The sequence below is a fragment of the Streptomyces sp. AC558_RSS880 genome, from assembly GCF_019049255.1.
GTDB lineage: Bacteria > Actinomycetota > Actinomycetes > Streptomycetales > Streptomycetaceae > Streptomyces.
The window spans coordinates 1-57,671 of sequence record NZ_JAGMUJ010000033.1 but is presented as its reverse complement, the minus strand read 5'-3'; the positions used below and the strand labels follow the sequence as shown (position 1 = coordinate 57,671).

The following is a 57,671-nucleotide window of genomic DNA, read 5'->3' as shown; positions in this document are numbered from 1 at the left end:
ACTCATCGCCATCGGGCGGAGGTTGTTCGCGGACACGTCGTACGACGCGCTCTCGATGGACGACATCGCACGCCAGGCGCAGGTCGCCAAGGGGCTGATCTACTACTACTTCCACTCCAAGCGCGGCTACTACCTGGCGATCATCGAGGACTCGGTGGCCGGCCTGGTCTCCTTCGCCGCGGGTGGGGCCGGACTGCCGCCCGTGGAGCGGGTGCACCGCACCATCGACAGCTATCTGCGGTACGCCGAGCACAACCAGGCCGCCTACCGCGCGATCGTCAGCGGCGGCGTCGGCTTCGACACCGAGGTGCACGCGATCCGGGACGGGGTGCGCGAGGCCATCGTCGCGACCATCGCCGAGGGTGCCTACGGCCGTACGGACATCGCGCCGGTGGCGCGGATGGGGCTGCTGGCCTGGGTGTGCAGCGTGGAGGGCGCCGCGCTCGCGTGGATCGACCGCGGTGAACTGTCCCGCGAGACCATGAGCGAGCTGCTGGTGAAGACGCTCGGCGGGGCCATGCGCGCCATCGAGGAGCTGGACCCCGCCCACCCGGCCCCGGCACCCGCCCGCCGCGACGGCTGACCCGGACCCGGACAGCGGCCGGGGTGCTCCTTCTTCGGTTCGCGCAGCTGGTCGAAGGTGCCGAGCGGTGGCTGGTCCCAGGTGTCGGCGACGACGCCGACGGACTCGGTGACCGTGCAGGTGCGCTCGGTCGCCGCGCAGAGGTCGCCGATGGCGCACGTGCCGCCGGTGACGTCGCCGAAGGCGTGGTTGATGTGGGTGGGCCCGTCCGCGGAGCCCGACGTCCCGATGTTCTTGACGTAGTACTCGCGGTCGTAGGTGCCCCATTCGGTGAAGCACCCGATGACCTCGGCACCGGCGGCGGCCTCCTGAGCCGAGGTCGCGGCGGTCGCGGTCGGGGCGCCCGCGCGGCGAGCGGTCCGGCGTCGAGCACGGCGGTGCACGCGGCGGACACGAGCGCCCGCAGGGTGCGGGGACGGTAGGGGGAAACACTAGGAGGACTAGACCAGTTGGTCAATGGTTCGAACCGATCGCGGCGAAGGGAGTTTCTTGAAGTGAGCGGTCGTTAACGGGTGACTTGCTGCGGCCGATCGGGCATACTCGCAGCGCACAGCCGCTGGTCAGCAGCTTCCGAGACCCGGGAGTGCGAGCATCGGCCAGGCACCGATACGACCCCGGCGGAGCCGCCCCCACCCAAGGCGCACGCCGATGTGCCCGAACAGGGAGGAGAGCGTCGCCATGCCCGACCGCGCCCCGCAGCCGGTGGACCGGCAACTGCCCACGGACGAGGCCCGGGACCTGATCTCGCTCGTCCGCGACATCGCGCAGCGCGAGGTCGCCCCGCGGGCGGCCGAGGAGGAGGACGCGGGACGCTTCCCCCGCGAACTGTTCACCCTGCTCTCCGAGTCCGGCCTGCTCGGCCTGCCCTACGGCGCCGAGTACGGCGGCGGCGACCAGCCGTACGAGGTCTACCTCCAGGTCCTCGAAGAGCTCGCCGCGGCCCGCCTCACCGTCGGCCTCGGCGTCAGCGTGCACACCCTGGCCTGCTACGCGCTCGCCGCCTTCGGCGCCAAGGAGCAGCAGGCCGAGCATCTGCCCGCGATGCTCGGCGGCGGCCTGCTCGGCGCCTACTGCCTCTCCGAGCCCGCCTCGGGCTCCGACGCGGCCTCCCTGCGCACCAAGGCGGTGCGCGACGGGGACGACTGGGTGATCACCGGCACCAAGGCGTGGATCACCCACGGCGGCATCGCCGACTTCTACACCGTCATGGCCCGTACCGGCGAGGAGGGCCCGCGCGGCATCACCGCGTTCCTGGTGCCCGGTGACGCCGAGGGGCTGAGCGCCGCCGTGCCGGAGAAGAAGATGGGGATGAAGGGCTCGCCGACCGCCCAGGTCCATCTCGACGGCGTCCGGGTCCCCGACGCGAGGCGGGTCGGTGAGGAGGGGCAGGGCTTCGCGATCGCCCTGTCGGCGCTGGACGGCGGCCGGCTCGGCATCGCCGCCTGCGCGATCGGCCTGGCCCAGGCGGCGCTGGACGAGGCGCTCGGCTACGCGGCCGAGCGGCGGCAGTTCGGCAAGCCGATCGCCGACTTCCAGGGACTGCGCTTCATGCTCGCCGACATGGCCACGCAGATCGAGGCGGGACGCGCGCTGTACCTGGCGGCGGCCCGGCTGCGCGACGCGGGGCGGCCGTTCGCCAAGCAGGCCGCCATGGCCAAGCTGCACTGCAGCGACACGGCGATGCGGGTCACCACCGACGCCGTGCAGATCCTCGGCGGCTACGGCTACACCGCGGACTTCCCCGCCGAGCGCTACATGCGTGAGGCCAAGGTCCTGCAGATCGTCGAGGGCACCAATCAGATCCAGCGCATGGTCATCGCCCGCCATCTCGCGGGCCCGGAGACCCGCTGAGCCGGCCGGGCCCCCGCCAGGGCGCGACGAGCCGGGTCCACTCCGGATCCTGCCGCCCGGGCACCGTGCGGCCCCGGTCGGCCCAGGTCCGCATGAGGTCGCGGTAGATCGGCGGATCCGGGAGCCGGGGCGGCGCGGGCGCGACCGCCTCCGTGGGCGGCGGCACGAGGACACGGCGTTGACGCCCGGTCGTCGAGTACGTGGGGGTCGTCATACCCGGGCAACGTGGAAGCGGCCCGACGGGTCACCGACCTCCGGAACAGGACGTGCGTTCGCGGCCGTCCCGCGCGGACGGGGGCGGCGGACCGCGCCGCCCCCGTACCGGTGTGTGCTCAGGCGGCGTGCCGCCGCATCGCCGGGACCCGGATCGGACGCGAGCCCGGACCGCCGACGTGCGAGAAGGGCTGGGTGCGCCAGTCGAGTCCCTGAGGGAGCGTCAACAGCAGGGCGGTGTCCTGCTCCTGGGGAGTGACGGACTCGTCGGCCGGCCGTGCCTCGGCGGCCCGGCGGCCGGTGCCGGCGCAGACCGTGAGCCCGAACGGGTTCCACGGCGAGGCGCACAGCGCGTGCTCCGGCAGGACGTCCTCGTCCGCGAGCAGGGCGATGGGCTGCGCGCAGTCCGGGCAGACGACCCGGTACATCTCGAAGGTGTCGTAGGCGTCGAGTTCCTCGTCCGGGGCGTCGGGTTCGACGTACTCCGGATCGAGCTCGACGACCGGCTGCTGCCGCTTGGACGTGGTACGACCAAGGCGCTTAAGACTCTGCATTGGGTTCTCCCCCTCGGGCTGGGCCGTGAAGGCACTGCGGCCTCGACCACAGCAAGCACTTCCCGTCCCCCCTCCGGGGTAATCACGGGGACATCACGGAGACCGTTCGAAAGGTGTGGCGTTCGTCACATGCCATGTGCGGATGCCCCGTGCGGGGGCTTTGTCCCCCCGGACGGCGCGCGGCGGTCCCCGGTGCGTCACGAACCGGGCATGACCTGGGCGGCTCAGGTATCCGAGGAGATCAAGCGCACTGTAGGTTCTTGCGCCATGGAGGAGCTGGACCGACAGATCGTGCAGCTGCTCGTCAAGGACGGGCGGATGAGCTACACAGACCTGGGCAAGGCCACGGGCCTGTCCACGTCGGCCGTGCACCAGCGGGTGCGCCGGCTGGAACAGCGTGGCGTCATCCGCGGCTATGCCGCGGTCGTCGACCCGGAGGCCGTCGGTCTGCCCATGACCGCCTTCATCTCGGTCAAACCCTTCGACCCCAGCGCCCCCGACGACATCGCGGACCGTCTCGCCGGCGTCCCCGAGATCGAGGCCTGCCACAGCGTCGCGGGCGACGAGAACTACATCCTGAAGGTGCGCGTCTCCACACCGCACGAACTGGAGGAACTGCTCGCCCGCGTGCGCTCACTGGCGGGCGTCTCCACCCGTACGACGGTGGTCCTCTCCACACCGTACGAAGCCCGCCCGCCGCGCATCTGAACCACAGCCCCTCCGGCGTTCGAGGAGCGGGGCTTTGGGGCCGGGAAGGGGCGGCGGGGCGGTCACAGTGGGGCGGTAGTGGCCCCCACGGGCCGTCTCCTCGCGGTGAGACGGCCCTGCGTGCGGAGCACCCCGCGCGACGCGCGAAACTGTGGGGCATGAGTGAACGCACCGTCCCGTCCCGCACCGTCCTGCTCCGCCGCGGGGAGGTCCACAGTCCCGCCGACCCCTTCGCGACCGCGATGGTCGTCGAGCGCGGTCAGGTCGCCTGGGTCGGCTCCGAGGGCGCCGCCGACGCCTTCGCGGACGGGGTCGACGAGGTGATCGACCTCGACGGTGCGCTGGTCACCCCCGCCTTCACCGACGCGCACGTCCACACCACGGCCACCGGCCTCGCCCTCACCGGCCTCGACCTGTCCACCGCCCCTTCCCTCGAGGCCGCGCTGGCCCGCGTACGGGAGTTCGCCGCCGCCCGTCCGGACGACCGGGTCCTCCTCGGTCACGGCTGGGACGCCGCCCGCTGGCCCGGCGGCCGGCCCCCGACCCGCGCGGAACTCGACGAGGCCACCGGCGGCCGCCCCCTCTACCTCAGCCGGATCGACGTCCACTCCGCGGTCGTCACCACCGCGCTGCTCGACCTCGTCCCGGGCGCCGCCACCCGCGAGGACCGCCCGCTCACCGGGGACGCCCATCACGCCGTCCGCGCCGCCGCCCTGGCCGCCGTCACACCGGCCCAGCGCACCGAGGCCCAGCGCGCCGCCCTCGACCACGCCGCCTCCCTCGGCATCGGCACGGTCCACGAGTGCGGCGGACCGGAGATCTCCTCCGAGGACGACTTCACCGGACTGCTGCGGCTCGCCGCGGAAGAGAGCGGCCCGCGCGTCGTCGGCTACTGGGCCGAACAGGACGTCGCCAAGGCCCGCGAACTGGGCGCGATCGGCGCCGCGGGCGACCTGTTCGCCGACGGCGCCCTCGGCTCGCACACCGCGTGCCTGCACGAGCCGTACGCCGACGCCGCCCACACCGGCACCGCACACCTGGACGCGGCCGCCGTCGCGGCCCACGTCGTCGCCTGCACCGAGGCCGGTCTCCAGGCCGGCTTCCACGCCATCGGTGACGCCGCCGTGAGCACCGTCGTCGACGGCCTGCGGGCCGCCGCCGGCACGCTCGGCCTCGCCCGCGTCCGCGCCGCCCGGCACCGTGTCGAGCACGCCGAGATGCTCACCCCCGAGACCGTCGCGGCCTTCGCCGAACTCGGTCTGACCGCCTCCGTCCAGCCCGCCTTCGACGCCCTGTGGGGCGGCGAGGACGGCATGTACGCGCGGCGCCTGGGAGCGGAGCGGGCCCGCTCCCTGAACCCCTTCGCGGCGCTGCTGCGGGCCGGCGTCCCGCTCGCCTTCGGCTCCGACAGCCCGGTCACCCCCCTCGACCCCTGGGGCACGGTCCGGGCCGCCGCCTTCCACCGCACACCGGAGCACCGGGTCTCCGTGCGCGCCGCGTTCACCGCGCACACGCGCGGCGGCTGGCGGGCGGTCGGACGCGACGACGCGGGCGTCCTGGTGCCCGGGGCCCCCGCCGACTACGCCCTCTGGCGCACCGGTGAACTCGTCGTCCAGGCCCCCGACGACCGGGTGGCGCGCTGGTCCACCGACCCCCGCTCCGGCACCCCCGGCCTGCCCGACCTCGCCCCCGGCCGTGACCTGCCGGTCTGCCTGCGGACCGTGGTCGGCGGGCGCACGGTGTTCGTACGGCCGGGCGAGTGATCTACGGGGGTGGCACGGTGGCGATCATGCACCGGGTCCCCGTCTCGCGACCTGCGCATCCTCGCCGCTGACCAGGCATTTGAACCACATTACGCAGGTCAAACGACTGTTGACAGGCGGCGGCGGGGGGCCGATAGGTTCGGCCGGGTCCACCACCGGACGCCCGACCGGAGAACGTCCGGCCACTCGGGTCAGCGCCGCTGGGTCAGGGACGGCGCGCCGCACCGGAGCACCGTCACTGGGAGCCAGGCTCAGCGGCGGCGCGGTACCGAGGGACGTTCCAGCCGGCCGGGGAGGTGTGACCCCGGGTGGGGCCCGGGTGCTCAGTAGACAACGGCTTCAGGGCGATCCGCAGCCGGCGGGTCCCGGGCCGGCCCGAAGGGCGCCGGGCCCCCATCCGCTGCCCTCTTCGCACACCCAAAAAGTGAGTTCTTACCCGATCTTCGGTAAACGACACCACCATATGAACGTCCTGTCACGTCGGCGCAGGCCGTGCCCACTATGGTGGGATCCTGCGCACAGGACATGAAGGGGCAGCAGTGAACGACGGCGACGGGACCCTCGCGGCAGGATCCCAGGGGAGGAACTTCGGCCCGCTCGGCACGGCTTTGGTGATCATCCCGACCTACAACGAGGCGGAGAACATCAAGGCGATCGTCGGCCGGGTGCGCGAGGCCGTTCCCGAGGCGCACGTTCTCGTGGCCGACGACAACAGCCCCGACGGCACGGGCAAGCTCGCCGATGAACTGGCCGCCGGGGACGACCGCGTCCAGGTGTTGCACCGCAAGGGCAAGGAGGGCCTGGGCGCGGCCTATCTCGCGGGCTTCCGCTGGGGCATGGAGCACGGCTACGGCGTGCTCGTCGAGATGGACGCCGACGGTTCCCACCAGCCCGAGGAACTGCCTCGTCTGCTGACCGCCCTCAAGGGCGCCGACCTGGTGCTCGGTTCGCGCTGGGTGCCCGGCGGCCGGGTGGTGAACTGGCCCAAGTCCCGTGAGTTCATCTCGCGCGGGGGCAGCCTCTACTCGCGCGTGGCGCTCGATCTGCCGCTGCGCGACATCACCGGTGGCTTCCGCGCCTTCCGCCGCGAGACGCTGGAGGGCCTCGGCCTCGAGGAAGTGGCCTCCCAGGGGTACTGCTTCCAGGTCGACCTGGCCCGCCGCGCGGTGAAGGCCGGCTACCACGTCGTCGAGGTCCCCATCACCTTCGTCGAGCGCGAACTCGGCGATTCCAAGATGAGCCGCGACATCCTCGTCGAAGCGCTGTGGCGGGTCACGGCGTGGGGCGTGGGGGAGCGGGTCGGCAAGGTCCTCGGGCGCGGTGACGACAAGCAGCGAGCGGAGCCGGACGTCAAGCAGCCCGAGCCGGACGTCAAGCAGCAAGTGGAGCCGGACGCCAAGCAGCCCGAGCCGGACGTCAAGCGGTCCGAACCGTAGGCGTACGACCGCCCGTTCGTCCCGGTGATCCCGCTTATCCCGTGCTGAGCCGGGCCCAGGCACACTGGGAGCATGACGACTGGCGCTCAGACCCCGTATCCCGCCCGGCCCCGGCGCTCCCGGCTGCGCACCTTCCTGCCGCTGGGTGTCGCCGCATGGCTCGTGCTGGAGATCTGGCTGCTCACCATGGCCGCCGGGGCGTCGAACGGACTGGTGGTCTTCCTGATCCTGGTGGCCGGCCTCGTCCTCGGCTCGGCCGTCATCAAGCGGGCCGGCCGACGGGCCTTCAAGAACCTGACCGAGACGCTGCAACAGCAGCAGGGCGGGGTGCTGTCCGAAGCCCGGCCGAACAGCGAGGGCAACGGCCTGACGATGCTGGGCGGCCTGCTGCTGATCATCCCCGGTGTGATCTCGGACGCGGTGGGGCTGCTCCTGCTGGTGCCGCCGGTGCAGAAGGCCGTGAGCCGTCACGCCGAGCGCACCTTCGAGCGCAAGCTCCGCGAGGCCGCGCAGGGCTCTCTCGGGGACGCCTTCCAGCAGGCCCGTATGCGCAGGCCCGACGGCAAGGTCGTCCAGGGCGAGGTCGTCCGGGACGAACCCGGAGGCGCTCCGGGGGACACCCCGCAGGGACCGCGCCCGCCGCTCACCCGCTGAGGGCGGGCCGGGTCCCACAGCTGGGTCCCCCGCACGCACACAGGACCGCGGGCGCCGTACGTGACGTACGGCGCCCGCGGTCCTGTGCCACTGTGCGGCTTCGCTCAAGCCCCCGGCGGGATCAAGCCGACTTTCGGCTGTCCCTGGGGTGAACCGCGATGTTCATCGCACCGGAGCGCAGAACGGCGAGACGCTCCTCGAGGACCTCTTCGAGTTCCTCTCGGGTGCGCCGCTCCATCAGCATGTCCCAATGCGTACGCGCGGGCTTGGCCTTCTTCTCCTCGGGGCCGTCGCCGTCCACCAGGAGTGCCTGGGCACCGCAGACCTTGCACTCCCACTCCGGCGGGATCTCCGCCTCGACCGAGAAGGGCATCTCGAAGCGGTGCCCCTTCTCGCATGCGTACTCCACGGCCTGGCGCGGGGCCAGGTCGATGCCGCGGTCCGTCTCGTAGCTGGTCACCACGAGGCGCGTGCCGCGAAGAGCTCGCTCACTCATGAATCGTGCCTCCCGGGCTTGTCGCCCACAGGACAGGTGTCGCTGTCGTCGTCATCCGGTCAACGTCCGGGCGGCGGTAAAGATTCCCGTCCGGAGTCCCGATCCGGGTCATGTGTCGCCGTCGTAGCCGCAGCCTTGTCAACCAGTGCAGTACCCCCCGACGTCCGGTTTGTCACATCTGCAAGGAGATGCGACTCAGCGTTCGGCATCTTTGACGCGCAGTAACGGTACGCCTGGCAGGCCAAACGCGTACACTACAGCCCTTTCGCGCCCAGCGCTAAATCCTTTCGGGAACCGGGTTGCCCGCTTCGGCGATCGCCCGCCGCACCGGCACCCGTGCGAGCAGCACGAAACCCAGGACGAAGAAGCCCACCAGGGAGATGATCGCGTCCCGGTAACTGCCCGTCAGCTGGTAGGTGAGACCGAACAGCAGCGGCCCGAGCCAGCTCGTCCCGCGGTCGCTCACCTCGTACGCGGAGAAGTACTCGGCCTCCTTGCCGGGCGGAACGAGGTGGGAGAAGAGCGAGCGGGACAGCGCCTGGCTGCCGCCGAGGACCAGACCGATACCGGCCGCCAGCACGAAGAACCACGCGGGGGCGCCGGCGGGCAGGAAGTACCCGGCGGCCAGGGTCAGGGTCCAGGCGACCAGGGAGCCGAGGATCGCGCGCTTCGCACCGTACCGCCGGGCCAGCCGGCCCAGCGCCAGGGCGCCCGCCACCGCCAGCACCTGGACCAGCAGCACGGCCACGATGAGCGTCGACTGCCCGAGCCCCAGTTCCTTCGAGCCGTACACCGAGGCCTGGGTGATCACCGTCTGGATGCCGTCGTTGTAGACGAGGTACGCCAGCAGGAACGCCAGCGTCAGCGGGTGCCGGCGCATGTCGCGGACGGTCGCCGCCAGCTGACGGAAGCCCGGCAGGGCCGCCTCCCGCGCGGGAGCACGACGGTCGCGCAGCCGGCGCAGCGGCACCAGCGCGAAGGCGCCCCACCACAGACCGGCCGACGCCAGACAGATGCGCACCGCCGTGCCCTCGGAGACACCGAAGCCGTCGTGACCGGTGTAGAGGACGAGGTTCAGAACGAGGACCAGGGCCCCGGCCGCGTAACCGAAGGCCCACCCGCGCGAGGAGACCGCGTCGCGCTCCTCGGGCGTGGCGATCTGCGGGAGGTAGGAGTTGTAGAGCATCATCGCGACGGACTGCGCGGCGTTCGCCACCACCAGCAGCACGCCGCCGAGGAGATAGCGCTCACCGCCGAGGAAGAACATGCCGGCGGTGGCCGCGGCCCCGGTGTAGGCGGCGGCCGCGAGCAGCGGCTTCTTGCGTCCGGCGCGGTCGGCGGCGGCGCCCACCAGCGGCATCACCAGCACGGCCACGATCACCGACAGGGAGACCGAGTAGGCGAAGAAGGACCCCGCGCGCACCGGTATGCCCAGTGGGTGGACGAATCCGTCCGCGTCCGCCGCGGCCTCGGCGACCGACGTCAGATAGGGGCCGAGGAACACGGTGAGCACGCTCGTGGAGTACACGGAGCAGGCCCAGTCGTAGAAGTACCAGCCGCGCTGCTCGCGCCGCCGGCCGGCGGCCTCGTCCGGCGCCGGTGACCGCACGGTGTCGGTGTCCACCCGTGCCCTCGCTTCCCCGTGAGCGCGCGGAGGCGGCCGGGCGCGGGGTCTCAGACCCAGATGCCGCGGTCCTCCATGACCTTGCGCAGTGTGTCGATGTGATCGGTCATGATGCCATCCACCCCGAGGTCCAGGAGCCGGTGCATCCGGTCGGCCTCGTTGATGGTCCACACGTGCACCTGCAGGCCGTGCGCGTGGGCGGCCCGCACGAACCGGTGGTCGACCACCTGGATGCCCGACTGCTGTTCGGGGACCTGGGCGGCGACGGCCGACCGGCGCACCGCGGCCGGCAGTCCCCAGGACCGCAGCCGCAGGTTCAGCACGCCCCGGGTGCCGTACGAGGTGGCCAGCCGCGGGCCGGCCAGCCGCTGGGCGCGCACCACCCGGGCCTCGGAGAACGATCCGAGGCAGACCCGGTCCCAGGAGTCGGTGCGTCCGATCAGGTCCAGGAAGGGCAGGAGGGCCGGTTCGGCCTTCACGTCGACGTTCCAGCGCACCTCGGGGAAGGTCTCCAGGAGCTCCTCGAACAGGGGGACCGGTTCCTCGCCCGCCACGCGCGCGTGCGCCACGTCCCGCCACGGCAGATCGGCGATCCGGCCCGCGCCGTCCGTCACCCGGTCGAGGGTCGCGTCGTGGAAGGCGACGAGCCGGCCGTCGCGCGTGGCGTGGACGTCGGTCTCGATGTACCGGTAGCCCGCCTCGACGGCGCGCCGGAACTGCCGGACGGTGTTCTCCAGGCCGTCCGCCGCACCGCCCCGGTGGGCGAAGGCGATCGGGCCGGGATGGTCGAGGTAGGGGTGGCGTATCCGCGGGGTCACGGACGCAGTATCGCGCGCCGTGGTTGACCGGCGGCAACGACCGTGCTGCCGTCGGATGCCGGGGGGACGGCGAAGACCCGCAGGAACAGCTGGGCGAGCGGGCCGATCGTCACCGCGTACAGCAAGGTGCCGACGCCCACCGTGCCGCCGAGGACGAAGCCGGTGGCGACGACCGCGATCTCGATGGCCGTGCGGACCAGACGGACCGACACCCCGGTGCGCCGGTGCAGGCCCGTCATCAGTCCGTCACGCGGGCCCGGGCCGAAGCGTGCCGCGATGTACAGCCCGGTCGCCGCGCCGTTGAGCACGATGCCCGCCGCCATCAGCGGCACGCGTACGGCCATGGTGTGCGCGTCGGGGACCACGGCCAGGGCCGCGTCCATCGCCGCGCCGATCACCAGCACGTTGGAGACGGTGCCAAGGCCCGGCCGCTGACGCAGCGGGATCCACAGCAGCAGCACCGCCGCGCCCACGAGCGTCAGCACCACGCCCATGGACAGTCCCGTCCGCTCGGACAGGCCCTGGTGCAGCACGTTCCACGGTTCGAGGCCGAGCCCCGACCGGACCAGCAGCGCCGAACTCGCGCCGTACAGCGCCAGACCCGCGTACAGCTGGAACAGTCGCCGCGCGAGATGCCCGTTCCGGGACGAGTACCTGGCCAAAACGTGCCCCCTGTGGTGGAAGTGGACCGACGCGTGACACCATGTGGCTTGGTCGATGGTGCCATCCAGGGCCAATCCGGGGAAGGTGGACTGATTCTCGTGGTGCAGTGGACCTCCGCAGTGGGTGCGGCGCAGCTCGCCCGGCTGCTCAACTCCCAGCAGGACCGCCCGGCCGGTCCCGGGACCCGCCGCCCGCCCGCCTACCGCGCGCTCGCCGACGGCATCCGCCTGCTGGTGCTGGAAGGGCGCGTACCGGTGGCCGCGCGGCTGCCCGCCGAGCGGGAGCTGGCCCTCGCCCTCTCCGTCAGCCGTACCACCGTGGCCGCCGCCTACGAGGCGCTGCGCACCGAGGGGTTCCTGGAGTCACGGCGCGGCGCGGGCAGCTGGACCGCGGTCCCGGCCGGCAATCCGGTGCCCGCGCGGGGACTGGAACCGCTGCCGCCCGAGGCCCTCGGCTCGATGATCGACCTCGGCTGTGCCGCGCTGCCCGCGCCCGAGCCCTGGCTCACCCGGGCCGTCCAGGGCGCGCTGGAGGAGCTTCCGCCGTACGCGCACACCCATGGCGACTATCCCGCCGGGCTGCCCGCGCTGCGCTCGATGATCGCGGACCGCTACACCGCGCGGGGCATCCCGACCATGCCCGAGCAGATCATGGTGACGACCGGCGCCATGGGTGCCATCGACGCCATCTGTCACCTCTTCGGGGGACGCGGTGAGCGCATCGCGGTCGAGTCGCCGTCCTACGCCAACATCCTCCAGCTGATGCGGGAGGCCGGCGCCCGGCTCGTCCCCGTCGCCATGGCCGAGGGACTGACCGGCTGGGACATGGACCGCTGGCGCCAGGTGCTGCGCGAGGCGGCGCCCCGGATCGCGTACGTCGTCGCCGACTTCCACAATCCGACCGGCGCGCTCGCCGACGAGGACCAGCGGCGCCGCCTGGTCGACGCGGCGCGTTCCGCGGGCACGGTGCTGGTCGCCGACGAGACGATGAGCGAGCTGTGGCTCGACGCGGACGTGGAGATGCCCCGCCCGGTGTGCGCCTTCGACCCCGCCGGGTCCACGGTGATCACGGTCGGCTCGGCGAGCAAGGCCTTCTGGGCCGGCATGCGCATCGGCTGGGTGCGCGCGGCCCCCGACGTCATCCGCAGCCTCGTCGCCGCACGCGCGTACGCCGATCTAGGCACGCCCGTACTGGAACAGCTGGCCGTGAACTGGCTGTTCGGCACCGGTGGCTGGGAACAGGCGGTGGAGGTACGGCGCGCCCAGGCCCGGCAGAACCGGGACGAGCTGGTGACCGCGGTGCGGCGGGAGCTGCCCGACTGGGAGTTCGAGGTGCCGCGCGGCGGGCTCACGCTGTGGGTGCGCACCGGCGGCCTCTCCGGCTCACGCCTGGCCGAGGCGGGCGAACGGGTGGGCGTCCGGGTGCCGTCCGGCCCCCGCTTCGGCGTCGACGGAGCGTTCGAGGGCTACGTACGGCTGCCCTTCACGGTGGGCGGCGCGGTGGCGGAGGAGGCGGCGGCCCGCCTCTCCGCGGCAGCTCGCATCGTCGAAACAGGCGGCACGTCCGGCACGGAGACCCCCCGCACATTTGTGGCGTAGCCAAGGGACGGTCGTTCAGGTAGGCACCGGTGCCCCTCTGACTGCGGGCAGTCGTGCCTCCCCCAGTGCCTTAAGGGCCTGGGAGGTACCCCCAGGGCGGCACGGGTGGGCGCAGCGGCACGTGCCACAAGGCATCGCTCCAACGGCAGGACCCGGGGGGCACCGACGGTCGGCTAGGTGGTGGGCTCCGCCACCGCCGCCTCGGCGCCGACAGCCTCGGAGGGCGCCTCCGCCGGTCCCTCGGTCTCGGCGGAGGCCGCCGCGGCCACCTTCTCCACCCTCACCTTGTCGAGGCGCACGGCCTCCACCACCCCCGCCTCCAGCCGCTCCGGCTCCTCGTCCGCGGGTGTCGTCCGAGGCGGCAGCAGGTCGAGCACCGCCTGCCGCTCCGCGTCGCTGGTCGCGTCGTCGTACGGGTCCGGCGTCGCCGGAACCTGAAGACGGTGGACCGGCCCCGAGCCCAGCCGGGCGTACCCGCGCCCCGGCGGGACCTGGTCGACCGGGGTGGTGTGCGGCGGCGCCCCCAGAACGGCCCTCAGCTGCTCCGCCGTCGCGGGCCCGAGGACGACCCGCGCGCGCGTGTGCTGCCGTACCGGGTCGCTGAGGCCCTCCAGGCCGTCGAGCTGCTCGGCGACGACCACGGTGACGTTCGCCGGGCGGCCGTGCCGCAGCGGAACCTGGAGCAGCGACTGGGGGTCCTGGTGACCGTCCGCGGCGGCCAGGTGCGTGAACGCGCTCGGCCGGTCCAGCAGCAGCCACAGGGGACGCCTGGTGTCCTCGGGCGGCGGGTCACCCGCCTGATGCGCGCGGTTGGCCGCGATCAGCCGGCGCTCCGTCTCGTGCGCGGCCCACTCCAGGCTCGTCAGCGCCCCCGTCAGCCCGCACTCCACGGCGAGCACGCCGTCCCGGCCGGTCAGACAGGCGTACTCGCCGGTGCCGCCCCCGTCGACGATCACCACGTCGCCGTGGTGGAGGGCCTGCAGGGCGATGGAGCGCAGCAGTGTCGAGGTGCCGCTGCCCGGCTGGCCGGTCACGAGCAGATGGGGCTCGGTGGAACGGATGCCGGTGCGCCAGACGACGGGCGGGACATCGCGCCGCTCCTCGCCGTGGACGCCGTGGGTGAGCGGCAGCGTCCGCTGCACCCCGGTGGGGTCGGTGAAGCCGAGCACCGTCTCGCCGGGGGCCGTGACGAAGGGCTGGGCGGCGATGTCGGTGGGCAGGGGGGCGAGGACGCGGACCGTGAGCTGGTTGGCCTCCTCGTCCCACGCGAAGTGGTACTCGCGGCCGCGCCCCGACTTCGCGCCGAGCAGGTGCTCGATCCGCGCCCGTGACTCCGGCTCGCCGTCGGTGAAGTAGGCGGGGTAGCCGATCACCAGGTGCGCGATCCGGCCGGTGGCGTCGAACTCGTACTCGGAGAAGACCTTCTCCCAGTCGCCGCCGTGGGCGTAGAGCGGTTCGGGGTCCTCGGCGGCGGAGAAGTACGGCACCAGGGCCTCGTAGAGCGACTTCAGGCGCTGGACCTGTGACGCGTCGGGCCCGGCGGGCGCCGACGGGGCGCGGTCCCGGCCCTGCCAGGCCGCCGCCGCCATCAGGGTGATGACGGCGAGCAGGGGACCGTACGGCGCGAGCGCCACGACCAGCAGGACCGACGCCACCAGGAAGAGCAGCGCGCCGCGCCGGTCCTTGGGGGTGTCGGCCCACCTGCGCCGCCCGGCCGAGGCCAGCCGGCGCAGACCGCGTGTGATGGTGATCAGCGGGTGGAGGACGTCCGTGGCGCTGTCGGCCGCCGTCCTGGCCAGCTCCCGGCTCCGGGCGAGCTGTGCGCCGCCGTTGCTCAGGATGCGGGGGAGGGGGCGCCGGGCCACTGCTGTCTCCAGAGGGTGTGTACGGGCGGGTGGTGCGTGGTCGGGCGGATCAGAACTTGAATCCGCCCAGGAGGCCGGCCAGGCTTTCGCCGCCCGCCTTGATGCTGGGTGCGATGGCCGTGCTGGCCAGATAGAAGCCGAAGAGCATCGCCACCAAGGCGTGCGACGCCTTCAGTCCGTCCTTGCGGAAGAAGATGAAGACGACGATGCCGAGCAGCACCACGCATGAGATCGAGATGATCATGTGAGTTCTCCTGGTTCGCGGGGACAGTCACCATGAGTACGTCCAGGCTCACAGAATGTATCTATACGATAAAAGGTGCAACTGGGTCGATTCGCGGCCTTTCCCCCGCATGGGTCTGCCGTGATCATTACCTCGGGCGCAACAGGTCATGTGCCCGGCGAGCCAGTACTCTGGCGATTCACCCGTACGGCTCTGCACCGCTCGCAGACGTACGTCCTGTCCCCGATGCGTGAAGCACGTGCAGTGAGAGGCGGTCCCGCGATGACTGAAGCCCCCGACCCCGAGGTCGTGGAGCTGGCGACCAAGATCTTCGATCTGGCCCGGCGCGGCCGGACCGAGGAGCTCGTGGCCTACGTCGACGCGGGCGTGCCGGCCGACCTGACCAACGACCGGGGCGACTCCCTCGTGATGCTCGCCGCGTACCACGGTCACGCCGAGGCGGTGCGCGCCCTGCTGGAGCGCGGCGCCGACGCCGACCGCGTCAACGACCGGGGCCAGACGCCACTCGCGGGAGCGGTCTTCAAGGGCGAGACCGAGGTGATCCAGGCCCTCCTGAAGGGCGGCGCGGACCCGTCCGCGGGCACCCCCTCGGCCGTCGACACGGCCCGGATGTTCGGTCGTACGGAACTGCTCGAACTGTTCGGCGAAGGCTGAACGACACGCTCCGACCAGCGACGACACGGAAAACGGGGGAGGCGGTACAGGGCCGCCGAAATTTCGGTCGCGGTAGATGTGACCGCCGGGTCATCATGACGACGTGATTCACGGACGCGATGGCTGGGCAGGTGTTGCCGCACCGCGCGGGCCGTGATGCGGTCCGCATGGGCCACCGACGAGAGGCAGAGAGAGATGGTCTACAGCAAGCAGGAAACGGCGGGCGCCCCGACGTGTTGTCACGCGGCCAGGTAATGCACGTCCCCGGTTGCGTCGACGCTTGATGTGAGGCTGTTTCCCATGTTCGATCCGGTCATAGCGCCCAGCGGTACGCTGCTCGGCCTGCTCCAGCGGGGCCGTGGTGACGGCACGCTGCACGCGCTCACCGCCCCGCGCTCCGAAGCGCTCACGGCGCTGAACCACTGTGTGCTGCGCGACCCGCGCCACGACTGGCAGGTGGAGAACCGCTCCCTCTACTACGCCCGCCTCTACCTCGATCTGCACGGCGAACTGGACGCGATCGAGGCCCACCTCTTCGACCCCGAGGACGTCCTCGACACCGACGAGTCCCGCACCGGACTCGCCCTCGCGGTCCTCGGGCACCTCGCCTCCTACGGCAGGCGGGAGGCCCTCGACCTGTTGCGCAGGTACGCCGCCCACGGCACCAACTGGGCCTGGGCCCTGGACGAGCTGGCGCTGCGGGACGACGACGCGGGCCTGCGCGCCCTCGCCGCCCCGGTCCTCGCGCGGTTCGCCACCGACGCCGAGGGCGAGGCGGAACTCGCCGCCACCGTCCGTGACGCCTTCGAACCACGGCCCTGGCGACTGTGGGCCGACGATCCCCGCGAGGCCGTCGCCACGCGTGTGCGCGCCGCCCAGGAGGCCGGGTCCTTCGACCGCTGGCAGCGGCAGATGCGCCCCACCGGGCCCCGTCCCGGCTGGAGCGTGCGGGCCGTGTTCGAGTGGGCCCAGCAAGGCGTCGAGCGCGGCGCCGCGCTCCATGTCCCGGCCGCCCGCTGCCTCACCGCCGTGGCGGGCCCCGAGGACCGGCCCGAGATCGTCCGGGCCGCCCAGGACGGCACCGAGGGAGCCCGGTGCACCGCCCTGCGGTATCTCGCCGACAGCAACGACCCCGACGCCCTCGGCCTGATCGAGGGCGCCGTGGCCACCGGCTCGACGGCCGTCGTGGAGGCCGCCCTCGACGCCTTCGAACGCATGCGCAGTCTCGCCGCCGTCGACCGGGCGCGCGGCTGGGCCCGCCGGCCCGACCCGCTCGGCGCCGCCGCCGGCCGTGTCCTCGCCTGCCGGGGCGGCGTCCAGGACCGTGACCTGGTCCTCGCGGCGCTGAGGGAGGCGGTACGGGGCGAGGGCCCCGACGCGCCCACCCTGTGGACCCTCGTCGACGGCGCCGGACGCCTCGGCATCGCCTGCGCCGCCCCCGTGCTCCGCCACGTCTACCGCGAGACCGCCTCGTCCCATCTGCGGGGCCGCGCCGCCCGCGCCCTCGCCGCGACCGACCCCTCCTACGGCACCGGCTTCGCCGTCGAGTGCCTGTGGGACTGCGAGGAGTCCACCCGCGAGATCGCCGCCCGGCACGCCGAGACCGGGGACACCCGGGTCGTGGAGCGCCTGCGCAGGCTCGCCGCGGACCCGGCCGAGGAGGCCGAGGTGCAGACCGCCGTGCGCAGCCGGATCGGTCCCGAGGAGCCCGCCGTGTGACCGCCTTCCGCGAGGCCGGTGAACGGCGGATGGCCCGTGGGTCAGGTGTACGTGGATGCCGCCTGACCTGCGCGGGTGAGGGAGGCAACGCTCACGGCGCGTTCCCCGCCAGGAAAGATCCACGTTGACGTGACCACGTCCGGCGCGGCGACAACACCGGTATGCGTGTCGTCATCGTGACCGAGTCCTTTCCCCCCGATGTGAACGGCGTGGCCCACTGCGCGCTCCAGACCGCCCGACACCTCGTCGACCGCGGCCACGCCCCCCTCGTCGTCGCCCCCGCCATCGCGGACGACGACCCCGACGGCGGGGCGCCCTGCCCCGTCGTCCGCGTCCCCTCCCTTCCGCTCCCCGGCTATCCCCAGGTCCGCGTCGCCCTCCCCAGCCGGCGCCTGGCCGCCGCGATCGCCGAACACCGGGCCGACGTCGTCCACCTGGCCAGCCCCTTCGTCCTCGGCGTGCGCGGCATGGCGGCCGCCGCCCGCCTGGGCCTGCCCGCCGTCGCCGTCTACCAGACCGACCTCGCCGGATACGCCCGTACGTACGTGGGCGCCGGAGAGGCGGCGGCCTGGCGGCGCATCCGCTCCGTGCACACGGCCGCGGACCTCACCCTGGCCCCGTCCGGCGCCGCCCTGCGCGACCTGGAGGCGCACGGCGTGCCCCGGGTCCGGCTGTGGCCGCGGGGTGTGGACACCGCCCGCTTCCGGCCCGGCCTCCGCGACGAGGCACTGCGCCGCACCCTCGCCCCGAACGGCGAGCTCGTCGTCGGCTACGTGGGCCGGCTCGCCCCGGAGAAGCAGGTCGAACTGCTGTCGGGGGCCTGCGAGCTGCCCGGCGTGCGGGTCGTGGTCGTCGGCGACGGGCCCAGCCGGCCGGCGCTGGAACAGGCGCTGCCCGGCGCGGCCTTCCTCGGCCGCCGCACCGGCGAGGACCTCGCGCGGATCTTCGCCTCGCTGGACGTCTTCGTGCACACCGGACCGTTCGAGACCTTCTGCCAGACCGTGCAGGAGGCGATGGCGAGCGGGGTGCCCGTGGTCGCGCCCGCGGCGGGCGGCCCGCTGGACCTGGTCGCGCACGGCCGCACCGGACTGCTCGTCCCGCCGCGCGACGCCGCCGCCGTACGCGACGCGGTGTGGTCCATGGCCGCCGATCCCGCCCTGCGGGCCGCGTACGGGGCGGCCGGGCGCGCGACGGTCGAGGGACGCACCTGGGCGGCCGTCGGCGACCAGCTCATCGGGTACTACGCCGATGTGCTCGCCGGGCGCAGGACGGCGGTGGCGGCGTGAACGGGTCGCTGCGCATCGTGCGGCTGGCGAACTTCGTGGCGCCCGCGTCCGGCGGGCTGCGCACCGCGCTGCGGGAACTCGGCAAGGGCTACCTGGGGGCGGGGCACCGGCCCGTGCTCGTCGTCCCCGGTGAGCGGGAGAGCGACCGCGAGACCGAGCAGGGGCGGGTGATCACCCTCCCGGGCCCGCTGCTGCCCGGCACCGGCGGCTACCGCGTCCTCACCGACAGACAGCGGGTCGCCGGCCTGCTCCAGGACCTGGCCCCCGACCGGCTCGAGGTGTCCGACCGTACGACCCTGCGCTGGACCGGCCGATGGGCCCGGCGGGCCCGCGTTCCGGCGGTCATGGTCTCCCACGAGACCGCCGACGGGGTGCTGCGCACCTGGGGACTGCCGGAGCGGGCCGCCCGGCGCACCGCCGACGCCCTCAACACGCGTACCGCGCACACGTACGCGCGCGTGGTGTGCACCACCGAGTTCGCCGAGCGGGAGTTCGTGCGCATCGGGGCCCGCAACGTCGTACGGGCCCCGCTGGGCGTCGATCTGGTGGAACGGCACCCCGCGCTGCGCGACCCGGGACTGCGCGCCCGGTACGCGCGCGTGCCGGAGACGTTGCTCGTGATGTGCTCCAGGCTGTCCCTGGAGAAACGGCCGGGGACCGCGCTGGACGCGCTGGAGGCGCTGCTGCGGCGCGGGCGGCGGACGGTGCTGGTCGTCGCCGGGGACGGCCCGCTGCGGGCGCGGCTCGAACAGCGCGCGCGGGAGCGCGGGCTGCCGGTCGTCTTCCTCGGGCACGTGCGCGACCGGAGGCTGCTGGGCGCGCTCCAGGCGTCCGCCGACGTGTGTCTGGCACCGGGGCCCGCCGAGACCTTCGGGCTCGCCGCGCTGGAGGCGATGGCGTGCGGCACACCCGTGGTGGCGAGCGCGTCGTCGGCGCTCCCGGAGGTGATCGGCGCGGCGGGCGCGGTCGCCGAGGACCGCGGGGAGGCCTTCGCGGACGCCGTCGAGTTGCTGCTGGAGCGCGCGGAGACGGACCGGCGCGAGGCGGCACGCGCGCGTGCGGAGCGTTTCGGTTGGGGGACGGCGGTGGCGGCGTTCCTCGCGGCGCACGACGCGCCGGTGACGGTGCCGGAGGCGGCGGCCGATGGTGCTGCCCCGGTGCGGCCGGTCGTGTCCCGGGGGCTCTCGTGAGACCGCTGCGGTTCGTGGCCCTCGGGGACTCGCTGACCGAGGGGGTCGGGGACCGGACCGGCGGCGGATGGCGCGGCTGGGCCGCACTGCTCGCGCCGTCGCTGGGTGCCGGGCCCGTGCGGTTCACCAACCTCGCGGTGAGCGGGGCACAGACGCGCGACGTGCTCGAGCGGCAACTGCCCGCCGCGCTGGAGCAGCGGCCCGACCTCGTCTCCGTCGTCGTCGGCGTCAACGACACCCTGCGCCGCACCTTCGACATCCGTGACGTGGTGGCACGGCTGGACCGGGTGTACGCGGTCTGCACCGGCCAAGGTGCCGTGCTGCTGACCGCGTGCCTGCCCGATCCCGGCGGGATGCTGGGACTGCCGGGGGCGCTGGCCCGCCCGCTCGCCCGGCGGCAACGGGCGGTGAACACCGTGGTCCACGCCCTGTCCGACCGGTACGGCGCGGTGCACCTGCACGCCTGCGAGGGCGACTGGATCACCGACCGCGCGATGTGGAGTGCGGACCGGCTGCACCCCGGTGAGCCGGGGCACCGCCAACTGGCCCTGCGCTTCCACGCGCTGCTGGCGGAACGCGGTCTCGCGACCGGGCCCGCTCCGTCACAGGAGCCGGACTCCCCGGTTCCCACCAGGTGGGAGAGCCTGCGGTGGCTGGCCACGGCCGGCACCGGCTGGGTGGCCCGCCGGTGCACCGACCTGCTGCCGCAACTGCTCTCCCTGGCCGTCGACGACATGCGCCACCACGCGCGGGGCACCGGCGTCCGCCTGGACCTGCGCACCTCCGCCGCCGTCTCGGCGGCCCTGGCCGCGTTGTCGACGGGGGAACAACGCCCCGGCGCCGCCTAGGAGCACCGGCGGCGTACGGCGACGAAGCGGACCGGCGTGCCGGGGCGCGCCTGTGCGGCGGCCGGGAGGTCGGCGGGGCGGACGACCGCGATCACCGGGTAGCCCCCGGTGGTCGGATGGTCGGCGAGGAAGACCACCGGCGTGCCGTCGGGCGGCACCTGGACCGCGCCCAGCACCATGCCCTCGCTGGGGAGTTCGTCCCGCCGGGCCCGTTCCAGGGCCGGCCCGGCCGTGCGCAGCCCGATGCGGTTGCTCGCCGGCGACACGTGGTACGTGCGGGACGTGAAGAGCCGTACGGCGGCCGGGGTGAACCAGTCGTCGCGCGGGCCCGGCGTCACCCGCAGCACGAGCTCGTCCGGGGGCGCAGGCTGCGGGGCGACGTCCCCGCGCGCGTAGACCTCCCGCGGGGTGCCGAGGGGGAGCACGGCGTCGTCCGTGAGGGGGGCCGGGCCGAGACCGGAGAGCAGGTCCGTGGAGCGGCTGCCGAGCACCGGTTCGACGGCGATCCCGCCGGAGACGGCCACATAGGCGCGTACTCCGGAGACCGCCGCGCCGACGTCCAGCACGGATCCGGCACGCACGCGCACCGGCGCGCCCCAGGCGGCCGGCCGGCCGTCCACGGTGACCGGGCAGGGAGCCCCGGTGACCGCCACGGTGACCGTCGAACGGGGCCGCAGGGAGCAGCCGTCGAGGGTCGTCTCCAGGACGGCCGCGTCCGGCGGGTTGCCGGTCAGCCGGTTGGCGAGCGCCGCCGCGGGCCCGTCCAGCGCCCCGGAGCGCGGTACGCCGAGGTGGGCGTGGCCGGGGCGGCCCCGGTCCTGCACGGTGGTGAGGGCTCCCGCGCGCACGACGGCGAGCGCACGGTCCGTCATGTCGCGGACCCCGCCGCGGTCACCGGGACGAAGCGCACCCGCGTACCGGGGGAGAGCAGCGCCGCGGGCACGCGCGCGTGGTCCCACAGCACGAGGTCGGTCGTACCGATCAGCTGCCAGCCGCCCGGCGAGGACCGCGGGTACACGCCCGTGTAGGGACCCGCCAGCGCCACCGAGCCGGCCGGGACGGCGGTGCGCGGAGTGGTCCGGCGGGGCACGTCGTAGCGGGCCGGCAGACCGGTGAGGTAGCCGAAACCGGGCGCGAACCCGCAGAAGGCGACACGGAACTCGGTGCCCGCGTGGACGCGGGCCACCTCCCGCGCGGGGACACCCCAGTGCGCGGCGACGTCCGCGAGGTCCGGGCCGTCGTAGCGCACCGGGATCTCGACCGTCTCCCGCGCGTGCGGGGGCACGGGCGGGAGACGGAGGGCGGTCAGCTCGGCGGCCAGCCGGGCCGGATCGGACAGGCCGTCGAGCAGCACCGTGCGCGCCGCCGGGACGATCTCGCCGGCCGGCAGCGAGCCCTCCGCGCGGCGCCGCAGCAGCTCCGCGTGGAGCGCCTGGGCCTCGTCGCCCGAGGAGACCTCGACGAGCAGGGCGTCCTCGCCGACGGGCAGCACCCTCATACGAAGGCCTCCACCCGCACCCCGGACGCCTCCAGCGCGTCACGCACCCGTCGCGCCAGGTCCACCGCGCCGGGCGTGTCACCGTGCAGGCACAGGGAGCGCGCCCGCACCTCGATGCGCCGTCCCGAGTGCGCGTCGACCTCCCCGTGGCGGGCCAGGTCCACCGAGCGGGCCACCACCGACTCCGGGTCGGTGACCACGGCGCCCTCCTGCCGGCGCGGCACCAGCGTGCCCCCGTCGGTGTACGCCCGGTCGGCGAACGCCTCCGTGACCACCGGCAGCCCCGCCTTCCGGGCCAGTTCCAGCAGCCGGGAGCCGGGCAGGCCGAGCACGGGCAGCGTGGCGTCCGCCAGGAGCACCCCGTCGACGACCGCGCCGGCCTGCTCCTCGTCGCGCACCACCCGGTTGTACAGCGCCCCGTGCGGTTTGACGTACGCCACGCGGGCGCCCGCCGCGCGGGCGAACACCTCCAGGGCGCCGATCTGGTAGGCGACCTCGGCCGCCAGTTCGGCGGGCGGCACGTCCATCGCGCGCCGCCCGAACCCGGCCAGGTCCCGGTAGGAGACCTGGGCGCCGATCCGCACCCCGCGCCCGGCCGCGAGCTCGCACACCCGGCGCATGGTGGACGCGTCCCCGGCGTGGAAACCGCACGCCACGTTGGCGCTGGTCACCACGGACAGCAGCCGCTCGTCGTCGGTGAGCCGCCAGCGGCCGAACCCCTCGCCGAGGTCGGCGTTCAGATCGATCGACGTCATGGATCCTTCGTTTCTCCTGCCTCGTGCCGCGCAGGTCGGTCAGGCCACGCGGAACTGCTCGTCGCGGGCGTCGCTGAGGAACATCTGTCCCGGTGCGTGGGTGAGGGCGAACGGCGGGCGGGAGGCCATGACCGCGGCCTGCGGGGTCACCCCGCAGGCCCAGAACACCGGGATGTCGTCCGGCTCGAGGTCCACCGGGTCGCCGAAGTCCGGGCGGTCGAGGTCGTCGATGCCCAGCCCGGAGGGGGCGCCGCAGTGCACGGGCCCGCCGTGCACCGCCGGCAGCAGACTGCTCTCCCGGATCGCCGCGGAGAGGTGCGCCGGCGGCACCGGCCGCATGGACACCACCATCGGCCCGCGCAGCCGCCCCGCCGGACGGCACTGCCAACTCGTCACGTACATGGGAACGTTGCGGCCCTGCTCGACGTGCCGGACCGGAACGCCCGCCGCCGTCAGCGCCCACTCGAACGTGAAGCTGCAGCCGATCAGGAACGACACCAGGTCACCGCGCCAGTGCGCCCGCACGTCCGTCGGCTCGTCCACCAGCTCGCCGTGTTCCCACACGCGGTAGCGCGGCAGATCGGTGCGCAGGTCCGCGTCCGGGGCGAGGACGGTGGTCGTGGACCCGGCGTCGGTGACGTCCAGGACCGGACAGGGCTTGGGGTTGCGCTGGCAGAACAGCAGCATGTCGTACGCCCAGTCGGCGGGCACCGAGATCAGATTGGCCTGCGTGTGCCCCGCGGCCACGCCGGCCGTGGGGCCCGCCAGCCCCTCCCGGAAGCGGGCGCGCGCCGATCGCGGGCTCCACGCGTGTGCCTGCCCGTCGACCAGCGCCACGGGGCGGTCGTCCACGGCGGTCGGCGTGCGGTCGTCGGTGTGGCTCACTCCAGTTCCTTCCCGCGGGTCTCCGGCAGCCCCAGCAGCGCCAGTGCCGCGATGCCGTAACCGATCGCGCCGAAGACCAGCGCCCCGCCCACGCCCCAGCTGTCGGCGAGGAAGCCGACCGTCGTGGGGAAGACGGCGCCCACGGCGCGTCCGGTGTTGTACGTGAAGCCCTGCCCCGTACCGCGCACCGCCGTCGGGTACAGCTCGCTCAGATAGGAGCCGAAGCCGCTGAAGATCGCCGACATGCAGAACCCGAGCGGGAAACCGAGCACGAGGATCACGGTGTTGGCGCCGTTCGGGATGTTCGTGTACGCCAGGATGCAGATCGCGGACAGCAGCGCGAACAGCCAGATGTTGCGCCGCCGGCCCAGCCGGTCGGTGAGGTAGCCGCCGGTCAGGTAGCCGATGAAGGCACCCGAGATCAGGAACGTCAGATAGCCGCCGGTGCCGACGACCGACAGGTCGCGCTCGGTCTTCAGATAGGTCGGCACCCAGGTGGCGAGGGTGTAGTAGCCGCCCTGGACGCCCGTGGAGAGCAGCACGGCGAAGAGCGTGGTGCGCAGCAGGCCCGGCGATCCCGGCCGGTCCTGCCGGAAGATCGCCGCGAACGAGCCCCTCTGCGCGCTCTTCTCCCGCGCGGCGGCCGCCTCGGGCGCGTCCCGCACGCTGCGCCGCACCCACACCACGAGCAGCGCCGGCAGCGCGCCGGTCCAGAACATCACGCGCCAGGCCAGGTCGTCGTCGGCCAGCGAGAAGATCATCGTGTACACGATCACCGCCAGCGCCCAGCCCACGGCCCAGGAGCTCTGGACCGCGCCGAGGGTGCGGCCGCGGTGCCGGGCGCTCGCGTACTCGGCGACGAGGATCGCGCCGACCGCCCACTCACCGCCGAAGCCGAGGCCCTGCAGCGCGCGGAACACCAGCAGCGTCTCGTAGTTGGGCGCGAAGCCGCAGGCCACGGTGAACACCGCGTACGTGATCACCGTCAGCAGCAGCGCCCTGACCCGGCCGACGCGGTCCGCCAGCACGCCGGCGAGGGCGCCGCCGACCGCGGAGACCACCAGGGTGACGGTCGTGAGCAGGCCGGTCTGGCCGCTGTTCAGACCGAAGTACGCCGACAGCGCGACCATCGTCAGCGGCAGCGTGAAGTAGTCGTACGAGTCCAGGGCATAGCCGCCGAACGCGCCGCCGAAGGCGCGTCGGCCGCGCGGTCCCAGTGCGTGCAGCCAGCCGAACGCCCCGTCGTCGGGGACGCGTTCGGGCGGTGCGGGGCGTGGGGTGTCGGTCAGGGCCCGCGGTGGAGGGGGCGTGCTCATGGGCACCTCGCAGAAGGAGGACGAAGGGTGCGGGAAGGAGTGAGCCGTGCCACTGCCCAGCAAGGTAGAGGATCGTTGAACGATCCTTCAATACCCATGTTGTCTCGTTCTTCCGCGTGCGATTGAATTCCGGCATGGCAGAGCAGATGGGCGGACTGGCCGACGACCGTGCCCTGTTGGGCCGTACCAGCACCGCCGAGCGGGTCGCGGACATCCTCAGGAGCCGTATCGCCGAGGGCTACTTCCCGCCCGGGACGCGGCTGTCGGAGGACAGCATCGGTGGTGCGCTCGGCGTCTCCCGCAACACGCTGCGCGAGGCGTTCCGGCTGCTCACGCACGAGCGGCTGCTCGTCCACGAGCTGAACCGGGGCGTGTTCGTCCGGGTGCTGACCGTCGAGGACGTCGAGGACATCTACCGCACCCGCCGGCTCGTCGAGTGCGCCGTCGTGCGCGGGCTCGGCGACCCGCCCTACGCGCTCGACGCGCTCGCCGAGGTGGTGGAACACGGGCGCACGGCGGCGCGCGAAGGTGACTGGAAAGGCGTGGGTACGGCCAATATCCACTTCCACCGGGAGCTGGTGGCCCTCGCCGCCAGTGAGCGCACGGACGAGCTGATGCGCAGCGTCTTCGCCGAACTGCGGCTCGCCTTCCATGTCGTGGACGAGCCGCAACGGCTGCATGAACCGTACATAGCCCGTAATGTCGGGATTCTTCAAGCACTTCAGGACGGGGACCGCGACAAGGCCGAGACACTGTTGGCGGCTTACCTCGAGGTCTCGTTGGAACGGGTCGTCGAGGTGTACCGGCGGCGCGTCGGCGAGGACGGCCAGGAGGGCCGGCCGGTGGTGTGAGGATCGTCGCGCCGGGGCGCAACACGGTCGTTTGGGTCGTTGTCAGACTGAGGACCTAGTCTGTGCACCGTGACTTCGCCTGCATCGACGGACAGCGTTCCGCCCCAGCTCAGCGCGGGGCCGCGGCCCGCGCCGGGCCCGGCCGCCGACGAGGGGCTGGCGCGTCGGCTGCGCGCGCTCGCGTGCACCGCGCCGCTGCACGACCTCGACGCGCGCAAGGCCAATCTCGCCGGCGAGTACTCGGTGTACGGCATGGCGGAGATCGCCCTCGCGGCCATCGACCTCGTCACCCTGAACATGGACTTCGACACGGGCGCCGACCACGACCAGATAGTCGCCCGGATCGTCCCGCGCATCGCCGCCCAGGCCCCGCGCCGCCCCGCCGCCGAGCACGAGCGGGTGGCCCGCTGGGTCCTGGAGAACCTGATCAACGTCGGCAGCGTCGACCGCGGCTTCCGCGCGGTGTACGGCGTGTTCGGCGCGGACGGCACCTATGTGCGCCGCGACTACGACTTCAAGCTGATCGAGGAGGTCCCCGGCCCCGGCGGCACGGTGTACCTGCGAACGACCGACGAGGCCGTCAACGTCCTGGTCGGCGCCCTGGACACCGATGTCACCAGCGCGCAGATCGCCGCCGAGGTCAAGCTGGAGGTGCTGATCAGCCGGGGCAGGCTCGCCGACGCCCAGCTCGCCGCCGAGCAGGCCCGCTACCGGACCGTGCAGTACTCCGAGACCCTGCGCCGGGCTCTGGACGCCACCCGCCGCAACGTCCGCGCGGTGGACTGGCTGAGCGCCGTGCCCGACATGATCGCCGAGGCCCTCGACCACGTGGCGGACCGCTACCGCCACGAGAACGCGATCCTCACCAACATCCGCAAGGCCCGTGACGAGTCCGAGGACCCCGAGCACAAGCGCCGGGCGGCCGAGCTGGTGGACATCGTCAAGGACTGCATCCGGCGCCACACGCAGCTGCAGTCCCGGCTGCTGGAGGCCGGCCCGCTGTTCCGCGCCGAACAGGACCGGCAGGCCTTCGCCACCCCCACGTCGGCCTCGGGTACCGACCTCTACGGCCACCTCCTCGCGCCCCTGCTGCCGCTGCCCGTGGAGCGGGCGGCCCGGGTCACCGACGCCTTCTTCGCCCACGGCACCGGACTGCGCACCCCGGTCTCCGTCCGGGTCGCCGACCTCGTCGAGATCCTGCTGACACCGCCCGTGGAGCGGGAACACCTCGGTGCCGAGATGCCCGAGCCCGACCTGATCGCCACGCCCGACGACAGCCGCTTCAGCGAGGAGCAGCTGGCGGCCGCCACGGAGCTGCTGGACCTGCCGGCCGACGCACCGCGCCGGCTGTCCGGACTGCTCGCCGACGCCCGCCGCCGGGACCCCGAACTGCCCTACCTGGTCGCCCTGCTGGCCATCCACGCCGCGAGCCCCCCGGTCGGCACCGCCTACCGCCAGGGCGAGCGGAAGCTGCTGTTCGCCGTGGACGACGGAACCGACCTCGACGACCCCGAGTTCGGCGGCGCCGACCTCATCGTCGGCACGGCCCTGCTGGACGCGGCGGGGATGGCCGCGGACCGGTCGGAGGCGGCATGACGGAGCAAACAGTCCGCACCGAGGTGTCCCAGAACAAGGAGTCCCGACCGTGACCGAGCACGTCGAGTGGAGTGAGCCGGAGGCCGTGGCCGCACCGGCGAGCGCCGCCGTCACACCCGCCGACGCCGCCGACGCCGCGCGGCTCGTCGCCTTCGGCCTCCAGCCCAAGCTCCAGCCCGCCCGCGACCAGGAGTACGCCGACCTGCTGCGCCGCTACCGCGAGGACCCGCCGTTCGCGCGGCTCGCCGACGCCGTGGCCACCGGCCTCGGACTGATCGTGCTGGAGGTGTCCCCGCGCGCCGGCATGGCCGTCACCGCCGCCGAGGACTCCGTCTTCGCCGTCCGCATGGGCGACTACGCGCGCCGCACCTCCGCCGACGGCGGCGACCGGTTCCTGCACGGGCTCGCCCACCTCGCCGTCGCCGCCATGGCCTTCCCGCGCCCCGAGGACCTCGCCGACGACGGCTACATCGGGCGCGTCACGGTCAACGGCGTCGACGCCTTCGTCCGCCAGGCCTGCCACCGGCTGGAGGAGCGGGCCGCGGAGCAGGGCGAGAACACCGACCCGGCCAGCGACGCCCCCGGCCTGGAGGCCGCGTGGCGGATCTGGGCCAGACGCAGCTCGACCGGCGCCACCAAGGACGCACGCCGGCTCGCGGGCTCCACCACGGGCATCGTCGCCAAGGCCGTCGGCTTCCTCACCGACTCCGGCTTCCTGCAGCGCACCGGTGACGACAGCGGCGGCACGTACCGCACCACGGCCCGCTACCAGCTCCAGGTCCGCGACATGGCGGGCGCCGCCGCCATGGCCGAGCTGCTGGAGCTGGGCGTCGTCCCGGTCACCGACGGCACGCCCACCCTGCTGCCGCCCGAGGACGGCGACGACCTGGAGCTGGTCGCCGACGCCGGCCTGCCGTTCCACTCCGCCTGAACCCCCGTCTCACGAAGCCTCACGAGAGTCCGCCATGTACGAGCTGTCCCGGGTCCGCCTCTACTCCATCGGGCCGGCCGGTGCGCGCTACGCCGACACCGTGCTCGACCTGCGCGGTGTCGGCGCGGCCGTGCCGGACCCCGCGCCGACGCAGGCGGAGTTCTTCCAGGAGGAGCCCGTCGGCCCGCCGCGCCGGCCCGCCCCCGCCGGGGTGCTCTTCCTGGAGAACGGCGGCGGCAAGTCGGTCCTGCTGAAGCTGATCTTCTCCGTGATGCTCCCGGGCCACCGCAACACCCTCGGCGGCGCCAGCTCCGGCGTGCTGCGCAAGTTCCTGCTCGCCGACGACTGCGGCCACGTGGCGCTGGAGTGGCAGCACGTGCAGACCGGCGAGTGCGTCGTCGTCGGCAAGGTCAGCGAGTGGCGGGGCCGCCAGGTCTCCAACGACCCGAGGAAGTTCGCCGAGGCCTGGTACTCCTTCCGGCCCGGCCCCGGCCTCAGCCTGGACAACCTCCCCGTCGCCGAGTCCACGGCCGTACGGCCGCCCGTCGAGGGCCAGTCGGGCGCGCGGGGACGCCGCCGCACCATGAAGGGCTTCCGGGACGCCCTCACGGAGGCCGGCAAGAACTACCCGCACCTGGAAGTGCACTGGGAGGAGATCCACGAGCGCTGGACCGAACACCTCGGCGACCTGGGACTCGACCCCGAACTCTTCCGCTACCAGCGGGAGATGAACGCCGACGAGGGTGAGGCCGCCGGTCTCTTCGCGGTCAAGAAGGACTCCGACTTCACCGACCTGCTGCTGCGCGCCGTCACCGACACCCGGGACACCGACGGACTCGCCGACCTGGTCGGCGGCTTCGGCAACAAGCTGGGCCGGCGCGCCGAGCTGATCGCCGAACGGGACTTCACCGCCGGGTCCGTCGACCTGCTGGGCCGGATCGTCGAGGCCGCCGAGGCCCGCACCCGCGCGCGGGAGATCCACACCGCCGCCGAGCGCCGCACCCGCACCCTGGCCCGCCGGCTCTCCGCGCGCGGCGCCCGGGAACGCGTCCGCGCGACCGACCTGGCCGGGCGGGTCACCGCCGCCGCGTACGCCGTCACCCACGCCGAGACGGCACGCGAGCACAGCGCGCTGATCTCCGCCGAACTCGCCTACCGGCACGCCTCCCTGGCGCTCGCCGCCGCCGAGAAGTCCGCCGCCGCCCAGAAACGCGAGCTCGCCGACGCGCGCACCCTGTACTCCGCCTGGCAGGCCGCTGAGGCCGTACTGCGTCACCGTGCCGCAGCCGACCGCGTCGCCCGTGTCTCCGCCGCGATCCAGGAGGCCGAGCGGGACGCCGCCCCCGCGCTGGCCGCGCGCGCCAAGGCCGCCGTCGACCTGGTACGCGCCCTGCACGCGGCCGCGCAGAACGCCGAGGACCTCGCCAACGAGGAGGAGGGGCGGTCCGCCGCCCTCCAGGAGGTCAGCGACGGCGCCTACCGCGACTCCACCGCCGCCGCCACCGAGGCGCAGCGGGCCCGCAGCGAGATCGGGCACCTGCGGCAGCGGCTCACCGAGGTCGAGCAGGAGACCGCCGAGGCCGTGCGGGCCGGCTGGCTCGACGACAGCGCCCCGGACGCCGACCCCGCCAGGGCCGCCCTCGCGGCCAGTGACGCCGAGAAGACGGCGGTCGCCGCCTGGGACACCGCCCGCGAGGCGGCCCGCCGGGCCACCGAGCACGCGCGGGAGGCGGCCGCCGCCGAGAGCCGCGCGGAACTCACCGCGGCCCGCGCGGCGGACGCGGCCACGGCGGCCGAGCGCGCCCACGAGGGCGAGCGCCGCACGGCCGAAGCCCTCGCCGCCGAACAACGGCTGGCGGAACTGCTGAGCCTGCCGGGAGCCGCCGGCCGGCGGCGGGCCGGTGTGCCGGGACAGCGCACGGACACGGACCGCGCCGCGGACGGTTCCGAGGCCGGGCCTTCCTCCGGCGAAGGCGCCCTGACCGCCGAGGAACTCGACCGGTTCGCCGACGAGCTGCGCGAACTGCTCGACGACGCCGTCTCCTCCGCCGAACGGCAGCTGTTCGACCTGCGCACCGCCGCCGCGGACGACGCCCGCATCCTCGGCGCCCTCGGCGACGGCGGGCTGCTGCCGCCCGGCCCGGACGTGCTGGCGACGGTCGAGTTCCTCGGCGAGCACGGCATCCCGGCACTCCCGGGGTGGCGCTACCTCGCCCAGGCCGTCGACCCCGCCGACCACGCGCGCGTGCTGGCCGCCCGCCCCGAGCTGGTCGACGGCGTCATCATCACCGACCCGGACTCCCACCTCCGCGCCCGCGAGGCGCTGAGCGACGCCGCCCTGCTGCCCCGCTCCGCCGTCGCCGTCGGCACCGCCGCCGCCCTGCTCGCCCCCACCCCCGCGCCGGACACGGACACCGGGGACGTCTTCCTCGTACCGCCGAACCCGGCCATGCACGACGAGCACGCCGCCGACGAGGAACGGCAGACACTGCGCGCGCGGGCGACCGAGCGGGACGAGGAGATCCGCGCGCTCGCCGCCCGGCTCGGCAAGGACCGGGAGCTGGTCGCGCGGCTCGCCTCCTGGCGCACCGGCTGCCCCGCCGGGCGGCTCACGGAGCTGGCCGGTACGGCCCACGAGGCGCGGGCGTTCGCCGAGGAGTCCGAGGCCGAGCTGACCGAGGCGCGCACCGTGCGGGCGGAGGCCGAGGAGGCCGCCGCAGAGGCCGTCGGCGTCCGTGACGAGCGGCAGGAAGCCGCGCAGAAGGCCCGGCGCGCGGCCGACGCCCTCGCCGGACTCGCCTTCCGGCTGCGCGAACGGGCCGGCTGGCAGGTCAAGCTGCGCGAACTCGCCGACGACGCGACCGAGGCGGAGGCCCGCGCCCAGACCTGTCTGGAACGGGCGCGCGCCGCCGACGAGGACCGGCGCGGCGCCCAGCGGGCCGCCGACGACGCCCGGCGCACCGCACGTGCGCTGCGCGCCGAGCGCTCGGAGATCGCGGGCGCCCCCGACGACGTGCCCGAGGACGGCACCGGAGCGCCGCAGGCGTCCCTGCCCGCCCTGCGCGAGGCCTACCGCGCCGCGTCCCAGGTGTACGAGAAGGTCGGCGTCGGCGCGGATCTGCGCGCCGAACAGGCCCGCGCGGAGAGCGACGAGAGCGCCGCCCGGGCCGAACTGGACCGGCTCAGCAACAAGGTCCGCACCCGCGCCGAGCAGCTGCTCCAGTCGCCCGACGGCTCCGACGGACCCAGCCGGCAGGCCGCCGCCGCCCGTGCGGAGGAGCTGGTGCAGCTCCTGGAGACCCGCATGTCCAGTGCGAGCGAGCAGCTCGGACGACTGCGCGGCGAGGCCGAACGGCTCGCGCCCGAGGACGGCGAGGCGCACACCGAACTCCCCGAGGAACTGGTGCCGCGCGACGCCGAGCACGCACAGACCCTCCTGCGCACCGCCACCACCGAACTCGCCTCCCGCAGCGAGGCCTTGAGCCAGGCACGGGAGGCCCACGCCGAACTGCTCGACGCGCACCGCGCCGCCGAGGACGCGGCCGGCGGCTTCGACGAGATCGCCGCCATGCTCCGCGACCTGCTGCGCGAACACGCCCCCGAGGAGGAGCAGGAGCAGCCCGAGCCCTACCCGGGCGGTCTGGACGAGGCCCGGCAGTCCGCCGCCGAGTCCCGTCGCTCGCTGCGCGGCTGCGCCGCCGACCTGTCCGCCGCCGAGTCCGCCGTGCGTGAAGCGAGCGACATCCTCGTCCGGCACGCCAACTCCACGCGCTACGAGCAGGTCCGCACGCCCGCGCGCCAGCAGATCCGCGAGCTGCCCGCCTCCGCGCTGCCCGAGCACGCCCAGAGGTGGGCGGACGCCTTCGCGCCCCGGCTGCGGGTCCTCACCGACGAGCTGGAGCAGCTGGAGCGCAACCGCGACTCGATCGTGGACCGGCTGCGGGGCCTGGTCGAGTCCGCCCTCGCCACCCTCCGCTCCGCCCAGCGGCTGTCCCGGCTGCCGGAAGGCCTCGGAGAGTGGTCCGGACAGGAGTTCCTGCGCATCCGCTTCGAGGAACCCGACCAGGCCACCCTCACCGAGCGGCTCGGCGAGGTCGTCGACGAGGCGACCCGGGCGGCCGTCAAGAAGAACTCCGACCTGCGGCGCGACGGCATGTCCCTGTTGTTGCGCGGGGTCGCCGCCGCCCTCCAGCCGAAGGGGGTCGCCGTCGAGATCCTCAAGCCCGACGCGGTACTGCGCGCCGAACGCGTACCCGTCGGACAGATGGGTGACGTGTTCTCCGGCGGCCAGCTGCTCACCGCGGCCATCGCCCTGTACTGCACGATGGCCGCGCTGCGCTCCAACGACCGCGGCCGGGACAAGCACCGCCACGCCGGCACGCTGTTCCTGGACAACCCCATCGGCCGTGCCAACGCGACCTACCTCCTGGAGCTCCAGCGCGCGGTCGCCGACGCGCTCGGCGTCCAGCTCCTGTACACCACCGGTCTGTTCGACACGACGGCGCTCGCGGAGTTCCCGCTGGTCATCCGGCTGCGGAACGACGCCGACCTGCGGGCCGGCCTGAAGTACATCAGTGTGGAGGAACACCTCCGGCCGGGACTTCCCCAGCAGGACCCGGCCGAGGAGGCGCACAGCGAGATCACGGCGACCCGCATGTTCAAGCGGCCCGCCACGACGAGCGGCTGATCAGGCGTCATCCCGGACGAGGCTCAGAAGCCGTAGCCCATGCGCCGGGACAGCCCGGCCGCCGCCGTCGCGGTCCTGCTGCCCAGCTCGGGCAGCAGGTCCGCACGCAGCCGGTACACCGGCCCCGAGACACTGATCGCCGCGATCACCGTGCCGTCGTGCGAGCGGACCGGCGCCGCGACGGCCGCGAGCCCCAGCTCCAGCTCCTCGAGCGTGGCGGCGTATCCGTGCTCGACCACCGTCTCCAGTTCACCGCGCAGCTCCGCTGCCGTGGTGATCGTCCGCTCCGTGAACCGGCGCAACGGGCGTGCGAGGTGGCCCTCACGGACCGCGGGTGGCAGGTGGGCCAGGAACACCTTGCCACCGGCGGTGGCGTGCAGCGGGGTGCGTCTGCCGAGCCAGTTCTGCGCGGTGACCGATGCCGTACCCCGGGCCTGCATGATGTTGACGGCGGCGTCGTCGTCCAGCACCGCTATGTTCACCGTCTCGCCCAGCTCGTCGGCGAGCTCCCGGCACACCGGAACGCCCTCCTGCGAGATGTCCAGCCGCACGGCGGCCGCCCCCGCGAGGCGCAGCACGCCGGCACCCAGGTGGTACTTGCCGCGGTCCTTCGTCTGGGTCACCAGCCCGCGGTTCTCCAGGACGCCGAGCAGCCGGAAGGCCGTGGACTTGTGCACGCCCAGTTCGCCGGCGATCTCCGTGACACCCGCCTCGCCGTGCCGCGCCAGGATCTCCAGCACGCTCACCGCACGGTCCACCGACTGCACGGCACTCGTCGCGCCCCTCCCGTTCTCCCCGGGCTGTTTCCGCTCGCCGGTCATGGCTCGGCTCTCACCATCTGTCGGCCCGGTGCGGGCCGATGCCGACCGCCCTCGCTGCGACGGTCACCCACCCGGGAACTGTTGCGCGTAGTGCCTGCACATGCGGCATACGCAACATCAGCCTACCGAGAGTCCCTGTTCCGGTGGGTGTGCCGTCAGGGGTGCGACAACTGCCCGGCTCCGCCCCGCCGGCGTATTCGAGCCTGCGCCCGCTGGGCGGCCCGCTGCTGACGGCGAGCGCGGCGCCGCTCGCGCCGCAGGGCCCGCGCGGTGCTGCTGGGCGCGGACACCACGCCATTGCGCTGATTCCAGACCTGGCGGGTCACCCAGACGTCCAGGACCCCCCAGGTCGCGAGGATCGTGCTGACGACGCTGCTGATGACCATGGGGAACGCCAGCCAGGACCCGGCCAGGGTGCACAGGAAGGCCACCATGGCCTGAATCAACGTCACCGCGATGATGAGCACTGCCCGCACGGCCGACGTCCGTACCGGGTCCGGCAACCGGCGCCGCCGGGCCGGCTCCTCGATCCACAGCGGCCGGTAGGAGGCCTTACCGCTGAAGCTGCCGGACTCGCCGTTCCTCCCTCCGGTCTCCCGCGCCGCAGCGCCGTCGCGGCCCTCGCGTGCCGCTCCGCGCACGGTCGCCGCGGCGCCGCGTTCGCCGGCCGTCCCGTGCCCGGACGCGGCTGCACCGGGGCCGGGAGCCCCGGCCTCCGACCGCGTCGTCACCTGCGCCGCCGCGCCCTCCTCGGGCGCCTCGCGCCGCTCCGCCGTGCCCATCAACGTGTCACTCCCCACCGCCAGCAGACCGCTCACTCGTGTTCGAAGACCTGGTTCTTCAGTGGCTGCCCGGCTTGCACTGTTCTACGCCGCCCAGGTGCGGGACACGGCTCTTGCGGCCGATTCCGCCCCCATTTCCCACAGAGAAGGACGAACGGCACGTCGCGAAGATTCCCGACCGGGAAAGAAATCGGCCAACCATCCCCGCGCGTCCGGGAGATCGGCCAGGGGGCCGCACCCCCGATTCCGGGAGGCAATCTCCCCCAATGCCCGGACAACTCGCCATCTCCCGCCCCCGGCACGGAACTACAGCTTCCGGACGGCTCTTCGAGTTCACCCCGGTGCGGTAGTAGGCTCGCGCCGTTTGTTGACGCACATGTGTACCCCCGGCCGACCGGGGGCCGAGCTGGGGGAGGCCATGCGCTTTCGCGGGAAGTCCGTCCGCCGGAAGATCGTGGCGCTGCTTCTCGTGCCGCTGTTGTCCCTGACGACGATCTGGGCCTTCACCACGGTGCTCACGGGCCGCGAGGCAAGCCATCTGTTCGACGTGTCGTCGGTGATGGAGGAGGTCGGCTACCCCGTCGAGGACGCCGTCCGCGTCCTTCAGCAGGAGCGTCGGCAGACCCTCGTCCATCTCGCGGACCCCCGCGCCGCCGAAGGGCTCGCCGCACTCCGGCGCAGTCGCGCCGCCACCGACGAGGCCATCGACAACGTCCGCAGGAACGCGGCGAACACCGATGTGCGCGAGGCCATGCACGGGGACTCCGGTGAACTGAGCGCGGTACTGGACTCCTTCGAAGGCATCGAGTCCCTGCGCCGCAGCGTCGAGGACGGCACCGTCGACCGCTCCCAGGCCCTCGACCTCTACAACCGGCTGATCGACCCGTGCTACGTCCTGCTGGCCAATCTGCACGTGGTCGAAGACATCGAACTCGACAAGCAGTACCGCGCCCTCGTCAGCCTCGCCCGCGCCCGCGAACTCCTCTCCCGCGAGGACGCCCTGCTCGGCTCCGCCCTGATCGTCGGCGAACTGTCCCGTGCCGAAGTGCGGCAGATCTCCGACCTCGTGGCCCAGCGCACGCTGATGTACGACGCCGGCCTGCCGCAGCTGCCCGCGTCCGAGCGCGACCGCTACGAGACCTTCTGGAAGAACGCGGCGTCCGCCCCGCTGCGCGTGGGCGAGGAGGCGGCCGTCTCCTCCGGCAGCGGGGAGCCCCGTGGGATCACGGCCAAGAGCTGGGACATCGCCGCCGGCAACGTGCTCTCCGAACTCGGCACCCTCAACGACCAGGCCGCCGACCGCTACCAGGACCGCGTCCGCCCCGTCGCCGTGGGCGTCATCACCCAGGCCGTCATCGCCGGTGTCCTCGGACTGGTCGCCCTCCTGGTCTCCCTCGTCCTCTCCGTACGCGTGGGCCGCGGACTCATCCGGGACCTCCGGCAGCTGCGGCTGGAGGCCCACGAGGCGTCCGGTGTGCGACTGCCCAGCGTGATGCGCCGCCTCTCGGCGGGCGAACAGGTCGACGTCGAGACCGAGGTCCCGCGCCTGGAATACGACAAGAACGAGATGGGAGAGGTCGGCCAGGCCCTCAACACCCTCCAGCGCGCCGCCGTGGAGGCCGCCGTCAAGCAGGCCGAACTGCGCGCCGGTGTCTCCGAGGTGTTCGTCAACCTCGCCCGCCGCAGCCAGGTCCTGCTGCACAAACAGCTCACCCTGCTGGACACCATGGAACGCCGGACCGAGGACACCGGGGAACTCGCCGACCTGTTCCGGCTGGACCACCTCACCACCCGTATGCGCCGGCACGCCGAGGGCCTGGTGATCCTCTCCGGCGCCGCGCCCTCCCGGCAGTGGCGCAAGCCCGTCCAGCTCATGGACGTCGTACGCGCCTCCGTCGCCGAGGTCGAGGACTACGAGCGCATCGAGGTCCGCCGGCTGCCCAGGGTCGCCGTCACCGGTCCGGCCGTCGCCGACCTCACCCACCTCGTGGCCGAACTGCTGGAGAACGCCACGGTGTTCTCCCCGCCGCACACCGCCGTCCAGGTCCTCGGCGAGCGGGTGGCCAACGGATTCACCCTGGAGATCCACGACCGCGGGCTCGGCATGGCGGCCGACGCCCTTCTGGACGCCAACCTCAGACTCGCCGAGACCCCCGAGTTCGAGCTCTCCGACACCGACCGGCTCGGACTGTTCGTGGTCAGCCGCCTCGCCCAGCGCCAGAACGTCCGGGTCTCTCTGCAGCCCTCCCCGTACGGCGGCACCACGGCGGTCGTCTTCATCCCCGACACACTGTTGACGGACGACGTTCCGGACACCAACGGCGTCGGCTTCCGCCTCGACCGTCCCCAGCGCGCCAAGGACCGCGAACCGGAGGAGACCCGCCGCGCCGCGCTCTCCCAGGTGCCCGTACAACTGCCCGGGCTCCCCGCCTCGCTGCTGGACGGACCGGTGGAACTGGAAGCCCCCGTCGACCTGGACGCACTCGACGGCTTCCCCGGCGCCCTGGAGGACGAGGACAGCCGACGCGGCGGCCTCTTCCGCCCCCGCCGCTCCCTCACCGGCACCCAGGAGGAGCGGCCCGGCCGCGCACACCATCAGCAGACCCCCGACACGCCTGGGAGCGTGGACCCGGGCGGGGACGACCGGAGCGCCCCGGTACCGCTGGCCCGCAGGGGAGCACCCAAGCTGGTCAGCTCCCATGGGCGCCCGGTCCGCGACGCTCGCGACCGAGCGGAGCGCACGGACGAGGAGGGCATGCCCGCGGCGTCCACCCGGCCCGAGCTGGAAGCAGCGCCTCCGCTGCCCGCCCGCCGCCGCGGTGAGAATTCCGCGGGACGCCGGGGCCCCGGCCGCCCGGACGCGGACGCACTGTCCCCGCTTCCCGCACGCCGCCGCACCGAACGGCTCTCCTCCGACGTCGAGCGCGCACAACCGGGCGCGGAGTCACTGCCTCCGCTACCTGCCCGCCGACGGGGCCCCGACCCCTCCCGCCCCAGGACCGGAACCGGGGACCAGAGCGACACTCCGGCGCCCTCCGGCCCTGTGCGCCAGGACCGGCCGGAGCCCTCTGCCGGCCCTCCCCGGCGCACCCGCCGCCCCGCCATCGCGGTGAGCGGTCCCGACGACTCCGTGCCGGGCGCGGGCGGCGCGGACGCCGACGCCGCACGACCCGGCGGCGGAGCGCTGCCCCGGCGCATACGGCAGGCCAGCCTCGCCCCGCAGCTCAAGCACAGTGCCGAACCGCGGAACGAGGACAGGGCGCGGCCCGTTGAACGGGATGCCGACGAAGTCCGCAGCCGCATGGCCTCGCTCCAGCGCGGCTGGCAGCGCGGCCGCGAGGAGAACGCCGCCGGCGACGAAGCCGACAGCGGCACAGCACCACGACGAACGACAAAGGGGGACGGTCGATGACCGCACCGAGGGCCACCGGCCACACCACGACCGACAAGGGGGAGCTGAACTGGCTCCTCGACGACCTGGTGGACCGAGTCGCCAGCATCCGCAAGGCGATCGTGCTCTCCGGCGACGGCCTGCCGACAGGCGCGTCGAAGGACCTCACCCGGGAGGACAGCGAGCACCTGGCCGCCGTCGCCTCCGGCTTCCACAGCCTCGCCAAGGGCGTGGGCCGCCACTTCGAGGCCGGAGACGTCCGTCAGACCGTCGTCGAACTCGACGAGGCGTTCCTCTTCGTCACCGCCGCCGGCGACGGCAGCTGCCTCGCCGTCCTCGCGGACGCGGATTCGGACGTCGGACAGGTCGCCTACGAGATGACGCTTCTCGTGAAGCGGGTCGGTGTGCATCTGGGCGCCGCACCGCGCACCGATCTGCCCTCGGGCGGGTAGTGGGATGACATGAGCGCTGACGGTCAGGGTAGAAGCCACTGGTTCGACGACGAGGCCGGACCGGTCGTCCGTCCGTACGCCATGACGCGGGGCCGCACCACCAGTGCGGCCCAGCACCGCCTCGACCTGATCGCGGTGGTCGTCACGGAGCCGCACGCGGACGATCCGGAGACCGATCCCACGCTCTCCCCGGAACACGTGGACATCGTCGAACTGTGCCGTGACAGCTCGCAGACGGTCGCCGAACTCTCCGCCGAACTCGATCTGCCGATCGGGGTGGTCCGGGTCCTCGTCGGAGACCTCGTGGAATCGGAATGGGTCCATGTGAACCGGCCGGTCCCCCCGGCCGAGCTGCCGGACGAGAGTATTCTGCGCGACGTGATCAACGGCCTCCGGGCGCTGTGACCGGCGCGGAAGCGGGATACTGACGTGACAGGCTGGCAGTTCTGGGTCGACCGAGGCGGCACCTTCACCGACATCGTCGCGAGGCGCCCCGACGGCCGGCTGCTGACGCACAAGGTGCTGTCCGACAACCCGGCTCCGGAACACACCCGGAACCGCGGGAGCCGGGGGACACGCGGCACCGACGCGGCGGTCGTGGGCGTCCGCGAACTGCTGGCCGGATCCGACGGCCCCGTCGACGCCGTACGCATGGGGACCACCGTCGCCACCAACGCCCTCCTCGAGCGCAAGGGCGAACGGACCCTGCTGGTCGTCACCCGCGGCTTCCGCGACGCGCTGCGCATCGCCTACCAGAACCGCCCGCACATCTTCGCCCGCCGTATCGACCTGCCCGAACTGCTGCACGAACGGGTCGTCGAGGTGGACGAACGCATCGCCGCCGACGGCACCGTCCTGCGCGCCCCCGACCTGGACGCCCTCACCGGACCGCTGCGACGGGCGTACGACGACGGCATCCGGGCCGTCGCCGTGGTCTGCGTGCACAGCCATCTCCACCCCGCCCACGAACAAGCGGTCGGGGAACTCGCCGCCCGGATCGGCTTCCCGCAGATCTCGCTGTCCAGCGAGGTCAGTCCCCTGATGAAGCTCGTCCCGCGCGGGGACACCGCCGTCGTGGACGCCTACCTCTCGCCCGTGCTGCGCCGCTACGTCCGCCATGTCGCCGACGAACTCGACGGCGTACGGCTGATGTTCATGCAGTCCAACGGCGGCCTCACCGAAGCCGGCCGGTTCCGGGGCAAGGACGCCGTCCTGTCCGGGCCTGCCGGCGGCATCGTCGGCATGGCCCGCATGTCGCAGCTCGCCGGCTTCGACCGCGTCATCGGCTTCGACATGGGCGGCACCTCCACCGACGTCTCGCACTTCGCGGGCGAGTACGAACGCGTCTTCACCACACAGATCGCCGGAGTCCGGCTGCGCGCGCCCATGCTGGACATCCACACCGTCGCCGCCGGCGGCGGCTCGGTCCTCCACTTCGACGGCTCCCGCTACCGCGTGGGGCCGGATTCGGCGGGCGCCGACCCGGGCCCCGCCTGTTACCGGCGCGGCGGCCCGCTCACGGTCACCGACGCCAACGTCATGCTCGGCCGCATCCAGCCCGCCCACTTCCCCACGGTGTTCGGCCCGGACGGCGACCAGCCCCTCGACGACGCGCTCGTCCGTGACCGCTTCACCGTCCTCGCCGGTGAGATCCGCGAGCAGACCGGCGACGACCGCACCCCCGAGCAGGTCGCCGAGGGCTACCTGCGGATCGCCGTCGCCAACATCGCCGGCGCGGTGAAGCGGATCTCCGTGCAAAAGGGGCACGACGTCACCCGGTACGCCCTCACCACCTTCGGCGGAGCGGGCGGACAGCACGCGTGCATGGTCGCCGACTCCCTCGGCATCCGCACCGTCCTCGTCCCGCCCATGGCCGGCGTCCTGTCGGCGCTCGGCATCGGCCTCGCCGACACCACGGCCATGCGGGAACGGTCCGTCGAGGCCCCCCTGGAACCGGCCGCCATGCCCGGCGTCCACAAGACCGCCGACGACCTCGAATCGGCGGCCCGCGCCGAACTCCTCGCGGAGGACGTCCCCGAGGAGCGGATCGAGGTCAGCCGCCGCGCCCAGCTCCGCTACGACGGCACCGACACCACCCTGACCGTGGAGCTGACCGAGCCCGGCACGATGCGGCGCACCTTCGAAGAACGTCATCGCGCCACGTACTCCTTCACGCTCGACCGCCCGATCGTCGTCGAAGCCCTCTCCGTCGAAGCCACCGGCATCACCGAACCCCCCGATCTCTCCGCCCTCGCTCCCTACGAAGGCACCCCGCGACACCCCGCCGTCCCCCCGCGGACCGTCCGCCTCCACACCGGCGGCACCTGGCGCGACGTACCCCTTCACCGCCGTGAGGACCTTCCCCCCGGCGAAGCCGTCACCGGCCCGGCGATCATCACCGAGTCAGGGGCGACGACCGTCGTCGACGACGGCTGGCGGGCCGCGGCGACCCACGACGGGCATCTGGTCATGGAACGCGTCGCGGTTACGCAGAGTTCCCGAGCCGACACAAAAGCCGACCCCGTGCTGCTCGAGGTCTTCAACAACCTCTTCATGTCCATCGCCGAACAGATGGGCGCCCGCCTCGAGTCCACCGCCCAGTCCGTCAACATCAAGGAACGCCTGGACTTCTCCTGCGCCCTCTTCGACCCCGACGGAAACCTGGTGGCCAACGCCCCGCACATCCCCGTCCACCTGGGCTCGATGGGCACCAGCGTCAAGGAGGTCATCCGGCGGCGCGGCCCGGCCATGCGCCCCGGCGACACCTACGCCGTCAACGACCCGTACCACGGCGGCACCCACCTTCCCGACGTCACCGTCATCACCCCGGTCTTCGCCACCGGGCCCACCGACGACACGGAGAGTGACCGGAAGGTCCTCTTCTACGTCGCCTCACGCGGCCACCACGCCGAGATCGGCGGCATCGCCCCGGGCTCCATGCCGGCCGACAGCCGCACCATCGACGAGGAGGGCGTCCTCTTCGACAACTGGCTGCTCACCGAGAACGGCCGCTTCCGCGAGGAGGAGACCCTCCGCCTCCTCACCGAGGCACCCCACCCCTCCCGCAATCCGAAGACCAACCTCGCCGACCTGCGCGCCCAGATCGCCGCCAACCGCAAGGGCGTCGACGAGGTCGGCCGCATGATCGAGAACTTCGGCCTCGACGTCGTCCAGGCCTACATGAAGCACGTCCAGGACAATGCCGAAGAGGCCGTGCGCCGCGTCATCGACGCCCTCGACGACGGCGCGTACGCCTACGAGACCGACTCGGGCGCCGTCATCCGCGTACGCGTCCGCGTGGACCGCGAGAACCGCCGCGCGACCGTCGACTTCACCGGTACGTCCGCCCAGCTGCCCACCAACTTCAACGCCCCCTTCTCCGTCGTCAACGCGGCCGTCCTGTACGTCTTCCGCACCTTGGTCGCCGACGACATCCCGCTCAACGACGGCTGTCTGCGCCCGCTGGACATCATCGTGCCGCCGGGCTGCATGCTGGCCCCCGAGCCGCCGGCCGCCGTCGTCGCGGGCAACGTGGAGACCTCCCAGGCCGTCACCGGCGCCCTGTACGCGGCCCTCGGCGTCCAGGCGGAGGGCTCCGGCACCATGAACAACGTCACCTTCGGCAACGCCCGCCACCAGTACTACGAAACCGTCGCCTCCGGCTCGGGCGCCGGAGACGGCTTCCCCGGGGCATCCGTCGTACAGACACACATGACCAACTCCCGGCTCACCGACCCCGAGATCCTGGAGTGGCGACTGCCCGTCCGCCTCGAGGAGTTCGCGGTGCGCCGCGGCAGCGGCGGCGCCGGACGGTGGCGCGGCGGGGACGGAGCCGTGCGCCGCATCCGCTTCCTGGAGCCCATGACGGTCTCCACGCTGTCCCAGCACCGCAGGATCCCTCCGTACGGCATGGCCGGAGGCGAACCCGGAGCACCGGGCGCCCACCGGATCGAACGGGCGGACGGCACGGTCACCCGGCTCGCCGGAAGCGACTCGGCGGACGTCGGACCCGGCGACGTACTCGTCGTCGAAACCCCCGGCGGCGGAGGATACGGCCCGCCGCCCGACCCCCATCAAGCAGGAGAAGAGATCGATGATCTTCGGGCGTTCTGAGCGCGGCAAGCCCCCGGTCGAGCCCGTCACGCTCAAGATCCTGGTGGCCGGCGGCTTCGGCGTGGGCAAGACCACGCTCGTCGGCGCGGTCAGCGAGATCAGGCCGCTGCGCACCGAGGAACTCCTCACCGAGGCCGGGCGCCCGGTCGACGACACCTCCGGTGTGGAAACCAAGAACACCACCACCGTGGCCATGGACTTCGGCCGCATCACCCTCCGCGAGGACCTGGTGCTGTACCTCTTCGGCACGCCCGGTCAGGAGCGGTTCTGGTTCATGTGGGACGAGCTGTCCGAGGGCGCCCTCGGAGCCGTGGTCCTCGCCGACACCCGGCGCCTGGAGGACTGTTTCGCGGCCATCGACTACTTCGAGCGGCGCGCCATCCCGTTCCTCGTCGGCGTCAACTGCTTCGACGGAGCGGCGCGCTACCCGGCCGACGACGTCCGCCGCGCCCTCGACCTCGACGACCACGTACCGCTGCTGATGTGCGACGCGCGGGACCGCGAGTCGGTCAAGGAGACCCTCATCGGCGTCGTCCAGCACGCCATGGCCCAGGTCGCACAGCGACGCCAGACGGTCGGCACCTGAGACGTCGGCAGGTCCGCGGCCCGTGCTCCCACCGACCGGAGCCCGGGCCGCGAACCCGGAGAGCGACGCACCACGCGCGCGTGGTCAACCGTCATCCTCCGCCATCCAGCCGAAGCTCTTCTCCACCGCCTTGCGCCAGTTGCGGTACTCCCGGTCCCGTGTCGGCGCCTCCATGGCCGGCGTCCACTCGGCGTCCTTCTTCGTGGATGCCCTGGCTTTCAGGCCAGACAGGAAACGAAGCTCCCGCGGAGCAGGGCGGGGAAAGGTGAATCGCCGCCAGGACGGTTCGACGTCCACGGCCACCGGTCGACACTCGCTGCTCACACAGGAGCCGATAGAGTGTGAGGTATGGCGCAGCAGGTCAAGCGGGCTTTCAAGTACCGCTTTTGCCCCACGGACGGGCAGGCGGCTGAGCTGTCGCGCACGTTCGGCTGCGTCCGCCTCGTGTACAACAAGGCGCTGGAGGAACGCACCCGGGCCTGGTACGGCGCGTCTCCTACGTGCAGTCCTCCGCCGCGTTGACGGAGTGGAAGAAGACCGGGGAACTCGCCTTCCTGACGGAGGTGTCCTCCGTTCCGCTCCAGCAGGCGCTGCGGCATCTCCAGGCGGCGTTCGGGAACTTCTTCGCCAAGCGTGCGAAGTACCCGCGCTACAAGTCGCGGAAGAAGTCCCGGGCGTCGGCCGAGTACACCCGCAGCGCCTTCAAGTGGCGCGACGGGCAGCTGACGCTGGCGAAGATGACCGAGCCCCTGGACATCCGCTGGTCGCGTCCGTTGCCCGAGGGCGCGGAGCCGACCACGGCGACCGTGTCCCGTGACGCGGCGGGCCGCTGGTTCGTGTCCCTGCTGTGCGAGGACACCATCGCCGAGGCTCCCGCCACCACGGGGGCGGTCGGTCTGGACGCCGGGATCACCTCCCTGGTGACGCTGTTCACCGGGGAGAAGATCGCCAACCCCAAGCACGAGCGCCGTGACCGCGCCCGCCTGGCGAAGACCCAGCGTGGGCTGTCGCGGAAGGCGAGGGGCTCGGCGAACCGGGAGAAGACTCGGCTCCGTGTCGCCAAGGTCCACGCGCGGATCGTCGACCGGCGCCGTGACTTCCTGCACAAGCTCACCACTCGTCTCGTCCGTGAGAACCAAACGGTCGTGATCGAGGACCTCACCGTCCGCAACCTGCTGAAGAACGGCAGGCTCGCACGCGCCATCAGTGACGCGTCGTGGACGGAACTGCGCTCCATGCTGGAGTACAAGTGCACCTGGTACGGGCGCGAACTCGTGGTGATCGACCGCTGGTTCCCCAGCTCCAAGCTGTGCATGACCGCGACGTGAACGCGGCGCGCAACATCCTGGCCGCCGGGCTGGCGGCGTCTGCCTGTGGAGACGGTGTAAGACCTCAACGGGAGTCCTCCCGGACGGGGCGGTCGTCGGTGAAGCAGGAAACCCAGCGGGCGACCGCTGGAACCCCCCGCCTTTAGACGGGGGAGGAAGCCAAGACGTCCCCTTCGTCGTACGTGCGGAGGTTCGTTCAGAACGCTGCGTTGAAGACCAGCCCGGACAGCGTCCCGCCGATGAGCGGTCCCACGATCGGGACCCACGCGTAGCCCCAGTCCGAGGTGCCCTTGTGGGGAATCGGCAGCAGCGCGTGCACGACGCGCGGCCCGAGGTCACGGGCCGGGTTGATGGCGTACCCCGTGGGACCGCCGAGCGACAGTCCGATGCCGACCACCAGGAACGAGACGATCAGGATCGCCGTGCCCGACTCGCCGAGCCCTTCGGTGAGCCCGAACGCCAGGATCGGCAGCACCAGGCCCACGGTCGCGATGATCTCGGTGACGAGATTCGCGACGGGGTTGCGGATCGCGGGGGTCGTGGAGAAGATCCCGAGCGTCGGCTGGGCGATGTCCTCCTCGGCGTTGGCCTGGAACTGCGCGTAGTAGGCCAGCCAGCACAGCACGGCGCCCAGCATCGCGCCGACCATCTGCCCGGCGATGTAGACGTGGACGTGGTCCCAGTCCCCGGTGTCGACGGCGATCCCGAGGGTGACCGCCGGGTTGAGATGCCCACCCGACAGCGGGGCGGCGGTGTACGCCCCGGCCATCACGCCGAAACCCCAGCCCAGCGCGATGACGACCCAGCCGGCGTCCTTCGCCTTCGAGTAGTTGAGGACGACGGCGGCGACCACGCCGGCCCCGAACAGGATCAGGATCGCGGTGCCGATGATCTCCCCGACGAATATGTCTCCGTTGCTCATGGCGGCTCCTGGGCCCCGGCCCGGGACGATCCGCCCCGGACCTCACGTGCAGGGTGCGTTTCCCATGGCGACTTCAGCCGGCGGCAGGGAGGATCCGCGCCCCGCCCGGCGTCCGTGACGAGCGTGCCGTCGCAGCCGAATCGCCCGTGGGGGAGTGGGGCCGTACCGCAGGAGGCCCTCAGCGGTGGCGTGCCGGAATGCGCCGAGATGTACGGCGATGTCGACTGACACCGGGAAGTGTTCACCGGCACCCAGGGGGCGTCAAGGTCGCCGACCGCAACGGTTGTCGGCCACCCGGCCGGAAGCACGCCCTCCGTGGCGGCACGGGCTCCGGGCCGCCCGCCTCACCCGTCAGCCCGCGGGCGCCGGTGCCCGCTCGCTCCCCCGCCGGATCTCGTGCCCGCCCGCTCCCGCCCGGCCCAGCACCCAACTCGTCCCCTGCAACGCCTTCGCCGCCTTCTTGAGCGGCGCCAGACAGGCGGCGGCCTGCCGGTGGTCCGTCACGCTGCCGGGCGGGCACAGGACCGTGGCCAGCGACAGCGTGACCGGGTGGCCGCCGGCCGACCAGAGCGCGTCGAGCACCAGGGACGCCAGCGGATCCAGCGCCTCCTGATCGGCGAGCACCAGGAAGTCGTCCCCGCCGATGTGGCCCACGCGTGCGGTGTCCGGCGACGCCTCGCGCAGTGCCCGCCCCACCGCGCGGATGAGCTCGTCGCCCGCCGCGAACCCGGCCCCGTCGTTCACCTGTTTGAAGTGGTCGACGTCCAGCCAGCTGAGCGTGAACGCCCGGCCGCCCGCGATCCGCCGGTCCACCTCGGCGGTGATCGCGTCCGAACCGGGCAGCCGGGTCAGCGGATTGAGCCCTGCCGCCTCCTCCACCCGGGTCTCGGCCAGCGCGCGCACCAGATCCGCCAGCCGTACCACCCCCACGCACCGGCCGTGTGCGTCGACCACCGCCACGTCGTCCGACGTACGGCCCCGGTCCCCGACCGCCACCACCTCCAGGACCTCCCAGGCCGTGGCGTCGACGCCCACCGTCCGCGGCGGGTCCCCGAGCTTGGCGGCGGGCCGGTCGGCGTACAGGGCGTGCCCGTAGCGGCCGGACATCGACAGCAGGAAGCGGGAGCGGTGCACCGACCGCACCGGGACCCCGGCCCGGTCCACGAGCAGCACCCCGGACACATCGGGGGACCCGGTCAGCAGGGCCCGCACCTGACCGGCCGACGCGGTGGCGGGCAGCAGCGCGGCCGGCCGTACGAACTCCCGCACCGACGGCCCGGTCCGGGGTACCGACACCACGCCGGGGGAGCGCGGCGGAACGTACACGTCCGCGACAGGCAGCCGAGCCGGCGGCGCGAACAGTTCGCCCTGGGCCAACTGGGCCCCGGCCGCCAGTGCCGTCGCGCACTGTCCCTCGGTCTCGACGCCCTCGACGCACAGCAGTGCCCCGAGCTCCTCGCACAGGGTCCGCATCGCCCGTACGGCCGCGGGCCGCGCCAGCAGCGACGCGTCCAGCTTGACCAGGTCGGGCGCGAGATCCACGAGCAGCCGCAGCGGGATGTCCCCGTCCCCGACACCGTCCGCGCAGACACGGAAGCCCTGCCCGCGCAGCTCGGCGACCGCGTCCAGCAGCGCCCGCCACGGCACGTGCGTGCAGGGAGGGCCGATGTCGATCGTCACCTCCCACGGCAGCCGTCCCGCCTCACGCACGGCGTCGTGCAGCGTCGCGAGGCCGCCGAGATCGGCGAGGGTGCCCGCGAACACGTTCACGTACAGCGGGAGCAACGTCTCCTTGCGGACCGCGGCCCGTACCGCCGACACGGCCAGCCGCAGGTCCACCTCAGGGTCCCGACGGGCCTCGGCCAGGATGTCGCCGGCCTCGGGGCGGGCCAGTATCTCCAGACCCGTCACGCCGCCGGTCGTCAGGTTGATCACCGGTTGGAAGGCGAAGCGGAGACTGTCCGACCAGGAGCTCACGGGAGCATGATGGCGCCGCCCGAGGCCGCCCAAGCGCAGTTCACGAGACGTTCACGCAGGATTCCCGAGCGGTCACTCCGCGTATGCGAGGGCATCGGAAGCGCGCCCCGCGCGACCCGAGGAGGGCCGGGTGCTTCCCCGGCGGAGCCCTCTCCTGATAGATGCAGGGGACATGACACGACTCTCCACCGCGGTACGCGGTCTCGCCACCGCCGTCGCCGCCCTGCTCGCCGCGACCACCGCCTCCGCCACCGCGCAGGCGAAGCCCGAACCCAGGGCGCCCCGCGACTTCGTGGCACTGAACAGCGTGGACCCGACGATCCTCCAGGAGATCCGTTACTTCACCCCGCACAACTTCGTCGGCGAGCCCATCGACGGCTACCGGCAGCCGTTGTGCATCCTCACCCGCCCCGCCGCCGAGGCCCTCCACGCGGCGCAGCGGAAGCTGCTGCGCCAGGGCTACTCCCTGAAGGTGTACGACTGCTACCGGCCGCAGCGCGCGGTGGACCACTTCGTGCGCTGGGCCGAGGACCTCGACGACCAGAGGATGAAGGCCGAGTTCTACCCGAACGTCGACAAGACCCGGTTGTTCGCCGACGGCTACATCGCGGAGAAATCCGGCCACAGCCGTGGCTCGACCGTGGACCTCACCCTCGTGGAACTCCCCACGAAGCCGGCCAGGCCCTACCACCCCGGACAGCCCCTCACCCCCTGCTTCGCCCCCGAGGACGAGCGGTTCCCCGACACCTCCGTCGACATGGGCACCGGCTACGACTGCTTCGACACCCTCAGCCACACCCTCGACCCGCGTGTCCAGGGCGAACAGCGTGCCAACCGGCTGCTCCTCAAGAGCACCCTGGAGGACCTCGGCTTCGTGAACCTCGCCGAGGAGTGGTGGCACTACACCTTCAAGCCGGAGGCTCACCCGGACACCTACTTCGACTTCCCGGTGTCCCGGAGGTCACTCACCGGCCACAACTGACCGGCCCCGGAGACGCCCCCACCGTGATCGGATACAGTCCGCGCGTGTCCGAAACTCATGCCATGACTCCCAACTCCGCGCCGGACTCCCACTGTTCGAGCTGCGGCACGCCCTTCGGAGAGGGCGTCTCCGGATGGCCCCGGACCTGCCCGGCCTGCGGCGCCGTCGCCTACCGCAACCCGCTGCCGGTCGCGGTCGCCCTCCAGCCCGTGTACGACACGCAGGGCACCGGCCTCGTCGTCATCACCCGCACCATCGCGCCCGCGCGCGGGCGTACGGCCCTGCCCGGCGGCTACATCGACGACCGGGAGGACTGGCGCCAGGCCGTCGTCCGTGAACTCGAGGAAGAGACCGGCATCGTCGCGGCGAGCCGCGACGTACGGCTCGCCGACGCCATGAGCTCGCCCGACGGACACCTGCTGCTGTTCGGGCTCCTCCCGGAACGCCCCGCGGAAGACCTGCCGCCCTTCACCGTCACCGACGAGACCGGGGAGCGCGACCTGCTGCGCCGCCCGGAGGAACTCGCGTTCCCCCTGCACACCCTGGCCGCACGGGCCTGGTTCGAGGGCCGCTACATCTGACCCCCGCCGGTGCCCGTCCCGCGGACGCGCACCGGGCAGGACGGCTCCACGCCGCGGTCCCCGCCCTCCCGCTCGACGACGACCCGCGAACCCGACCACCGCACCGTGTAACGCTCGGTCTCCGGCTCCTCCCACCCCTCGCCGACGTCCGGTACGACCAGCCCGCCCCCGGTCCGCCCCCGGGCCGGTGCCCACACCTCCAGCTCCGGACCGCCGTCCTCCCCCAGCACCGGAAGAACGGCGCCCCCGCGCGCGAACACCGGGATCCGCCCCAGCGGCGCGTCGGCCCACACCCGGACCGGCCCGTCGTACGCCCGTCCCGTCGCCGTGTCGTACCACCGCCCGCGCGGCAGCTGGACGGCCCGCCGGTCCACACCCGGAGCGAGCACCGGCGCCACCAGCAGACAGTCGCCGAGCAGGAAGGCGTCCTCGCAGTCGCGCAACGCGCGGTCCTCGGGCGCCGACCACCACAACGGCCGCACATACGGCGCCCCGGTACGCCGGGCCAGATGCGCCAGCGTCATGAAGTACGGCAGCAGCCGCCGGCGTTCGACGAGCGCCACGCGCGCGTGCCCGAGGACGTCCGCGCCGAACCCCCACGGCCCACCCCGGCCCGCACGCGCACCGTCATGGGTGCGGAAGAACGGAAGATAGGCCCCCAACTGGAGCCCGCGCAGATACAGCTCGGGCGACACCTCCCCGGGGGAGCCGCCGACGTCCGGACCCGCGTAGGGAACACCGCACAGGCCCAGCCCCAGCACCAGCGACAACGCCGCCCGCAACCCGGGCCACCCCGCCATCACCCCGCCCGACCACACCCCGCCGTGACGCTGCATACCGGCCCACCCGGAACGCGAGAACACGAACGGCCGCTCCCGGGGAGCCTGCTCCCGCAGCCCCTCGTACGCCGCCCGGGCCATGCACAGCCCGTACACGTTGTGCGCCTCGCGATGGTCACCTCCGCGCCCGTCCAGCGCGTGGCGCGCCGACCGCGGCAGCGTCGGCTCGCCGAAGGCCGTGAAGGACGTCGGCTCGTCCAGGCTGTGCCAGAAGCCCGCGAACCCCTGTGCCAGCCGCTCCGCGTACAAACCGCCCCACCACGCACGCACGCGCGCGTGCGTGAAGTCCGGAAAGACCACCTCTCCGGCGCTCCCGGCCCCTTCCACGACCTCCCCGGAGGCGTCCCGCACGAACGCGTCCCGCTCCACCCCCTCGTCGTACACGGTGGTGCCGGGTGCCGCGCCGACCGCCGGACCGACGACCGACACCAGCCTGATCCCCTCGCGCCGCAGTTCGTCCGCGAGAACCGGCAGCTTGGGGAACCGCTCCCGGTCCACGGTGAACACCTGACGGGCATCGAAGTGATCGATACCGAGGTGCACGGCGTCGAGCGGCAGCCCGTGCTCCCGGTGCCCCGCGACGGTCCGCCGCACCTCCTCCTCGCCGCCGGAAGCCCCTCGCGCGTGATGGTGACCGAGCGCCCACGCGGGCGGTAGCGCCGGCGCACCGGTGAGCGAGGCCCAGGCGAGCAGCACCCGCGCGGGAGCACCCACCATCACCCAACAGCGCAGCGGACCACCGTCCACGCACACCTCACTCGTCCCGGCCCGGTCGTGTCCGGAACCGGCACCCTCCTCGCCCTCCCGCAGCGTCACGGTGCCGTCCCACGAGTTGTCGTAGAACATCAGATGCGTGCCCGCGTCGGCCACCACCATCTGCACCGGCATCGTGACGGACAGCGGATCGTCGCCGGGACCGACAGCACGGCCGGGCGCGGCGTTCCACAACCGGTACGTGCCGTCCCGCAGTCGGGGACCCGACGCACGCCCCCCGAGCCCGAAGAAACGCGCGTCGGCCGGCACCTCGGACCGCTGCATCCAGCGCGCGGCACCACCGCCCACCGGCTCCCACCACCGCGGCGGCAGATCGCGCCGCAGCATCACACCCCCCGGGGTGAGCACCTCCACCGCGCCGTGCCGCGAGACCACCACCGTCACCCGCTCGGCCACCACCCGCCAGCCACCGTCCTTGTCCGGTTCCAGCGCGGCCCGCGGATCCGGATCGGGACAGCGGCCGGCCAGCGCGTACGACGGTTCCGGAGCAGCCCCGTCCCAGCCCCAGAAGACCGCCCCGTTCACCGCCACGAAGATCCGCAACTCCGAGCGGCCGAACCTGATCAGCCCGCCACCGAGCCCCGGCTCCACCTCCCGCACGGTCCCGGGCACCCGCGCACGCACCGGCCCCCGCGGCGGCAGCCCGGTGGCGTCGGCCCGCCGCCTGCGCCACGCTGCTCGTACGGTACGCAACCCCTGAGCCGCCCCCACCGAACCGACCGACTTCACCGAACGCACCAGGTCACGACCGTCCATGCTGCTCACCCTGCCATTGACCGCGCCCACCATGCGGGTCGTTCAACTGCCGTTCACCTGTGATCGGACCACATCTTCACGACACGGACTATGTGGGAGACGCCCTGGTGCGGAAGTCGATCACATGGCATCGTCCCTGTCAGCCGTGTCACGCGCACACCCCAGCCCGTGCGCGGAGGACGCACACGACGCGCACAGTCCGGGAGCCGCCCCATGTCGACCGTGAACCCCCAGCCGCTCTGGCAGCCGAGCCGGGACCAGATCGCCCAGGCACGGATCACCACGTTCCAGGCATGGGCCGCCGAACACCACGGCGCCCCCGCCGAGGGCGGCTACGCGGCGCTCCACCGCTGGTCCGTGGACGAGCTGGACACCTTCTGGAAAGCGGTCACGGAGTGGTTCGACGTCCGCTTCTCGACTCCCTACGCGCGTGTGCTGGGCGACCGCTCGATGCCCGGCGCCCAGTGGTTCCCCGGAGCCACGCTGAACTACGCCGAACACGCGCTGCGCGCGACCGCCTCCCGCGCGGACGAAGCCGCGCTTCTGTACGTCGACGAAACCCATGACCCGCACCCCGTCACCTGGGCCGAGCTGCGCCGCCAGGTCGGCTCCCTGGCGGCCGAGCTGCGCTCCCTCGGCGTACGCCCCGGAGACCGCGTCAGCGGATACCTCCCGAACATCCCGCAGGCCGTCGTCGCCCTCCTCGCCACGGCGGCCGTGGGCGGCGTGTGGACCTCCTGCGCCCCCGACTTCGGCGCCCGCAGCGTCCTCGACCGCTTCCAGCAGGTCGAACCCGTCGTCCTGTTCACCGTCGACGGCTACCGCTACGGCGGCAAGGAACACGACCGACGTGACGTCGTCGCCGAACTCCGCCGTGAACTGCCCACCCTGCGCGCCGTCGTGCACATCCCCCTGCTCGGCACCGAGGCCCCCGACGGGGCACTGGACTGGTCCGCCCTCACCGCCGCGGACACCGAACCGGTCTTCGAGCAGGTGCCCTTCGACCACCCGCTGTGGGTGCTCTACTCCTCCGGCACCACCGGACTGCCCAAGGCGATCGTCCAGTCCCAGGGCGGCATCCTCGTCGAACACCTCAAGCAACTCGGACTCCACTGCGACCTGGGCCCCGGGGACCGCTTCTTCTGGTACACCTCCACCGGCTGGATGATGTGGAACTTCCTCGTCTCCGGTCTCCTGACCGGAACGACGATCGTCCTGTACGACGGCAGCCCCGGCTACCCGGACACAGGCGCCCAGTGGCGCATCGCCGAACGCACCGGCGCCACCCTCTACGGCACCTCCGCCGCCTACGTCATGGCATGCCGCAAGGCCGACGTGCACCCCTCGCGCGACTTCGACCTCTCCGCGGTGAAGTGCGTCGCGACCACCGGCTCCCCCCTGCCCCCCGACGGCTTCCGCTGGCTGCACGACGAGTTCGCCGAGAACGGGGCCGACCTGTGGATCGCCTCCGTCAGCGGCGGCACCGACGTCTGCTCCTGCTTCGCCGGAGCCGTACCGACCCTCCCCGTCCACATCGGCGAGCTCCAGGCCCCCGGCCTGGGCACGGACCTGCAGTCCTGGGACGCCGGCGGCAAGCCCCTGACCGACGAGGTCGGCGAACTCGTGGTCACCAATCCGATGCCCTCCATGCCGATCCACTTCTGGAACGACCCCGACGGCACCCGCTACCACGACAGCTACTTCGACACCTACCCCGGTGTCTGGCGGCACGGCGACTGGATCACCATCACCTCCCGGGGCTCCGTCGTCATCCACGGCCGCTCCGACTCCACGCTCAACCGCCAGGGCGTCCGCATGGGATCGGCCGACATCTACGAAGCCGTGGAACGCCTCCCCGAGATCAGGGAATCCCTCGTCATCGGCGTCGAACAGCCCGACGGCGGCTACTGGATGCCCCTGTTCGTCCACCTGACACCCGGAGCCACCCTCGACGAGGACCTGCGCGGCCGCATCAAGCGGACCATCCGCGAACACCTCTCACCGCGTCACGTCCCCGACGAGATCATCGAGGTCCCCGGCGTCCCGCACACCCTCACCGGCAAACGCATCGAGGTCCCGGTCAAGCGCCTCCTCCAGGGCACCCCGCTGGAGAAGGCGGTCAACCCGGGATCCATCGACAACCTCGGCCTACTCGCCTTCTACGAGGAACTCGCCCGCAAGCGCGCCTGACCGTCCCGGGAACAAGACCGGCTCCCCCTCGGCCCACGCCGTTGTCAGTGCCGCCGATTACTGTGAGTGAGCATTGATCGACTGTGCACAGGGGGAGACATGGCCCACACCGACCACCGGACCTTGCGACGCGTCCTGCACCGCGAAGTCGCGGGCACCATCGGCCTGCTGGCCGACGAGCACGACTTCCGCGCCATGCGGCGCTACGACAGCTTCGTCTTCGACGACCACACCACCTACCTCAAACACATGGAAGCCGTCCTCAGGACGCGTGCGCTGCAGGGCAGCCACACCACGGTGGCCCTCTTCGACCCCGAGGACTACGCCGAGTACTGCGCGGAAACGGGCCTCGACCCCGACAGCCACACCAGCCGCACACGGTTCACGGCCGCACTCGCGTCCACCGGTCCCACGATCCCCTACGACGGCCGCCCACTGGCCGACCTCCTGCCCACCCTCGTCGACGAGGCCGTACGCCACGCCACCTGGGAGTACGCGGCCGCGCTCCTCGCCCGCCTCGGCGCCTGCGCCTCGTGCGGCGAGGACCTGGGCCGCGCCGCCTTCACCCGCGCCTCACACCTCCTCGTCCGCATCCTCGACACGGCCCCACCCGGCGAGCGGCACCTCGTGTGCAGCGTCTCCGGACCACCCGAAACACTCGTCGCCGTCCTGCACGCCGACGACATCGCCGGCCGCATGGAACTCGACGAGTCCGAAGCCCTCGAATTCACCACCGTCCTGGCCGTCGGCCTCGCCACCGAGAGCCCCGGCGGACTGGTCATGCGGACCAGCAAACCCGGCAGCCCCGACCGTATCCACGGCTGGCGACTGCGCGCCCACGGCCTCGAACCTCTCACCGCCGGCGAGGTCTTCGACGCCTACTGCACCGACGCCGAGTCCGGAGAGCTCATCTCCCCGGAGTCCAACGTCGACTACTGCGAGCCGCCCGACCTCGGCCAGGGACCGGGCCCGGCCCACTGCCATTGAGCCGGAAACGCCAGAGGGGCGCCCCACCTCCAGGTGGAGCGCCCCCGGGGACGCCGATCGCCGGCCGGCCCGGTCCGGCTACTCGCCCGACAGCACCGCCTGAGCGGCGGCACGGGCATCCGCGGCACTGTCCGCCGCCCGGGCCGCCGCCGCGGCCCGCTCGCACTGCGCCAGCGTGAACTTCGCCAGCGACGCCCGCACATACGGAATGGACGCCGCACCCATGGAGAGAGAGGTGACACCCAGACCGGTCAGCACACACGCGAGCAGCGGGTCGGAAGCGGCCTCACCGCAGACACCACAGCTCTTGCTCTCGGCCTTCGCCGCCTCGGCGGACAGCGCCACCAGGTCGAGCAGCGCGGGCTGCCACGGATCCTGCAGCCGGGAGACCGCACCCACCTGACGGTCCGCGGCGAACGTGTACTGCGCGAGGTCGTTCGTGCCCAGCGACAGGAACTCCACCTCCTGCAGCACCGAGCGCGCCCGCAGCGCGGCCGACGGAATCTCGACCATCGCGCCGAACTTCGCCCGCAGTCCCGCCTCCCGGCAGGCGTCCGCGAAAGCCTTGGCATCGGCCCGGTCCGCCACCATCGGGGCCATGACCTCGAGGTGGACGGGCAGCCCCTCGGCGGCCTTGGCCAGCGCCGTCAGCTGCGTACGCAGCACCCCGGGGTGGTCGAGCAGCGTCCGCAGACCACGCACGCCCAGCGCCGGGTTCGGCTCGTCGGCCGGAGTGAGGAAGTCCAGCGGCTTGTCCGCGCCCGCGTCCAGCACCCGCACCACGACACGGCCCTCGGGGAACGCCTCGAGTACCTGACGGTAGGCCGCGACCTGCTTCTCCTCGGAAGGGGCCTTCTTGTTGTCGTCCAGGAACAGGAACTCGGTCCGGAAGAGACCGACACCCTCCGCGCCCGCCTCGACGGCGGCCGCCACATCCGCCGGGCCGCCGATGTTGGCCAGCAGCGGCACCTTGTGACCATCGGCGGTCGCACCGGGCCCGGTCGACGCCGCCAGCGCCGCCTTGCGCTCGGCCGCCGCCGCCTCGAGCTGAGCCTTCTTCTCGTCGCTCGGGTTCACGAAGATCTCGCCGGTGCTGCCGTCGACCGCTATCAGCGTGCCCTCGGCGAGTTCACCGGCACCCGGCAGGGCGACCACGGCCGGGACACCGAGAGCGCGGGCCAGGATCGCGCTGTGGCTGGTGGGGCCGCCCTCCTCGGTCACGAAGCCGAGCACCAGCGTCGGGTCGAGCAGCGCCGTGTCCGCCGGCGCGAGGTCACGGGCCACGAGGACATACGGTTCGTCGCTGTCCGGCACGCCCGGCATCGGCACCCCGAGCAGCCGCGCGACGATACGGTTCCGCACGTCGTCGAGGTCGGCCACGCGGCCCGCCAGGTACTCACCGGCATTCGCGAGCAGCTCGCGGTACGCGGCGAACGCGTCGTACACCGCACGCTCAGCGGTGCTGCCGACGGCGATGCGCCGTTCCACGTCAGCCATCAGCTCAGGGTCCTGGGCCATCATCGCCTGCGCCTCGAGTACCGCCTGGGCCTCGCCCCCGGCAAGGTTGCCGCGCGCCACCAGATCGGCCGCGACCGCCTCCACGGCCTTACGGGCGCGCCCCTGCTCACGCTCCGCCTCGTCCGCCGGGATCTGCTTGGCCGGAGGTTCGAGCACCGCCGTACCCATGTGCCGTACCTCGCCGATCGCCACGCCGTGGCTGACCCCGACGCCTCGCAGCGTTGTCTCCATCTCACCCGTCTCCGATAGAGCGGCGGGCTCAGCCGCCGCGTTGGTTGTCCTGATGGCCGTCACCGGACGGCGCCGCGTCACTTCCAGAGGAAGAGGGTGTCGCCGGCCTTCACATCGCCGTCGTCGCGAAGCTCGGAGAGAGCGTCCGACGTGGCCTCCAGGGCAACGACCGGGCACACCGGGGACTTGCCGGCGGCCTCGACGGCGGCCGGGTTCCAGCGCACGATGCTCTGCCCGCGCGTCACGGTGTCGCCCTTGTTGACGAGCAGCTCGAAGCCCTCGCCGTTGAGCTGCACGGTGTCGATACCGAGGTGGGTGAGCACGCCGTGTCCGTTCTCGTCGACGACGACGAACGCGTGCGGGTGCAGAGAGACGATCACACCGTCGACGGGCGAGACGGCCTCGGAGGGCTCCCGTGTGGGGTCGATCGCCGTACCCGGGCCGACCATGGCTCCGGAGAAGACCGGGTCGGGTACGGACGCCAGTCCGATGGCCCGTCCTGCAAGCGGGGACGTCACGGTGGTCATGGGAAGCCTCCCAGGCGTGGAGATCTGTACGTACGCCGCCGTCACTGCCTGCCTCCGGCGCGCTGTTCAGCAGCGTATGTCATATGACGTACCGGTTTCGGAGGACAGATCCGGATCAATGGTCTAGACGAGAGGTCTAGACCACGCACTCTAATCGATTTGCACGTGGTCCGCGACCCCGTGTAAGGTTGTACTCCTGCTCGGGGATGGGCGGCACGAACAGACGCCCTCCACTCGGCAGCAATCCAACTTGTCAGATCCTAACTTTGGATCATCTTCTGCGTGCCTGCAGAACGGTGGTCGGAGGGCCGGAAAAACACTGGTAGAGTTGGAAACACCGAAGGGAAGCGCCCGGAGGAAAGCCCGCGAGGGTGAGTACAAAGGAAGCGTCCGTTCCTTGAGAACTCAACAGCGTGCCAAAAGTCAACGCCAGATATGTTGATACCCCGACCTGATCGGTTCGATCGGGTTGAGGTTCCTTTGAAAAAACACAGCGAGGACGCTGTGAACCGCCGGACTATTCCTCCGGCGGTTCCGCTCTCGTGATGTGTCGTCCCGATTACGGGAAAACATTCACGGAGAGTTTGATCCTGGCTCAGGACGAACGCTGGCGGCGTGCTTAACACAT

The 57,671-nt window shown here is 72.8% G+C and carries 45 protein-coding genes and 2 pseudogenes (1 of these 47 running past the window's edge); 26 read left to right on the top strand and 21 right to left on the bottom strand.

Annotated elements, in window-relative coordinates:
* A protein-coding gene (locus KUM38_RS15410) for a TetR/AcrR family transcriptional regulator (protein ID WP_217129945.1) crosses the window boundary here: on the top strand, positions 1–583 show its 3' portion. It extends 74 nt beyond the left edge of the window; the window shows 583 of its 657 coding nt (coding positions 75–657); the start codon falls outside the window, past its left edge; it ends in the stop codon at positions 581–583.
* A 20-nt stretch (positions 584–603) separates the two neighbouring features.
* Here the strand turns inward: KUM38_RS15410 and KUM38_RS41835 are convergent.
* Positions 604–1,040, bottom strand: a pseudogene (locus KUM38_RS41835) (chitinase); the annotation flags it as partial.
* Positions 1,041–1,261: 221 nt separating this feature from the next.
* Between KUM38_RS41835 and KUM38_RS15405 the strand changes: the two are divergent.
* Positions 1,262–2,434 (top strand): acyl-CoA dehydrogenase family protein, encoded by a 1,173-nt coding sequence (locus KUM38_RS15405; protein ID WP_217129944.1) that lies wholly within the window; start codon positions 1,262–1,264, stop codon positions 2,432–2,434.
* Between the two features lie 332 nt (positions 2,435–2,766).
* On the opposite strand, the gene KUM38_RS15400 is transcribed toward KUM38_RS15405, so the two are convergent.
* The gene (locus tag KUM38_RS15400; protein WP_217129943.1) at positions 2,767–3,201 is read right to left on the bottom strand and encodes a hypothetical protein; all 435 of its coding nucleotides are present in this window, start codon (positions 3,199–3,201) and stop codon (positions 2,767–2,769) included.
* A 267-nt stretch (positions 3,202–3,468) separates the two neighbouring features.
* Between KUM38_RS15400 and KUM38_RS15395 the strand changes: the two genes are divergently transcribed.
* From KUM38_RS15395 to fxsA, 4 genes are all read left to right on the top strand, one after another.
* Complete coding sequence (locus tag KUM38_RS15395; RefSeq protein WP_030867874.1) at positions 3,469–3,909, top strand: Lrp/AsnC family transcriptional regulator; 441 nt, start codon at positions 3,469–3,471, stop codon at positions 3,907–3,909.
* A gap of 158 nt (positions 3,910–4,067) precedes the next feature.
* Positions 4,068–5,672 (top strand): amidohydrolase, encoded by a 1,605-nt coding sequence (locus KUM38_RS15390; protein ID WP_217129942.1) that lies wholly within the window; start codon positions 4,068–4,070, stop codon positions 5,670–5,672.
* 539 nt (positions 5,673–6,211) lie between these two features.
* The gene (locus KUM38_RS15385; protein ID WP_308408975.1) at positions 6,212–7,108 is read left to right on the top strand and encodes a polyprenol monophosphomannose synthase; all 897 of its coding nucleotides are present in this window, start codon (positions 6,212–6,214) and stop codon (positions 7,106–7,108) included.
* A gap of 72 nt (positions 7,109–7,180) precedes the next feature.
* Positions 7,181–7,762 carry an FxsA family membrane protein gene (gene fxsA / locus KUM38_RS15380; RefSeq protein ID WP_217129941.1) on the top strand — a complete coding sequence of 194 codons (582 nt, stop codon included), beginning with the start codon at positions 7,181–7,183 and terminating at the stop codon, positions 7,760–7,762.
* Between the two features lie 121 nt (positions 7,763–7,883).
* On the opposite strand, the gene KUM38_RS15375 is transcribed toward fxsA, so the two are convergent.
* From KUM38_RS15375 to KUM38_RS15360, 4 genes are all read right to left on the bottom strand, one after another.
* Positions 7,884–8,258: an RNA polymerase-binding protein RbpA gene (locus KUM38_RS15375; RefSeq protein ID WP_003977404.1), complete on the bottom strand. Its 375-nt coding sequence runs from the start codon at positions 8,256–8,258 to the stop codon at positions 7,884–7,886.
* Positions 8,259–8,535: 277 nt separating this feature from the next.
* Positions 8,536–9,882 (bottom strand): MFS transporter, encoded by a 1,347-nt coding sequence (locus tag KUM38_RS15370; protein WP_217129940.1) that lies wholly within the window; start codon positions 9,880–9,882, stop codon positions 8,536–8,538.
* A 50-nt stretch (positions 9,883–9,932) separates the two neighbouring features.
* Positions 9,933–10,700, bottom strand: coding sequence for a glycerophosphodiester phosphodiesterase (locus KUM38_RS15365; protein ID WP_217129939.1), 768 nt, complete (start codon positions 10,698–10,700; stop codon positions 9,933–9,935).
* Entirely contained in the window at positions 10,697–11,362 is a 666-nt protein-coding gene (locus KUM38_RS15360) for a YitT family protein (RefSeq protein WP_217129938.1), read from the bottom strand. The genes KUM38_RS15365 and KUM38_RS15360 overlap by 4 nt, the downstream gene beginning before the upstream one ends.
* Before the next feature lie 99 nt (positions 11,363–11,461).
* On the opposite strand from KUM38_RS15360, the gene KUM38_RS15355 reads away from it, so the two are divergent.
* Complete coding sequence (locus tag KUM38_RS15355) at positions 11,462–12,961, top strand: PLP-dependent aminotransferase family protein (RefSeq protein ID WP_217129937.1); 1,500 nt, start codon at positions 11,462–11,464, stop codon at positions 12,959–12,961.
* Positions 12,962–13,134: 173 nt separating this feature from the next.
* On the opposite strand, the gene KUM38_RS15350 is transcribed toward KUM38_RS15355, so the two are convergent.
* Together KUM38_RS15350 and KUM38_RS15345 are read right to left on the bottom strand one after the other, a co-directional pair.
* Positions 13,135–14,826, bottom strand: coding sequence for a type IV secretory system conjugative DNA transfer family protein (locus tag KUM38_RS15350; RefSeq protein WP_217129936.1), 1,692 nt, complete (start codon positions 14,824–14,826; stop codon positions 13,135–13,137).
* Positions 14,827–14,875: 49 nt separating this feature from the next.
* On the bottom strand, positions 14,876–15,070 hold the full coding sequence (locus KUM38_RS15345; RefSeq protein ID WP_190167020.1) for a hypothetical protein: 195 nt from the start codon (positions 15,068–15,070) through the stop codon (positions 14,876–14,878).
* Between the two features lie 261 nt (positions 15,071–15,331).
* On the opposite strand from KUM38_RS15345, the gene KUM38_RS15340 reads away from it, so the two are divergent.
* The 5 genes from KUM38_RS15340 (at position 15,332) to KUM38_RS15320 (ending at position 20,767) form a co-directional block, all read left to right on the top strand.
* Positions 15,332–15,724: an ankyrin repeat domain-containing protein gene (locus tag KUM38_RS15340; RefSeq protein ID WP_217129935.1), complete on the top strand. Its 393-nt coding sequence runs from the start codon at positions 15,332–15,334 to the stop codon at positions 15,722–15,724.
* Between the two features lie 300 nt (positions 15,725–16,024).
* A complete protein-coding gene (locus KUM38_RS15335) occupies positions 16,025–17,443 on the top strand; it encodes a HEAT repeat domain-containing protein (protein WP_217129934.1) in 1,419 nt (472 codons plus the stop codon).
* 161 nt (positions 17,444–17,604) lie between these two features.
* The gene (locus tag KUM38_RS15330) at positions 17,605–18,729 is read left to right on the top strand and encodes a glycosyltransferase family 1 protein (RefSeq protein ID WP_217129933.1); all 1,125 of its coding nucleotides are present in this window, start codon (positions 17,605–17,607) and stop codon (positions 18,727–18,729) included.
* Entirely contained in the window at positions 18,726–19,919 is a 1,194-nt protein-coding gene (locus KUM38_RS15325; RefSeq protein ID WP_217129932.1) for a glycosyltransferase, read from the top strand. Before KUM38_RS15330 ends, KUM38_RS15325 begins: the two co-directional genes overlap by 4 nt.
* On the top strand, positions 19,916–20,767 hold the full coding sequence (locus KUM38_RS15320) for an SGNH/GDSL hydrolase family protein (protein WP_217129931.1): 852 nt from the start codon (positions 19,916–19,918) through the stop codon (positions 20,765–20,767). The genes KUM38_RS15325 and KUM38_RS15320 overlap by 4 nt, the downstream gene beginning before the upstream one ends.
* Here KUM38_RS15320 and KUM38_RS15315 read toward each other — a convergent pair.
* The 5 genes from KUM38_RS15315 to KUM38_RS15295 are packed head-to-tail and all read right to left on the bottom strand — an operon-like array spanning position 20,764 to position 25,221.
* Positions 20,764–21,639, bottom strand: a complete 876-nt coding sequence (locus KUM38_RS15315) for a biotin-dependent carboxyltransferase family protein (RefSeq protein ID WP_217129930.1) — start codon at positions 21,637–21,639, stop codon at positions 20,764–20,766. The genes KUM38_RS15320 and KUM38_RS15315 overlap by 4 nt on opposite strands.
* The gene (locus tag KUM38_RS15310; protein WP_217129929.1) at positions 21,636–22,265 is read right to left on the bottom strand and encodes an allophanate hydrolase subunit 1; all 630 of its coding nucleotides are present in this window, start codon (positions 22,263–22,265) and stop codon (positions 21,636–21,638) included. The genes KUM38_RS15315 and KUM38_RS15310 overlap by 4 nt, the downstream gene beginning before the upstream one ends.
* The gene (locus KUM38_RS15305; RefSeq protein WP_217129928.1) at positions 22,262–23,020 is read right to left on the bottom strand and encodes a LamB/YcsF family protein; all 759 of its coding nucleotides are present in this window, start codon (positions 23,018–23,020) and stop codon (positions 22,262–22,264) included. The genes KUM38_RS15310 and KUM38_RS15305 overlap by 4 nt, the downstream gene beginning before the upstream one ends.
* Before the next feature lie 39 nt (positions 23,021–23,059).
* A complete protein-coding gene (locus KUM38_RS15300) occupies positions 23,060–23,905 on the bottom strand; it encodes a putative hydro-lyase (protein ID WP_217129927.1) in 846 nt (281 codons plus the stop codon).
* Positions 23,902–25,221: an MFS transporter gene (locus tag KUM38_RS15295; protein WP_217129926.1), complete on the bottom strand. Its 1,320-nt coding sequence runs from the start codon at positions 25,219–25,221 to the stop codon at positions 23,902–23,904. Before KUM38_RS15295 ends, KUM38_RS15300 begins: the two co-directional genes overlap by 4 nt.
* A 134-nt stretch (positions 25,222–25,355) precedes the next feature.
* On the opposite strand from KUM38_RS15295, the gene KUM38_RS15290 reads away from it, so the two are divergent.
* The 4 genes from KUM38_RS15290 (at position 25,356) to KUM38_RS15275 (ending at position 33,286) form a co-directional block, all read left to right on the top strand.
* A complete protein-coding gene (locus KUM38_RS15290) occupies positions 25,356–26,072 on the top strand; it encodes a GntR family transcriptional regulator (RefSeq protein WP_217129925.1) in 717 nt (238 codons plus the stop codon).
* 69 nt (positions 26,073–26,141) lie between these two features.
* A complete protein-coding gene (locus KUM38_RS15285; protein WP_217129924.1) occupies positions 26,142–27,668 on the top strand; it encodes a hypothetical protein in 1,527 nt (508 codons plus the stop codon).
* Between the two features lie 49 nt (positions 27,669–27,717).
* Positions 27,718–28,599 carry a hypothetical protein gene (locus KUM38_RS15280; RefSeq protein ID WP_217129923.1) on the top strand — a complete coding sequence of 294 codons (882 nt, stop codon included), beginning with the start codon at positions 27,718–27,720 and terminating at the stop codon, positions 28,597–28,599.
* A gap of 34 nt (positions 28,600–28,633) precedes the next feature.
* The gene (locus KUM38_RS15275; protein ID WP_217129922.1) at positions 28,634–33,286 is read left to right on the top strand and encodes a hypothetical protein; all 4,653 of its coding nucleotides are present in this window, start codon (positions 28,634–28,636) and stop codon (positions 33,284–33,286) included.
* Positions 33,287–33,309: 23 nt separating this feature from the next.
* Here KUM38_RS15275 and KUM38_RS15270 read toward each other — a convergent pair whose 3' ends face one another.
* Positions 33,310–34,107 carry an IclR family transcriptional regulator gene (locus KUM38_RS15270; RefSeq protein ID WP_217129921.1) on the bottom strand — a complete coding sequence of 266 codons (798 nt, stop codon included), beginning with the start codon at positions 34,105–34,107 and terminating at the stop codon, positions 33,310–33,312.
* A gap of 155 nt (positions 34,108–34,262) precedes the next feature.
* Positions 34,263–34,889, bottom strand: coding sequence for a hypothetical protein (locus KUM38_RS15265; protein WP_217129920.1), 627 nt, complete (start codon positions 34,887–34,889; stop codon positions 34,263–34,265).
* Between the two features lie 418 nt (positions 34,890–35,307).
* On the opposite strand from KUM38_RS15265, the gene KUM38_RS15260 reads away from it, so the two are divergent.
* Genes KUM38_RS15260 through KUM38_RS15240 form a run of 5 tightly spaced genes read left to right on the top strand, consistent with a single transcriptional unit; the run spans position 35,308 to position 43,431 of the window.
* The gene (locus tag KUM38_RS15260; protein WP_217129919.1) at positions 35,308–38,301 is read left to right on the top strand and encodes a nitrate- and nitrite sensing domain-containing protein; all 2,994 of its coding nucleotides are present in this window, start codon (positions 35,308–35,310) and stop codon (positions 38,299–38,301) included.
* The gene (locus KUM38_RS15255; RefSeq protein WP_217129918.1) at positions 38,298–38,732 is read left to right on the top strand and encodes a roadblock/LC7 domain-containing protein; all 435 of its coding nucleotides are present in this window, start codon (positions 38,298–38,300) and stop codon (positions 38,730–38,732) included. The genes KUM38_RS15260 and KUM38_RS15255 overlap by 4 nt, the downstream gene beginning before the upstream one ends.
* A 9-nt stretch (positions 38,733–38,741) precedes the next feature.
* On the top strand, positions 38,742–39,137 hold the full coding sequence (locus KUM38_RS15250) for a DUF742 domain-containing protein (RefSeq protein WP_217129917.1): 396 nt from the start codon (positions 38,742–38,744) through the stop codon (positions 39,135–39,137).
* A gap of 24 nt (positions 39,138–39,161) precedes the next feature.
* Positions 39,162–42,845: a hydantoinase B/oxoprolinase family protein gene (locus tag KUM38_RS15245; RefSeq protein WP_217129916.1), complete on the top strand. Its 3,684-nt coding sequence runs from the start codon at positions 39,162–39,164 to the stop codon at positions 42,843–42,845.
* On the top strand, positions 42,826–43,431 hold the full coding sequence (locus tag KUM38_RS15240; RefSeq protein ID WP_217129915.1) for an ATP/GTP-binding protein: 606 nt from the start codon (positions 42,826–42,828) through the stop codon (positions 43,429–43,431). The genes KUM38_RS15245 and KUM38_RS15240 overlap by 20 nt, the downstream gene beginning before the upstream one ends.
* A gap of 84 nt (positions 43,432–43,515) precedes the next feature.
* Here the strand turns inward: KUM38_RS15240 and KUM38_RS15235 are convergent, their stop codons facing one another.
* Entirely contained in the window at positions 43,516–43,734 is a 219-nt protein-coding gene (locus KUM38_RS15235) for a hypothetical protein (RefSeq protein ID WP_217130042.1), read from the bottom strand.
* A gap of 45 nt (positions 43,735–43,779) precedes the next feature.
* Between KUM38_RS15235 and KUM38_RS15230 the strand changes: the two are divergent.
* Positions 43,780–44,905, top strand: a pseudogene (locus KUM38_RS15230) (RNA-guided endonuclease InsQ/TnpB family protein).
* A 50-nt stretch (positions 44,906–44,955) separates the two neighbouring features.
* Here the strand turns inward: KUM38_RS15230 and KUM38_RS15225 are convergent.
* Positions 44,956–45,681 carry an MIP/aquaporin family protein gene (locus KUM38_RS15225; protein ID WP_217129914.1) on the bottom strand — a complete coding sequence of 242 codons (726 nt, stop codon included), beginning with the start codon at positions 45,679–45,681 and terminating at the stop codon, positions 44,956–44,958.
* A gap of 351 nt (positions 45,682–46,032) precedes the next feature.
* The gene (locus KUM38_RS15220) at positions 46,033–47,658 is read right to left on the bottom strand and encodes a GGDEF domain-containing protein (protein ID WP_217129913.1); all 1,626 of its coding nucleotides are present in this window, start codon (positions 47,656–47,658) and stop codon (positions 46,033–46,035) included.
* Positions 47,659–47,830: 172 nt separating this feature from the next.
* Between KUM38_RS15220 and KUM38_RS15215 the strand changes: the two genes are divergently transcribed.
* Positions 47,831–48,640 carry a M15 family metallopeptidase gene (locus KUM38_RS15215; RefSeq protein WP_217129912.1) on the top strand — a complete coding sequence of 270 codons (810 nt, stop codon included), beginning with the start codon at positions 47,831–47,833 and terminating at the stop codon, positions 48,638–48,640.
* A 44-nt stretch (positions 48,641–48,684) separates the two neighbouring features.
* A complete protein-coding gene (locus tag KUM38_RS15210) occupies positions 48,685–49,221 on the top strand; it encodes an NUDIX domain-containing protein (RefSeq protein WP_217129911.1) in 537 nt (178 codons plus the stop codon).
* On the opposite strand, the gene KUM38_RS15205 is transcribed toward KUM38_RS15210, so the two are convergent.
* Positions 49,212–51,590: a glycoside hydrolase family 31 protein gene (locus KUM38_RS15205; protein WP_217129910.1), complete on the bottom strand. Its 2,379-nt coding sequence runs from the start codon at positions 51,588–51,590 to the stop codon at positions 49,212–49,214. The genes KUM38_RS15210 and KUM38_RS15205 overlap by 10 nt on opposite strands.
* A 213-nt stretch (positions 51,591–51,803) precedes the next feature.
* Here KUM38_RS15205 and KUM38_RS15200 point away from each other — a divergent pair, with 213 nt between their 5' ends.
* Complete coding sequence (locus KUM38_RS15200) at positions 51,804–53,780, top strand: acetoacetate--CoA ligase (RefSeq protein WP_217129909.1); 1,977 nt, start codon at positions 51,804–51,806, stop codon at positions 53,778–53,780.
* A 99-nt stretch (positions 53,781–53,879) separates the two neighbouring features.
* Positions 53,880–54,767, top strand: a complete 888-nt coding sequence (locus KUM38_RS15195; protein ID WP_217129908.1) for a hypothetical protein — start codon at positions 53,880–53,882, stop codon at positions 54,765–54,767.
* A gap of 78 nt (positions 54,768–54,845) precedes the next feature.
* Here the strand turns inward: KUM38_RS15195 and ptsP are convergent, their stop codons facing one another.
* Entirely contained in the window at positions 54,846–56,516 is a 1,671-nt protein-coding gene (gene ptsP / locus KUM38_RS15190; RefSeq protein ID WP_217129907.1) for a phosphoenolpyruvate--protein phosphotransferase, read from the bottom strand.
* A 77-nt stretch (positions 56,517–56,593) separates the two neighbouring features.
* Positions 56,594–57,043 carry a PTS glucose transporter subunit IIA gene (locus tag KUM38_RS15185; protein WP_217129906.1) on the bottom strand — a complete coding sequence of 150 codons (450 nt, stop codon included), beginning with the start codon at positions 57,041–57,043 and terminating at the stop codon, positions 56,594–56,596.
* Between the last annotated feature and the right edge of the window lie 628 nt (positions 57,044–57,671).

What these genes read in the sequence shown, in the direction of transcription:
- KUM38_RS15200 (WP_217129909.1), top strand. Translation starts at nt 51,804, where the DNA reads ATGTCGACCGTGAACCCCCAGCCGCTCTGGCAGCCGAGCCGGGACCAG.
- KUM38_RS15340 (WP_217129935.1), top strand. Translation starts at nt 15,332, where the DNA reads ATGACTGAAGCCCCCGACCCCGAGGTCGTGGAGCTGGCGACCAAGATC.
- KUM38_RS15310 (WP_217129929.1), bottom strand. Translation starts at nt 22,265, where the DNA reads ATGAGGGTGCTGCCCGTCGGCGAGGACGCCCTGCTCGTCGAGGTCTCC.
- KUM38_RS15185 (WP_217129906.1), bottom strand. Translation starts at nt 57,043, where the DNA reads ATGACCACCGTGACGTCCCCGCTTGCAGGACGGGCCATCGGACTGGCG.
- KUM38_RS15260 (WP_217129919.1), top strand. Translation starts at nt 35,308, where the DNA reads ATGCGCTTTCGCGGGAAGTCCGTCCGCCGGAAGATCGTGGCGCTGCTT.
- ptsP (WP_217129907.1), bottom strand. Translation starts at nt 56,516, where the DNA reads ATGGAGACAACGCTGCGAGGCGTCGGGGTCAGCCACGGCGTGGCGATC.
- KUM38_RS15225 (WP_217129914.1), bottom strand. Translation starts at nt 45,681, where the DNA reads ATGAGCAACGGAGACATATTCGTCGGGGAGATCATCGGCACCGCGATC.
- KUM38_RS15270 (WP_217129921.1), bottom strand. Translation starts at nt 34,107, where the DNA reads ATGACCGGCGAGCGGAAACAGCCCGGGGAGAACGGGAGGGGCGCGACG.
- KUM38_RS15205 (WP_217129910.1), bottom strand. Translation starts at nt 51,590, where the DNA reads ATGGACGGTCGTGACCTGGTGCGTTCGGTGAAGTCGGTCGGTTCGGTG.
- KUM38_RS15290 (WP_217129925.1), top strand. Translation starts at nt 25,356, where the DNA reads ATGGCAGAGCAGATGGGCGGACTGGCCGACGACCGTGCCCTGTTGGGC.
- KUM38_RS15250 (WP_217129917.1), top strand. Translation starts at nt 38,742, where the DNA reads ATGAGCGCTGACGGTCAGGGTAGAAGCCACTGGTTCGACGACGAGGCC.
- KUM38_RS15375 (WP_003977404.1), bottom strand. Translation starts at nt 8,258, where the DNA reads ATGAGTGAGCGAGCTCTTCGCGGCACGCGCCTCGTGGTGACCAGCTAC.
- KUM38_RS15255 (WP_217129918.1), top strand. Translation starts at nt 38,298, where the DNA reads ATGACCGCACCGAGGGCCACCGGCCACACCACGACCGACAAGGGGGAG.
- KUM38_RS15215 (WP_217129912.1), top strand. Translation starts at nt 47,831, where the DNA reads ATGACACGACTCTCCACCGCGGTACGCGGTCTCGCCACCGCCGTCGCC.
- KUM38_RS15195 (WP_217129908.1), top strand. Translation starts at nt 53,880, where the DNA reads ATGGCCCACACCGACCACCGGACCTTGCGACGCGTCCTGCACCGCGAA.
- KUM38_RS15295 (WP_217129926.1), bottom strand. Translation starts at nt 25,221, where the DNA reads ATGAGCACGCCCCCTCCACCGCGGGCCCTGACCGACACCCCACGCCCC.
- KUM38_RS15405 (WP_217129944.1), top strand. Translation starts at nt 1,262, where the DNA reads ATGCCCGACCGCGCCCCGCAGCCGGTGGACCGGCAACTGCCCACGGAC.
- KUM38_RS15345 (WP_190167020.1), bottom strand. Translation starts at nt 15,070, where the DNA reads ATGATCATCTCGATCTCATGCGTGGTGCTGCTCGGCATCGTCGTCTTC.
- fxsA (WP_217129941.1), top strand. Translation starts at nt 7,181, where the DNA reads ATGACGACTGGCGCTCAGACCCCGTATCCCGCCCGGCCCCGGCGCTCC.
- KUM38_RS15390 (WP_217129942.1), top strand. Translation starts at nt 4,068, where the DNA reads ATGAGTGAACGCACCGTCCCGTCCCGCACCGTCCTGCTCCGCCGCGGG.
- KUM38_RS15395 (WP_030867874.1), top strand. Translation starts at nt 3,469, where the DNA reads ATGGAGGAGCTGGACCGACAGATCGTGCAGCTGCTCGTCAAGGACGGG.
- KUM38_RS15305 (WP_217129928.1), bottom strand. Translation starts at nt 23,020, where the DNA reads ATGACGTCGATCGATCTGAACGCCGACCTCGGCGAGGGGTTCGGCCGC.
- KUM38_RS15330 (WP_217129933.1), top strand. Translation starts at nt 17,605, where the DNA reads ATGCGTGTCGTCATCGTGACCGAGTCCTTTCCCCCCGATGTGAACGGC.
- KUM38_RS15240 (WP_217129915.1), top strand. Translation starts at nt 42,826, where the DNA reads ATGATCTTCGGGCGTTCTGAGCGCGGCAAGCCCCCGGTCGAGCCCGTC.
- KUM38_RS15265 (WP_217129920.1), bottom strand. Translation starts at nt 34,889, where the DNA reads ATGGGCACGGCGGAGCGGCGCGAGGCGCCCGAGGAGGGCGCGGCGGCG.
- KUM38_RS15275 (WP_217129922.1), top strand. Translation starts at nt 28,634, where the DNA reads ATGTACGAGCTGTCCCGGGTCCGCCTCTACTCCATCGGGCCGGCCGGT.
- KUM38_RS15335 (WP_217129934.1), top strand. Translation starts at nt 16,025, where the DNA reads ATGTTCGATCCGGTCATAGCGCCCAGCGGTACGCTGCTCGGCCTGCTC.
- KUM38_RS15315 (WP_217129930.1), bottom strand. Translation starts at nt 21,639, where the DNA reads ATGACGGACCGTGCGCTCGCCGTCGTGCGCGCGGGAGCCCTCACCACC.
- KUM38_RS15400 (WP_217129943.1), bottom strand. Translation starts at nt 3,201, where the DNA reads ATGCAGAGTCTTAAGCGCCTTGGTCGTACCACGTCCAAGCGGCAGCAG.